This window comes from Novosphingobium sp. TK46 (genome assembly GCF_055361525.1).
In genome coordinates this window covers 3,679,386-3,736,514 of sequence record NZ_CM143963.1, presented here as the reverse complement: position 1 = coordinate 3,736,514, position 57,129 = coordinate 3,679,386, and the positions used below count along the sequence as shown (strand labels likewise).

At 61.6% G+C, this 57,129-nt stretch carries 51 protein-coding genes (2 of these 51 running past the window's edge); 30 read left to right on the top strand and 21 right to left on the bottom strand.

Going from position 1 to position 57,129, the window contains the following annotated elements; genetic code table 11:
- Window positions 1-193, top strand: the end of a protein-coding gene (locus tag ACXJ1Z_RS17815) for an aspartyl protease family protein (RefSeq protein WP_463778507.1). The gene continues 1,571 nt to the left of window position 1, outside the view; 193 of the gene's 1,764 nt are visible here — the last part of the coding sequence; the start codon falls outside the window, past its left edge; the stop codon is at window positions 191-193.
- Between the two features lie 445 nt (window positions 194-638).
- Complete coding sequence (locus ACXJ1Z_RS17810; RefSeq protein ID WP_463778505.1) at window positions 639-2,909, top strand: TonB-dependent receptor; 2,271 nt, start codon at window positions 639-641, stop codon at window positions 2,907-2,909.
- 109 nt (window positions 2,910-3,018) lie between these two features.
- On the opposite strand, the gene ACXJ1Z_RS17805 is transcribed toward ACXJ1Z_RS17810, so the two are convergent.
- From ACXJ1Z_RS17805 to ypfJ, 3 genes are all read right to left on the bottom strand, one after another.
- Window positions 3,019-3,228, bottom strand: a complete 210-nt coding sequence (locus tag ACXJ1Z_RS17805) for a hypervirulence associated TUDOR domain-containing protein (RefSeq protein WP_463778503.1) — start codon at window positions 3,226-3,228, stop codon at window positions 3,019-3,021.
- Window positions 3,229-3,346: 118 nt separating this feature from the next.
- The gene (locus tag ACXJ1Z_RS17800; protein WP_463778502.1) at window positions 3,347-4,039 is read right to left on the bottom strand and encodes a hypothetical protein; all 693 of its coding nucleotides are present in this window, start codon (window positions 4,037-4,039) and stop codon (window positions 3,347-3,349) included.
- A 4-nt stretch (window positions 4,040-4,043) separates the two neighbouring features.
- Window positions 4,044-4,916 (bottom strand): KPN_02809 family neutral zinc metallopeptidase, encoded by an 873-nt coding sequence (gene ypfJ / locus ACXJ1Z_RS17795; protein ID WP_463778500.1) that lies wholly within the window; start codon window positions 4,914-4,916, stop codon window positions 4,044-4,046.
- A 237-nt stretch (window positions 4,917-5,153) separates the two neighbouring features.
- Between ypfJ and ACXJ1Z_RS17790 the strand changes: the two genes are divergently transcribed.
- The 4 genes from ACXJ1Z_RS17790 to ACXJ1Z_RS17775 all read left to right on the top strand — a co-directional run bounded on the left by ACXJ1Z_RS17790 (window position 5,154) and on the right by ACXJ1Z_RS17775 (window position 10,050).
- Entirely contained in the window at window positions 5,154-6,716 is a 1,563-nt protein-coding gene (locus ACXJ1Z_RS17790) for a M28 family peptidase (protein ID WP_463778499.1), read from the top strand.
- Between the two features lie 68 nt (window positions 6,717-6,784).
- Window positions 6,785-8,245 carry an IMP dehydrogenase gene (guaB, locus tag ACXJ1Z_RS17785; RefSeq protein ID WP_463778497.1) on the top strand — a complete coding sequence of 487 codons (1,461 nt, stop codon included), beginning with the start codon at window positions 6,785-6,787 and terminating at the stop codon, window positions 8,243-8,245.
- Window positions 8,246-8,317: 72 nt separating this feature from the next.
- Window positions 8,318-9,493 carry an RsmB/NOP family class I SAM-dependent RNA methyltransferase gene (locus ACXJ1Z_RS17780; protein WP_463778496.1) on the top strand — a complete coding sequence of 392 codons (1,176 nt, stop codon included), beginning with the start codon at window positions 8,318-8,320 and terminating at the stop codon, window positions 9,491-9,493.
- Between the two features lie 50 nt (window positions 9,494-9,543).
- Complete coding sequence (locus ACXJ1Z_RS17775; RefSeq protein ID WP_463778494.1) at window positions 9,544-10,050, top strand: tetratricopeptide repeat protein; 507 nt, start codon at window positions 9,544-9,546, stop codon at window positions 10,048-10,050.
- 69 nt (window positions 10,051-10,119) lie between these two features.
- On the opposite strand, the gene ACXJ1Z_RS17770 is transcribed toward ACXJ1Z_RS17775, so the two are convergent.
- The gene (locus ACXJ1Z_RS17770) at window positions 10,120-10,602 is read right to left on the bottom strand and encodes an RNA pyrophosphohydrolase (protein WP_463778492.1); all 483 of its coding nucleotides are present in this window, start codon (window positions 10,600-10,602) and stop codon (window positions 10,120-10,122) included.
- A 289-nt stretch (window positions 10,603-10,891) separates the two neighbouring features.
- On the opposite strand from ACXJ1Z_RS17770, the gene ACXJ1Z_RS17765 reads away from it, so the two are divergent.
- From ACXJ1Z_RS17765 to ACXJ1Z_RS17755, 3 genes are read left to right on the top strand one after another with little or no spacing between them, the layout of a single operon-like run.
- Window positions 10,892-12,847 (top strand): 2-oxoacid:acceptor oxidoreductase subunit alpha, encoded by a 1,956-nt coding sequence (locus ACXJ1Z_RS17765; protein ID WP_463778490.1) that lies wholly within the window; start codon window positions 10,892-10,894, stop codon window positions 12,845-12,847.
- A gap of 37 nt (window positions 12,848-12,884) precedes the next feature.
- Complete coding sequence (locus ACXJ1Z_RS17760; protein WP_463778489.1) at window positions 12,885-13,925, top strand: 2-oxoacid:ferredoxin oxidoreductase subunit beta; 1,041 nt, start codon at window positions 12,885-12,887, stop codon at window positions 13,923-13,925.
- 36 nt (window positions 13,926-13,961) lie between these two features.
- Entirely contained in the window at window positions 13,962-14,918 is a 957-nt protein-coding gene (locus ACXJ1Z_RS17755) for a metal-dependent hydrolase (protein WP_463778488.1), read from the top strand.
- On the opposite strand, the gene ACXJ1Z_RS17750 is transcribed toward ACXJ1Z_RS17755, so the two are convergent.
- Window positions 14,869-15,624, bottom strand: a complete 756-nt coding sequence (locus tag ACXJ1Z_RS17750) for a phosphatase PAP2 family protein (RefSeq protein ID WP_463778486.1) — start codon at window positions 15,622-15,624, stop codon at window positions 14,869-14,871. The genes ACXJ1Z_RS17755 and ACXJ1Z_RS17750 overlap by 50 nt on opposite strands.
- 41 nt (window positions 15,625-15,665) lie before the next feature.
- Here ACXJ1Z_RS17750 and ACXJ1Z_RS17745 point away from each other — a divergent pair, with 41 nt between their 5' ends.
- Both ACXJ1Z_RS17745 and ACXJ1Z_RS17740 read left to right on the top strand, forming a co-directional pair.
- Window positions 15,666-17,060, top strand: coding sequence for a cryptochrome/photolyase family protein (locus ACXJ1Z_RS17745; protein WP_463778485.1), 1,395 nt, complete (start codon window positions 15,666-15,668; stop codon window positions 17,058-17,060).
- Between the two features lie 64 nt (window positions 17,061-17,124).
- Complete coding sequence (locus ACXJ1Z_RS17740) at window positions 17,125-18,414, top strand: class I SAM-dependent methyltransferase (protein WP_463778483.1); 1,290 nt, start codon at window positions 17,125-17,127, stop codon at window positions 18,412-18,414.
- Between the two features lie 5 nt (window positions 18,415-18,419).
- On the opposite strand, the gene ACXJ1Z_RS17735 is transcribed toward ACXJ1Z_RS17740, so the two are convergent.
- From ACXJ1Z_RS17735 to purF, 3 genes are all read right to left on the bottom strand, one after another.
- On the bottom strand, window positions 18,420-18,761 hold the full coding sequence (locus ACXJ1Z_RS17735; protein WP_463778482.1) for a PilZ domain-containing protein: 342 nt from the start codon (window positions 18,759-18,761) through the stop codon (window positions 18,420-18,422).
- An 80-nt stretch (window positions 18,762-18,841) separates the two neighbouring features.
- Complete coding sequence (locus ACXJ1Z_RS17730; protein ID WP_463778481.1) at window positions 18,842-19,561, bottom strand: SDR family NAD(P)-dependent oxidoreductase; 720 nt, start codon at window positions 19,559-19,561, stop codon at window positions 18,842-18,844.
- Entirely contained in the window at window positions 19,558-21,027 is a 1,470-nt protein-coding gene (gene purF / locus ACXJ1Z_RS17725; RefSeq protein ID WP_463778480.1) for an amidophosphoribosyltransferase, read from the bottom strand. Before purF ends, ACXJ1Z_RS17730 begins: the two co-directional genes overlap by 4 nt.
- Before the next feature lie 239 nt (window positions 21,028-21,266).
- Here purF and ACXJ1Z_RS17720 point away from each other — a divergent pair, with 239 nt between their 5' ends.
- From ACXJ1Z_RS17720 to dnaE, 5 genes are all read left to right on the top strand, one after another.
- A complete protein-coding gene (locus tag ACXJ1Z_RS17720) occupies window positions 21,267-22,508 on the top strand; it encodes a lipoprotein-releasing ABC transporter permease subunit (protein WP_463778479.1) in 1,242 nt (413 codons plus the stop codon).
- Window positions 22,501-23,187 (top strand): ABC transporter ATP-binding protein, encoded by a 687-nt coding sequence (locus tag ACXJ1Z_RS17715; RefSeq protein ID WP_463778478.1) that lies wholly within the window; start codon window positions 22,501-22,503, stop codon window positions 23,185-23,187. Before ACXJ1Z_RS17720 ends, ACXJ1Z_RS17715 begins: the two co-directional genes overlap by 8 nt.
- Window positions 23,188-23,247: 60 nt before the next feature.
- A complete protein-coding gene (locus ACXJ1Z_RS17710) occupies window positions 23,248-23,532 on the top strand; it encodes a hypothetical protein (RefSeq protein ID WP_463778476.1) in 285 nt (94 codons plus the stop codon).
- Between the two features lie 91 nt (window positions 23,533-23,623).
- Window positions 23,624-24,142: a glutathione peroxidase gene (locus ACXJ1Z_RS17705; protein WP_463778475.1), complete on the top strand. Its 519-nt coding sequence runs from the start codon at window positions 23,624-23,626 to the stop codon at window positions 24,140-24,142.
- Window positions 24,143-24,225: 83 nt separating this feature from the next.
- Window positions 24,226-27,771, top strand: coding sequence for a DNA polymerase III subunit alpha (dnaE, locus tag ACXJ1Z_RS17700; protein WP_463781289.1), 3,546 nt, complete (start codon window positions 24,226-24,228; stop codon window positions 27,769-27,771).
- A 57-nt stretch (window positions 27,772-27,828) separates the two neighbouring features.
- Here dnaE and ACXJ1Z_RS17695 read toward each other — a convergent pair whose 3' ends face one another.
- The 5 genes from ACXJ1Z_RS17695 to ACXJ1Z_RS17675 all read right to left on the bottom strand — a co-directional run bounded on the left by ACXJ1Z_RS17695 (window position 27,829) and on the right by ACXJ1Z_RS17675 (window position 32,290).
- A complete protein-coding gene (locus ACXJ1Z_RS17695; protein ID WP_463778474.1) occupies window positions 27,829-28,119 on the bottom strand; it encodes a hypothetical protein in 291 nt (96 codons plus the stop codon).
- Between the two features lie 68 nt (window positions 28,120-28,187).
- Window positions 28,188-29,267, bottom strand: coding sequence for a PA0069 family radical SAM protein (locus ACXJ1Z_RS17690; protein ID WP_463778472.1), 1,080 nt, complete (start codon window positions 29,265-29,267; stop codon window positions 28,188-28,190).
- An 84-nt stretch (window positions 29,268-29,351) separates the two neighbouring features.
- Window positions 29,352-29,879: a molybdenum cofactor biosynthesis protein B gene (gene moaB / locus ACXJ1Z_RS17685; protein ID WP_463778471.1), complete on the bottom strand. Its 528-nt coding sequence runs from the start codon at window positions 29,877-29,879 to the stop codon at window positions 29,352-29,354.
- The gene (locus ACXJ1Z_RS17680; RefSeq protein ID WP_463781288.1) at window positions 29,869-31,611 is read right to left on the bottom strand and encodes a lytic transglycosylase domain-containing protein; all 1,743 of its coding nucleotides are present in this window, start codon (window positions 31,609-31,611) and stop codon (window positions 29,869-29,871) included. Before ACXJ1Z_RS17680 ends, moaB begins: the two co-directional genes overlap by 11 nt.
- Window positions 31,612-31,702: 91 nt before the next feature.
- Complete coding sequence (locus ACXJ1Z_RS17675) at window positions 31,703-32,290, bottom strand: uracil-DNA glycosylase family protein (RefSeq protein ID WP_463778469.1); 588 nt, start codon at window positions 32,288-32,290, stop codon at window positions 31,703-31,705.
- 251 nt (window positions 32,291-32,541) lie between these two features.
- On the opposite strand from ACXJ1Z_RS17675, the gene ACXJ1Z_RS17670 reads away from it, so the two are divergent.
- From ACXJ1Z_RS17670 to ACXJ1Z_RS17640, 7 genes are all read left to right on the top strand, one after another.
- A complete protein-coding gene (locus tag ACXJ1Z_RS17670) occupies window positions 32,542-34,194 on the top strand; it encodes an electron transfer flavoprotein-ubiquinone oxidoreductase (protein WP_463778468.1) in 1,653 nt (550 codons plus the stop codon).
- 34 nt (window positions 34,195-34,228) lie between these two features.
- On the top strand, window positions 34,229-35,038 hold the full coding sequence (locus ACXJ1Z_RS17665) for a 4-(cytidine 5'-diphospho)-2-C-methyl-D-erythritol kinase (protein ID WP_463778466.1): 810 nt from the start codon (window positions 34,229-34,231) through the stop codon (window positions 35,036-35,038).
- Window positions 35,035-35,769 carry an N-formylglutamate amidohydrolase gene (locus tag ACXJ1Z_RS17660; protein ID WP_463778464.1) on the top strand — a complete coding sequence of 245 codons (735 nt, stop codon included), beginning with the start codon at window positions 35,035-35,037 and terminating at the stop codon, window positions 35,767-35,769. The genes ACXJ1Z_RS17665 and ACXJ1Z_RS17660 overlap by 4 nt, the downstream gene beginning before the upstream one ends.
- 101 nt (window positions 35,770-35,870) lie before the next feature.
- A complete protein-coding gene (ilvD, locus tag ACXJ1Z_RS17655; RefSeq protein ID WP_463778463.1) occupies window positions 35,871-37,727 on the top strand; it encodes a dihydroxy-acid dehydratase in 1,857 nt (618 codons plus the stop codon).
- A complete protein-coding gene (locus ACXJ1Z_RS17650; protein ID WP_463778462.1) occupies window positions 37,727-38,098 on the top strand; it encodes a hypothetical protein in 372 nt (123 codons plus the stop codon). The genes ilvD and ACXJ1Z_RS17650 overlap by 1 nt, the downstream gene beginning before the upstream one ends.
- Window positions 38,085-39,455: an NAD(P)H-hydrate dehydratase gene (locus tag ACXJ1Z_RS17645; RefSeq protein WP_463778460.1), complete on the top strand. Its 1,371-nt coding sequence runs from the start codon at window positions 38,085-38,087 to the stop codon at window positions 39,453-39,455. Before ACXJ1Z_RS17650 ends, ACXJ1Z_RS17645 begins: the two co-directional genes overlap by 14 nt.
- Window positions 39,446-40,654, top strand: coding sequence for a class I SAM-dependent RNA methyltransferase (locus ACXJ1Z_RS17640; RefSeq protein WP_463778459.1), 1,209 nt, complete (start codon window positions 39,446-39,448; stop codon window positions 40,652-40,654). The genes ACXJ1Z_RS17645 and ACXJ1Z_RS17640 overlap by 10 nt, the downstream gene beginning before the upstream one ends.
- Here the strand turns inward: ACXJ1Z_RS17640 and ACXJ1Z_RS17635 are convergent.
- Entirely contained in the window at window positions 40,643-40,915 is a 273-nt protein-coding gene (locus ACXJ1Z_RS17635; RefSeq protein ID WP_463778457.1) for a hypothetical protein, read from the bottom strand. The genes ACXJ1Z_RS17640 and ACXJ1Z_RS17635 overlap by 12 nt on opposite strands.
- Window positions 40,915-41,892, bottom strand: coding sequence for a threonine ammonia-lyase (locus ACXJ1Z_RS17630; protein WP_463778456.1), 978 nt, complete (start codon window positions 41,890-41,892; stop codon window positions 40,915-40,917). Before ACXJ1Z_RS17630 ends, ACXJ1Z_RS17635 begins: the two co-directional genes overlap by 1 nt.
- A 145-nt stretch (window positions 41,893-42,037) precedes the next feature.
- Here ACXJ1Z_RS17630 and ACXJ1Z_RS17625 point away from each other — a divergent pair, with 145 nt between their 5' ends.
- The 6 genes from ACXJ1Z_RS17625 (at window position 42,038) to ACXJ1Z_RS17600 (ending at window position 48,606) form a co-directional block, all read left to right on the top strand.
- On the top strand, window positions 42,038-43,249 hold the full coding sequence (locus tag ACXJ1Z_RS17625; RefSeq protein WP_463778455.1) for a saccharopine dehydrogenase family protein: 1,212 nt from the start codon (window positions 42,038-42,040) through the stop codon (window positions 43,247-43,249).
- Entirely contained in the window at window positions 43,249-43,647 is a 399-nt protein-coding gene (locus tag ACXJ1Z_RS17620; RefSeq protein ID WP_463778453.1) for a hypothetical protein, read from the top strand. The genes ACXJ1Z_RS17625 and ACXJ1Z_RS17620 overlap by 1 nt, the downstream gene beginning before the upstream one ends.
- Before the next feature lie 27 nt (window positions 43,648-43,674).
- Window positions 43,675-44,877, top strand: a complete 1,203-nt coding sequence (locus ACXJ1Z_RS17615; RefSeq protein ID WP_463778451.1) for a carboxynorspermidine decarboxylase — start codon at window positions 43,675-43,677, stop codon at window positions 44,875-44,877.
- A gap of 342 nt (window positions 44,878-45,219) precedes the next feature.
- Window positions 45,220-46,431: a type III PLP-dependent enzyme domain-containing protein gene (locus ACXJ1Z_RS17610; RefSeq protein WP_463778450.1), complete on the top strand. Its 1,212-nt coding sequence runs from the start codon at window positions 45,220-45,222 to the stop codon at window positions 46,429-46,431.
- A gap of 17 nt (window positions 46,432-46,448) precedes the next feature.
- Window positions 46,449-47,297 (top strand): hypothetical protein, encoded by an 849-nt coding sequence (locus ACXJ1Z_RS17605; RefSeq protein ID WP_463778448.1) that lies wholly within the window; start codon window positions 46,449-46,451, stop codon window positions 47,295-47,297.
- Between the two features lie 130 nt (window positions 47,298-47,427).
- On the top strand, window positions 47,428-48,606 hold the full coding sequence (locus ACXJ1Z_RS17600; protein ID WP_463778447.1) for a GAF domain-containing sensor histidine kinase: 1,179 nt from the start codon (window positions 47,428-47,430) through the stop codon (window positions 48,604-48,606).
- A gap of 107 nt (window positions 48,607-48,713) precedes the next feature.
- Here ACXJ1Z_RS17600 and ACXJ1Z_RS17595 read toward each other — a convergent pair whose 3' ends face one another.
- Window positions 48,714-49,997: a citrate synthase gene (locus ACXJ1Z_RS17595; protein WP_463778445.1), complete on the bottom strand. Its 1,284-nt coding sequence runs from the start codon at window positions 49,995-49,997 to the stop codon at window positions 48,714-48,716.
- A gap of 13 nt (window positions 49,998-50,010) precedes the next feature.
- Complete coding sequence (gltX, locus tag ACXJ1Z_RS17590) at window positions 50,011-51,495, bottom strand: glutamate--tRNA ligase (RefSeq protein ID WP_463778443.1); 1,485 nt, start codon at window positions 51,493-51,495, stop codon at window positions 50,011-50,013.
- Between the two features lie 131 nt (window positions 51,496-51,626).
- On the opposite strand from gltX, the gene ACXJ1Z_RS17585 reads away from it, so the two are divergent.
- A complete protein-coding gene (locus ACXJ1Z_RS17585) occupies window positions 51,627-53,783 on the top strand; it encodes a ComEC/Rec2 family competence protein (RefSeq protein ID WP_463778442.1) in 2,157 nt (718 codons plus the stop codon).
- Window positions 53,784-53,977: 194 nt separating this feature from the next.
- Here ACXJ1Z_RS17585 and lexA read toward each other — a convergent pair whose 3' ends face one another.
- The 4 genes from lexA to trpC form a co-directional block, all read right to left on the bottom strand.
- On the bottom strand, window positions 53,978-54,664 hold the full coding sequence (lexA, locus tag ACXJ1Z_RS17580) for a transcriptional repressor LexA (RefSeq protein ID WP_463778440.1): 687 nt from the start codon (window positions 54,662-54,664) through the stop codon (window positions 53,978-53,980).
- A 69-nt stretch (window positions 54,665-54,733) separates the two neighbouring features.
- On the bottom strand, window positions 54,734-55,954 hold the full coding sequence (locus ACXJ1Z_RS17575; protein ID WP_463778439.1) for a molybdopterin molybdotransferase MoeA: 1,221 nt from the start codon (window positions 55,952-55,954) through the stop codon (window positions 54,734-54,736).
- Window positions 55,951-56,430: a cyclic pyranopterin monophosphate synthase MoaC gene (moaC, locus tag ACXJ1Z_RS17570; RefSeq protein ID WP_463778437.1), complete on the bottom strand. Its 480-nt coding sequence runs from the start codon at window positions 56,428-56,430 to the stop codon at window positions 55,951-55,953. Before moaC ends, ACXJ1Z_RS17575 begins: the two co-directional genes overlap by 4 nt.
- A gap of 154 nt (window positions 56,431-56,584) precedes the next feature.
- Window positions 56,585-57,129, bottom strand: partial view of an indole-3-glycerol phosphate synthase TrpC gene (gene trpC, locus ACXJ1Z_RS17565; RefSeq protein WP_463778436.1) — the 3' portion only. Its footprint extends 244 nt past the window's final position; only the last 545 of its 789 coding nucleotides appear in the window; its start codon lies beyond the right edge, outside the window — the gene reads right to left on this strand; its stop codon occupies window positions 56,585-56,587.

The following is a 57,129-nucleotide window of genomic DNA, read 5'->3' as shown; positions in this document are numbered from 1 at the left end:
ATTGCAAGATGCGCTGGACGACTACGATCGGGCGATTCAAGTCATGCCGCGCAGCGCGTGGTCGTTGTACGCCCGTTCGCTCGTCCAAAAACGCTTGGGGATGACGGCCAAGGCGGACGAAGGTCGGAATGCGGCGATCTCCATCAACCCTGCCGTCGCGCAGAGAGCTACGAAGTACGACATAAAGGAATGAACTCCCACGAGGGGAGCCGCATGCCTGCGCAGCAATCGCGGCGATGTTTGGGGATCAGGTTCACGAACACTTGAAGTACGCATGGGCGGGCACGCGCTCGGCGTTGCGCCGCCCGGCATGATTGGCCGAACGGCTGGACGACAGCAACCGGTACGCCGCCCGAAGAGGCATTGCCCTTTCAGCTAAAAACCAAGCTTGACCGAGAACCAGCTTGATCGTTGCTCCTTACGTTGATGTGGCGTCAAAGCCACAAGAGGTGACATTTCGTTCCACCCGATATGCAGCGTCCAAATTGGTCAATAAACGGACGGCTTGTACGAGCAGGGGTCGGACCGTGAGCACCCCGCAGAGGTGCGCGTTTATGACGTCCGTGGAGGGTATTTCTATGAGGAAAAGTGTCTGGCGGGCGACATGCTCGGTTATCGGCCTTGGCGCCGTATGTTCAATGAACTCCACGAGCGCCTATGCCCAGGACGAAGCTCAAACCGACACCGGTGGTGGCGAAATCGTCGTCACGGCGCAGCGCCGTCAGGAACTTTCGCGCGACGTGCCGATAAGTGTGACGAGCCTGAGCAGCGAACAGCTTTCCACGGCGAACGTCAGCCAGTTGTCGGACACCGCACGACTGACGCCCGGCCTGCGCTTCGACAGCCAGGGTCCGGCCGTTCAGCCGACCATCCGCGGCGTGGGCACGGCGATCACCACCTCTGGCGGTGGTCCCAACGTCGGGATCTACGTCGACGGGTTCTTCCAGGCCAACACCTACCTTTCCGACTTCGATTTGCTCAACGTCCAAAGCATCCAGGTCCTCAAAGGGCCGCAGGGAACGTTGTTCGGGCGAAATACCACCGGCGGTGCCATCATCGTCTCGACCAGTGAGCCAAGCACCGAAACCAGCGCCCAAGCTGTGGTGCGATATGGCCGCTTCAACTCGGTCAAGGCGCAGGGATACGCGACTTTCGGAATCAGCGATCGGGTGGCGCTCGACATCCAAGGCTCCTATCGGCGCGGCGACGGCTATTTTACCGATGTCGCCACCGATGACGACGATGTCGGCCGATACGAGAATTGGGCCGTGCGCGTCGGCCTCAAGGCGGATCTGACCGACGACGTCTCGCTGTTGCTGCGCTGGAACCATGCCGAAACGGACGATCCAACGACGCAGCTGGTCAACGCCTACGTCGACAAGTCGGGCAAGGCCGGTTTCTTCGACAAACTCTCGCCCGTCGGGCAGGGCGTGTACGGTCGGTCAAGCTCGCAGGGTCTCCCGCTGGTCTATTACTATGCTCCGGCTGGAACATATGCGACCAAACCCGGCGACGTACTCCTCAATGCGCCGCAGAGTTTTCGTACCAATTCTGATAGTCTGCAGGCCACGATCAAGGCCGATCTCGGTTCGGTGGAACTGACCTCGTACTCGCAATATCGCAAGGATCTCTCCCCGTACTTCGGCGATCTCGACGCGACGACGTTGCCGCAGTTCAACATCTTCGTCGGCGTCAACGACGAGACGTGGAGCCAGGAGTTCATCGTCAACTCCAAGGCGGGCTCGCCGCTACAGTGGACTGCCGGACTGAACTATTTCCAGATCAAGGACACCTGGACCATCGGAGCGTCTTTCGGTGCCGCACCGTTCTCGCCCTTCGGCGGTTCCAGCACGAACACGAAGTCCTATGCCGGCTTCGTCGACGCAACCTACGAGGTAAGCCCCAAGTTCTTCGTGACCCTGGGCGGTCGCTATAGCCACGACGAGGTCGCGGACGGCTACTTCGTTGCCAACTTCACCACACCGCTGACGGGGTATACGGGTCCCGAAGGACAGAACGTCCCCTTCACCGGGCAGCCGGGGGATCGCGTTAGCGTTCCCACTTTGAAGAACGACAGCTTCACCCCACGCGCCGTGGTGCGATACAAGCCGAGCGAGGAATCGAGCGTGTATGCATCGTTCACGCGCGGCTACAAGGCGGGCATCCTCAATGTGGGCGGCTATTCGCAGCAGCCGGTCAAGCCTGAGAAGATCAACGCTTTCGAAGTCGGCTACAAGTACGAGACCCGCGCCTTTCAGGCCGATTTTGCCGGGTTCTACTACGATTACAAGAACCTGCAGGTTTCCAGCTACCAGGACGGCGCGGCGCAGATCCGCAACGCCGCCTCCTCCGAAATCTATGGCGCGGAAGCCCAGGTGCGATACAAAGCGAGCGAGGCGTTCACCGTATACGGCGGCGCCGCATGGACCCATGCCCGCTATAAGTCGTTCACCAACGCTCCCTATTACAGTTATTGCGATCCTGTGGCGGCATCGGCCATCGCCTGCACGCCACCCGCTTTGGGCGGTATAGGTGCGGGAGGACTTGTCCAAACGTCGACCGACGCTTCCGGTTTCAAGATGCAGCGAGCTCCCGAGTTCACCGGAAACATCGGCGCCAGCTATGGCCTGGATCTGGGTGGCGGGCGCCTGATGCTGTCGGGCAACCTTTATTACACGTCCAGTTTCTATTTCGATCCAGAACAACAGTTCAAGCAAAACGCTTATGAGCTGTTATCGCTCCGGGCGGAATGGACCGATCCCTCCGAGCGTTACAAAGTTGCGATCTTCGGCGATAACGTGACTAACAAGCGATACCAGACGCAGGTTCTTTTCAACACCTTGGGGACTGGAGCCGTCTGGAACTCGCCGGTGACCTATGGCATCGAGTTAGGCGCAAAGTTCCGCTGATATGATGTGAGCCTTTGGCATACGACCGTGCCGCAGATTGTCTCTTATAGCGATCTGCGGCACAATCATTGGTTCATGCCCAAACACGGGCGCGTGGTCGGTGCAAGCATCAGCCTTTCTTGAGTGCATTCGGCTTGTGAGCGGCTTCGCTGCCCGACTTGTCGCTCTTGACGATATATTGAGGATCGTCTTTGCTCGCGGCTACTTTATGCCCCTTGATCTGCGTTTCCGAAGTTTGCTTCCTGACGACTGTTCCGTGGGTCTCACCCTGGCTGGTCTCCCAAGTTACCTTATCACCTTTTTTCAGCGTCTTGGTCATAGCGGGTTCCTTATCCAAGCATCGATCATCCGACCGGTGCGTCCATCGCGGGCAGTCCGATCATTTCTTTGAAACCCGGGGGGCTTTTTTCGGTTCCGTACCTGCCCCAAGGATCAGGCTAGCGTGACGATGGCGGTGACGCTGCGGGCTGGACGACAGGCTGCGAGGTAAAAATTACAGGTGGCCTGGACGGCGGGGACGCCGATGGAGCGCTCTTCGGTTCATCCGCCCGGGGGTCGGGCAGGTTCGTATCCTCGTTCTGCCGGTGGCTTGCCGAGTAGCGGGTGACAATCGTCTCGGTGGCTGGCGAGGCCGGATAGGGGCAAGTTCTGGCCGCCCCGAGCCCCTTGAGGAACCCGCGACGAGCCATACCCGCCTGAACGGCGGATCGTATCTCACGTTCCTGACTGTTAGCGCCGGAGACCTCCCGTATCAGCGACCGGAAAGGTATCAGCCGCCCGACCGCCCATTGGGCGACGCGGCCGGTGCTCAGACGCGATCGTTCCGCCTGGGGTAGGTCGACATCCGGTCCCAGCACGGTGTCGTACTCTTCTACGGCCGCAACGATCGCTGCGCAGGTTTCCAGACCCTGCGTCGAGTAAGGACGGGTTTGCGCTTCGACCAACAGCGCGGGTATCTCCGTCCGGGTTAGATTGAGGTCGGTCATCGGGGTCTTGGCGACATCGACGACCCCCGGCTCGCGCCGGGTTATCGGCCGATCATCACCTCGCGCCAAGGCTGGTTGCGCGACGATGAGCGAGACGATCAACGACGCTATCGTACCCGTTACCGCCAGCGTGCGGACCATCATACCGTTATCGCTTCAAGTCGGCGAAGGTATCACAGGCATTGTCATCCCCGGTATCGAGACCACGCTTGAGCCATTGCATGCGCTGAGCGCTGGAGCCGTGGGTAAAGCTTTCCGGCGACACCTGCTGACCGGAATTGCGCTGCAAGGTATCGTCCCCGATCGCGCTGGCGGCATTGAGGCCTTCTTCCATATCGCCAGGCTCGATCAGGTCGCGATGTTTGGCAGCCCATACGCCGGCATAACAATCTGCCTGAAGCTCCATACGTACCTGAAGTGCGTTGGCCTGTTCGCGGCTGCCCTGTTGCTGGGCACTGTGGATCTGATCGGCAATACCCGTCAGTTTTTGGACATGATGCCCATATTCATGCGCGATGACGTAGTACCGGGCGAAGTCACCGCCGGCGCCAAGATCCTTCGCCATCTGGTCATAGAAGCTGGTGTCGATGTATATGCCCTGGTCGATAGGGCAGTAGAACGGTCCCATGGCGCTCTGCGCGGCACCGCAGCCCGATTGCGTACCTCCCTGGTAGAAGGTCAGCGTCGGCTGCTCGAACGGGATATTGGCTTTCTGGAACAGCGGCTGCCAGGTGCGATTGAGCGAATCGAGAGCGTTGCAGGCTTCGTTCGCATAGGCATTGCGCTTGCAGATCGTGTTCGCATCGGTTGCTTGCGGGCTGGTTTCAGCAGGTCCTACCTGTTGCTGTCCACCTTCGATCGCGCCGATCATCTGACCCGGATCCACACCGAAAACCACCGCGCCGATCAGCGCGATGACTAGGGTGCCACATCCGATCTTGCCGCCGCCGCCGCCCGGGAATCCCCCGCCGCCGCCTTCGCTTACACGTATGTTGCCAGGATCGAAGGGATTGAGTCTCACGCGTTCTAGCCCCCTGTTGCGGTCCGCCCGAACCCACAATGCCATGCGCCGGAGCGTCGCCCGGCCGTCAAGTCGCTCTAAGCGATCTCAGCCCGGTTTGTTCCGGATCGCCTTGCCTCGACGCGACGCTGGAAAACTGCGGCTTTTGCGCCTCAGTCGCGAAATTTTCATCATCGCCCTTGATTCATCCCTCACTTCGCCACCTAGTCGAAAGATATACGTTCGTACGTTGGATACATGACCAGGGGCATCGCGAAACTCATCGGACGGGCGGGGATGGCCGCTGCGATAGCCCTTGGCGGCTGGCTGGCGCTCGCCTCGGTTCCGAGCGTAGCGGCCACCACACGCGCCAATCGCGAGATCGAGGAGCGCCTGCGCGCGCAGATCCAGGTTCTGGCGAGCGACGATTTCGAGGGTAGGCAGCCGGGTACGGATGGCGAAGCGAAGACCTTGCGATATCTCGGCAAGGAATGGTTCGGGATTGGTCTGGTATCCGGAACGAATGATCCCAGCCACGAGTGGTTCTCACCCGTTACGCTGATTGCGCGCACACCGGCCGGGTTCGCCGCCCGGTTCTCTCGCAAGGGCAAGCGCTTGATCGCATCTGAGAGCCAGATGTTAGTGCTCACATCGGGCAAGCGTAGTCTGGTCCGCGAAGCGCCTTTGCTGTTCGTCGGCTACGCCCGGACGCAGGAGTTCACCCGCAACGAGCTTGCCGGTCGGGTGGCGGTAATGCTCGATGGACCGACTTCGCAGCAAGGTATCGAGACAAGCGCGCGGCAGAACCAGCTTCTGGCTCAGGGAGCGGCCGCGGTACTGACGGTGCTGGACGCCGATCGCACGCTTGAGCAAGTGGTCGCACATCGGCAACGCACCGGCTACGCACTGGGCGATGATACGATCGGCGGCGATCTGGAAGGCTTCATCAGCCGCAGCGCCATGGCGGATCTGCTGAAGGGCGGGGGTGAGAGCCTGGATCAGCTGTCTCAGAAGGCGGTTCGGCCAGGTTTTGTGGCGGTGCCGCTTGACCTTGCGGTCACGCTCGAGGCGACGACCCACGAGACAACCATCCGCACGCACAACCTGATCGGTAAACTTCCCGGGCGCCACCCGGAAAGCGGCGCGGTCCTGCTGGTCGCTCATTGGGATCACTTCGGCATTTGTGCCAAGCCGCCCGCGAAGAACCTGATCTGCAATGGTGCGATCGACAATGCCAGCGGGGTGGCGGCACTGACGGAAGTAGCGGGTCGCCTTTCGCGGGGACCGCAACTGGATCGTGACGTGTATTTCCTGGCCTCGACAGCGGAGGAACTGGGTCTGCTGGGAGCGCACGCGTTCGGCGAAAATCCCCCGCTGCCGCCAGCGCAGATAGTTGCGGCGTTCAACATCGACAGTGTCGCGATCGCACCACACGGAACTCCATTCGCGATCGTTGGCCGCGGGATGACCGCTCTGGATGCGCAGATAGAAAAAGTTGCCCGGGCCGAACGGATGGAGCTCGTGCCGGGTGATGCCGCCAATGAATTCGTCAAGCGGCAGGACGGCTGGGCCTTGCAGCAACACGATATTCCTGCCGTAATGGTAACCACCGCCTACGGTCGGCTCGATCTGATCCGCGCCTTCTTCGATGGCCCTTACCACAAGCCGAGCGACGATCTCTCGCGACCGCTGGAACTGGGCGGAGCGGCGGACGACGTGCGGATGTTGACCGCCCTGACGCGCTGGTTCGGCGACGCGCGAAAGGTGGCGCTGCCCGTTCCAGCACCTGCGGGGGGGCTAACCGCGACGCCAGCGAAATGATGCCCTAGCCGGGCGGCTTCGCCTTGTTTACATGGGCCGCCACGAATCCGCATCGGAGATTGGCGCTTATGGATATTTCGCTCGGGCTTACTTTCGACGATGTCCTCCTGCGCCCGGCGAAGTCCGACATCGTACCCAACCAGGCCGACACCCGAACACAGTTGACCAAGACCATTGGTCTGAACATCCCGGTGATCTCCTCGGCGATGGACACGGTGACCGAGCACGAGATGGCGATCGTCATGGCCCAGATGGGTGGTATCGGCGTACTTCATCGCAACCTGACGATCGATGAGCAGTGTGCCGCCGTTCGCAGCGTCAAGCGTTTCGAGAGTGGCATGGTGGTCAATCCCATCACGATCTCGCCCAACGCTACTCTGGGTGATGCGCAGGCCTTGATGAGCCAGCATCGCATCAGCGGCATTCCCGTCGTCGAGCAGCCCGGCGGCAAGCTGGTCGGCATCCTGACAAACCGCGACGTGCGTTTCGCCGCCAACCCCTTACAGCCGGTGTCCGAGCTGATGACGCACGACAATCTTGCGACTGTCGGCTTGGGTGTCACACAGGAGGAGGCGCGGCGGCAGTTGCATCAGCGCCGGATCGAGAAGTTGCTGGTTGTCGACAACGATTTTCGCTGCATCGGTCTGATCACGGTGAAGGATATCGAGAAGGCCGTCATGTATCCCAGCGCCACCAAGGACGCGGCCGGCCGTCTGCGGGTAGCCGCAGCGACCACAGTGGGCGACAAGGGTTTCGAACGTACCGAGGCACTGCTGGCAGCCGAGTGCGACGTCATCGTCATCGACACCGCGCACGGTCACAACGCCGATGTCGCGCGCGCGGTGGAGCGGGTGAAGAAACTTTCCAATTCTGCGCAGGTCATCGCGGGCAACATCGCAACCGGCGAGGCGGCGCGCGCGCTGATCGATGCCGGTGCCGATGCGCTCAAGGTCGGTATCGGACCGGGGTCGATCTGCACCACGCGCGTGGTAGCCGGTGTCGGTGTGCCGCAGCTGACCGCGGTGATGGAAGCCGCCGAGGAAGCCGACAAGTCGGGCGTGCCGGTGATCGCGGATGGCGGCTTACGCACTTCGGGCGACGCCGCCAAGGCGCTCGCCGCCGGGGCCTCGACGATAATGGTTGGCTCGATGCTGGCAGGAACCGAGGAGGCCCCCGGTGAGACGTTCCTATACCAGGGGCGCTCCTACAAGTCGTACCGGGGGATGGGCTCTGTCGGTGCCATGGGACGGGGCTCGGCCGACCGCTATTTCCAGGGTGACATCAAGGACCAGATGAAACTGGTACCTGAAGGCATCGAGGGTCAGGTTCCCTACAAGGGGCCCGCGCGCGAGGTGATCCACCAGCTCGTCGGCGGCATCAAGGCCGCCATGGGCTACACCGGCTCACCCACGATCGACGCGATGCGGCGCAATTCCAAGTTCATCCGCATCACCGGCGCGGGCCTGCGCGAAAGTCACGTCCACGATGTAACCATCACGCGCGAGGCGCCAAATTATCCGACGCGCTAAACCCATCGTGATCGATTGTGAAACGCAGCGGTCGTCGGAGAATTGTCCGGCGGCAGGCGATGCCGCAAGGTCATGACACCATCCGCGCGGGTCCAGGCCGCGATCGACATCCTGGACCTGATCATTTCTTCCGCACGGGCAAACGGTGCCCCTGCCGATCGCATCGTCGCCGACTGGTTCAAGGCCCGTCGATTTGCCGGCAGCGGCGATCGGCGAGCCGTGCGCGCGTTGGTTTATCGCGCGATACGCTGCTGCGGCGAGGTGCCCGCCAACGGTCGTGCCGCGATGCTGCGGTCGGTACGTGATGATCCGGCGTTGGCAGCGCTCTTCGACGGGTCAGCGCATGCGCCCCCTGCGATCCTCGCAGGAGAGGCGGTCGCCAGCGGCGGCATCGCACCTGCATGGTTGATCGACGCGCTGGCGCAAAGCGGCATCGTCGACGCCGAAGCCGCCGCCTTGCTGGATCGAGCCCCTCTGGACGTCCGAGTGAATACGCTTCGCGCGGATCGGGCCAGGTTGCCCGAAGGGGCGGAGCGAACGGCCGCAGCGAACGGATGGCGGTATCCCTTCGGTACGCGTGTCGAAGATTCTGCCGCGTGGCGCGAAGGCGTTATCGAGGTGCAGGACACAGGTTCGCAACTGGCCTGCGAGATGGTTGCGGCACAGCCCGGCGAAACCATCGTCGACCTTTGCGCCGGCGGTGGGGGCAAGACCCTCGCGCTGGCCGCAGCGATGGATGACACCGGTAGCCTGATAGCCACCGATACCGATCGCAACCGGCTGTCGCGTCTGGCGCCGCGAGCCGACCGCGCCGGCGTCACCATGATCGCGACCCGCCTGCTCGATCCCGGTCGCGAGCGTGACGCGCTGGCCGACCTGCTTGGCGGGGCGGATGCGGTCCTGGTCGATGCGCCTTGCTCCGGCACGGGCACTTGGCGCCGTAATCCGGAAGGGCGTTGGCGCCTGACGAGCGAGCAGCTTGGCCGCTACGTCGCTGTGCAGGAACGCTTGCTGGATCTGGCGGCGGCCCTGGTAAAGCCGGGCGGCAGGTTGGTCTATGTCACTTGTTCGCTGCTGGACGCCGAGGGCGCCAGCCAGGCAGCGCGCTTCGTCGATCGGCATCGAAACGCCTGGGAAGCCACCCCCTTGGCGATGCCTTTGGGGGCACCCCGCGGCATCGGCACGCGGCTATCGCCTTACCGTGATGGTACCGACGGCTTTTTCATCGCGCGGTTTCGCGCGCTGTGATAGCGATTTAGCCAATGACCAGAGCATCGCTTTCGGCCAAGGATATTCTGATGCGTTACACTCCCATCGCGTTCGCTCTCGCGCTTGTCGCAGCCGTAAGTTCGAGCATGCTGCAATCGGCACCGGCCGAGGCGCTCGATACCCGTGCGGCGGCTCTGCTTTCGCAAGGACGCGCGGATCTTGCCGCCGGACGGACCGAGGCAGCCGTGGATGCGTTCGAGGCGGCGCTTACCGTACAGCCCGGCAATGGCCAGATCCTGATCGAACTCGCGGGGGCGACGCGCCGTTTGGGCATGCAGGGCAAGGCGATCCACTATTATCGCGAAGCGCTGGAAGGTGATCCGCGCAACCTTGCAGCCATCGCCGGCGAGGGCGCCGCCATGGCCGAGAAGGGCGCTACGGAAAAAGCGAACCGCAACCTGGCGCGGCTCAAAACCATGTGCGGCTCCGACTGCGCAGAGGTTCGGCAACTCACGGCCGTGATCGCCAAGGGACCTGCGCCAAAGGTCGTCAGCGCAGCCGCGGTTACGCCCAACCCGACCATATCCGAGAATTAAGCGCCACTATCTTCATGCCAGCCGATCGGGGGCAATCGATAGGCTGGCATCGCCGTACTTCTGACAGGCTCAGATCAACGAACGGAACTCGTTCAAGACCGCGGTATAGACCGGCTTTTTGAAAGGCACGATGAGTTCGGGCAGTAGCTCGGGATCGACCCAGCGCCAGCTTTCGAATTCGGGTGGCTTATGGGCGTTCAAATCGATGTCGGCATCGGTTCCGGCGAAACGACCGAGAAACCAGATCTGGCTCTGGCCGCGATACTTTCCACCCCAAAGCTTGCCCATCAGCGCGTCGGGAAGATCATAGAGAAGCGCTTCCTCGGTTTGCGCCAGGAAGGTCACCTGCGCCTTCTGCGCTCCGGTTTCCTCCCAAAGTTCGCGATAAGCGGCCCCGCGCAGGTCCTCACCCTTGTCGACACCGCCTTGCGGCATCTGCCACCAATCACCCTCTCGATTGTCGATACGCTTGCCGACAAAAACCTTGCCATCCGCGTTGACGAGCATGATGCCCACACATGGGCGGTAGGGTAGCCGGGAAGCGTCGGTCATGGGTGCCAAGCAACTCAGTTGGTGGATGATCGCTGATGAAAGCAAAGCGCCACGGAAGGTTCCGACGGCGGTAGCGCGGTTGACATTGCGGTAAGCGCCCGCTCTTGACCAGTCGCATTTAACAGCCTCTATCGATTGCCAAGGTTTGGCCGACGATGGATTTTCTAAATTGCCAGGTGGGTTGATCCGGGTCAGTGGCAGTCTCACCTAAGCGGACGCACACCTAGCAAGAAAAGGCCGGGCACGGGTCGACAGACCAGCGCGCACATCCCGGCGACAGAGGATGATAATGGCGACACTTCCTGCCGAAGATCACAGCTCAATGGTGGCTGAAACGACTGCGCCCGAGGCGGTCGTGGTGCGTTTTGCCGGGGATTCGGGTGATGGCATGCAGCTCACCGGGGGGCAGTTCACGCTTTCCACGGCGCTGGCGGGCAACGATCTGGCGACTTTCCCGGACTTCCCGGCTGAGATCCGTGCACCGCAAGGCACGCTCTTCGGTGTCTCCGCTTTCCAAATCAATTTTGGCTCGAGCGAAATCACGACTGCTGGCGACGCCCCCGACGTGCTGGTGGCGATGAACCCCGCGGCTTTGAAGACCAACGTCCAGGCGCTGAAGCCCGGCGGTCTGATCATCGCGGACACCGGCGAATTCAACAAGCGCAACATGGAAAAAGCGAAGTACGAGACGTCCCCATTTGAGGATGGCAGCCTCGCCAAGTGGGAAGTCATGGCCTTCGACATCAGCGCGCTGACGCTTGAGGCGGTCAAGCCGTTCGGCCTCGGCAACAAGGAGGCGCTGCGTTGCAAGAACATGTGGACGCTGGGGCTGTCCTTGTGGATGTTCGACCGTGACCGGCAGCCGCTGATCGACTGGCTCAACGGCAAGTTCGTGAAGAACCCGGTGCTCGCGCAGGCCAACATCGCCGCGCTCAATGCTGGGCATGCCTATGGCGAGACCGCCGAACTGGCCGGTCCGCTCAAGAAGCTGCACATCGAACCAACGGCTGCGGAGCCGGGGCTCTATCGCACGATCACGGGTGGTGATGCGGTATCGCTGGGTCTGGTGGCCGGGGCGCAACTGGCCGGTCTGCAGATGTTCTTCGGCGGTTACCCGATCACGCCGGCCTCCGCGATCCTGCACAATCTGGTGAAGATGAAGGAGTTCGGGGTCACCACCTTCCAGGCGGAGGACGAAATCGCGGCGATCTGCGCGGCGATTGGCGCGTCCTATGCAGGTCAGCTTGGCGTTACGTCCTCGTCCGGTCCGGGCATCGCGCTCAAGGGCGAGGCGATGGGGCTCGCCATCATGACGGAATTGCCGCTGGTGATCGTCAACTCGCAGCGCGGCGGCCCCTCGACCGGCTTGCCGACGAAGACCGAACAGTCCGATCTGTACCAGGCGGTGTACGGTCGCAACGGCGATGCTCCGCTGCCGGTCATCGCCGCACGCTCGCCAGCCGATGCCTTCGATTGTGCGATCGAGGCGTGCCGCATCGCCACTCAGTTCATGACGCCCGTCATGCTGCTGACCGATGGGTATATCGGAAATGCGTCCGAGCCATGGAAGGTGCCCGATCCGGCTTCGTTCGCGCCGTTTCCCAAGGTGTTCCTGGAGCAGACCAACAACTCCGAAGGCAAGGTACTGCCGTTCAAGCGCGACGAGCAGGGTGTGCGCCCGTGGATCAAGCCGGGCACGCCAGACCTGATGCATCGCATCGGCGGCATCGAAAAGGCGATCGACACCGGCAACATCGACTACGCACCGCACGTCCATCAGTCGCAGACCGACGCCCGCAAAGCCAAGATCGATGGTGTCGCAAAGGCGATCCCCGCGCAGGACGTGGCGCTTGGCGAAACCTCTGGCAAGCTGGTGGTCGTGGGTTGGGGATCGACTTATGGGCCGATCCATCAGGCGGTGCGCCGCGCGCGGCGCAAAGGTCTGGACGTCAGCCACGTCCATATCCGACATATCTGGCCGCTTCCCGCCAATCTGGGCGAGTTGCTGGGTAGCTATGCGAACGTGTTGGTGCCCGAGATGAACACGGGGCAGCTAAAGACCGTGCTGCGCGATCAGTTCCTTGTCGATGCGGTCGCTCTGAACAAGGTTTCCGGCCAGCCCTTCGCGATCGGTGAGATCGAGGAGGCCATCGCCAGGTTCTTCGATAGCGTACCGGGCAACGAAGGCGGCGAAGTCTTCGTCAACGAAGGCCAGCTGCCAAGCCCCGAAGCGCACAACGATTGATTTCGACCCCCGACTGCGGGATCACGAGGCAAGACTCATGAACGACATGACCCCCATCACGACGACGCTCAAGGATTGGGAAACCGATCAGGAAGTGCGCTGGTGCCCAGGCTGCGGCGACTACGCCATCCTCAAGGCCGTGCAGCGCACGTTGCCGATGGTCGGCGCCGATCCAAAGAATACCGTGTTCGTCTCCGGCATCGGCTGCTCCAGCCGCTTCCCGTACTATATCGAAAGCTACGGTTTCCACACGATCCACGGGCGCGCGCCGGCGTTCGCGACGGGGATCAAGCTGGCGAACCCCGATCTCGACGTCTGGATCGTGACCGGTGATGGCGATGGCATGTCGATCGGCGGCAACCACACGATGCATGTCCTGCGCAGGAACCTGAACTGCCAGATCATGCTGTTCAACAACGAGATCTACGGTCTGACCAAGGGCCAGTTCTCGCCGACCAGCCGCCAGGGTACCAATTCGCCCACCACGCCGCTTGGTTCCTACGATCGTCCCGCCTCGCCATGCGCGTTCGCGCTGGGATCGGGCGCGCGCTTCGTCGCCCGTGGGTTCGACGTGTCGAAGAACCTGCCCGAAGTGCTGATCGCCGCCTACGAACACAAGGGCGCGGCGTTCATCGAAATCTTCCAGAACTGCATCGTCTACAACAAGGACCGCTTCGACGATTTCGTCACCAAGGCCGTGGCGGACGAGATGCAGCTTTGGTGCAAGGATGGTGAGCCGCTGCTGTTCGCCAAGGGTACCAAGGGCCTGGCCCTCGATATGGATACCCTGTCACTCAAGGTCGTGCCGGTGGTCGACGGTGACTGGCAGACAGCCGGCGTGGTGGTCCACAACGTCAGGAACCGTGGCCTCGCGCACATGCTGGTCGAGATGACCTTCGGACCGTTCCCGATGGCCCTGGGCGTGATCTACAACGATCCGGCGCCGACCTTCGAAGCGTCGGTAGCATCGGAAAAGGCGCAGTCGGTCGCAGGCAAGACCGCCGATCTGGCCAAGCTCCTCAGCAAGGGCCAGACATGGACGGTCGAGCCCGAGGCTACTCATGGACTCATGACATAACGCCAGCGACGACCCGCGGCGGGCAGGCCAGGGCAGGTGGATAACCTCACGCATAGCCTGGTTGGCTGGGCGCTGGCCGAAACGGGCCTCAAGCGTCGTAGCCGCAAGGGGCTGGCCACTTGCGTGCTGGCGGCTAACATGCCCGACATAGACGTGTTCTTCGGATGGGCGCCTTGGGATCCGCTGGCGACGCATCGCGGCTTCACGCATGGATTGGTCGGCGGGGTGCTTCTGATGCCGCCGATGCTCGCGGGATTGCTGTGGCTGCTGGATCGGTGGCAGGTGCGGCGAGGTGCGGAATTTCGCAGCGGCTTGCAGATGCAATTCGGATGGCTGGTCACGCTCAGCTACCTTGGCGCGCTGACTCATCCGCTGCTCGACCTGCAAAACGTATATGCGATCCAGCTTTTGTCGCTGGCGAGCACGCATTGGTTTCATACCGACGCATTGTTTATCGTTTCGCCATGGCTTCTTGGGATACTGGGTATCGGGATCTGGCTGTCTCGTCGGCAGGATAGCGGAAGGCCTGCGCGGCTTGCGTTGGCTAGCGCGCTTGCGTTTGTCTTGCTCAACCTGGCGATCTCGAACTTCGCGTGGCGAGCGCCCGCGGCCGGATCACCCCATGCCCGCCCTGACCGCATCTTCGCCTCTCCGGAGCCGATCAAGTTCTGGCGGCGCGACGTCATATGGCGGCGAGATGGATTCGTGACATTCGGCCGGTACGATCCGCTGAAAAGTCTGACGATGCTCATCGGCCTGGATGCGCGTTTGCCTGACCACATGGGCGATCCTATTGTCACCAAGGCCTCAACCGCGACGCCGGAGGTACGAAAATTCCTCGCTTGGTCGCAGCTTCCCGTCGCCAGTATCGAGCGACACGGTTGCGAAGCAAGAGTAACGTTCGGCGACGCGCGATTCAGCGGCCCGGCACTCAGCCGAAACTTCAACGTCTCTGCTTCGGTTCGCCGTCCAGGTTGTCAGGATCCTCGCTGATGCCGTCTTCTGTGGCGGCCACGGCCATCTGTGCGGGCCGAAACAGAAGCGCGCTGCTCAGGAACGCCCATCCGGCACCGCCGAGCCAACCGGCGATGACGTCGCTGGGCCAATGAACACCCAGCCATACGCGGCTCCAGGCGATGATCATGCTCACGACCACCGCAGCGCCGATGACAGTGGCCCGCACGCTGCCGCGGTGGCTGATTGCTGCGAATGCCAAGGCGATGCTGATGTAGACTACGGCCGAATTGAAGCTGTGCCCGCTGGGAAAGCTGTTGCCGCCCGCCTCCATAAGATGCGGTACGATCTCGGGCCGGGGGCGACCGACGATTTGCTTCAGGACGCTATTGACCAGCCAGGCGAGCGCGACGGTGATCGTGAGCAAGGTTGCTTCCCGGCGCAAGCGAAGGAACAGCAATCCGACGATGGCAGCAAGCGCGAACAGGTTGCGCAACAGCGTTCCGCCCAACGCGGTGATATCACGAACGCTTTCGAGCAACTTGGTCGACCCGCGTGGCTGGAGGTCCGAACCACGCCAGAATAGCATGCCCGCCTCGTCGATCGTCGTGGTGCGAGCGGTCGCCACCGCCCAGGCCATGATCCCAAAACCGATCCAGCACAAACTGGCGAGGATCAGGGCCTTGCGCGGATCTATCCTGTGCCCGAATTTGGGAACGGTGAAAATTTGGCTGTCGGCGTCCATAAGGGCAGGGAACGCACTGCGGGGAGGGTCGTTGCGCGACGATGACCAAGTCGAAGACCGTGCCGCGCATCGTGTGGCTCCGCCGCGATCTGCGGCTTGCCGATCAACCTGCCTTCTGTGCTGCTGCCGAACAAGGGCCGGTCATTCCCGTATATGTGCTGGACGACGACCGGGCAGGAGACCGCAAGCTGGGCGGCGCATCGCGATGGTGGCTTCACGGCAGTCTCGTTTCTCTCGAGAAAGGTCTCAAGCGGCATGGATTGCGTCTGATCTTGCGCAAGGGAGACAGTGTGGAGCAACTGTCGGCGCTGGTGAAGGAGACCGGTGCCAGCGGGATCGATGCCATCCACCATTACGAACCATGGTGGTGCGAAGCGGAGTCGCTTCTGGGCGCACGGGTCGACCTGCAGCTTCATGATGGAAACTACCTGGCCCCACCCGGTATGGTTAGGACAGGGGCGGGTCAGCCCTTCAAGATTTACACCCCATTTGCGCGCGCGCTCATAGCGCAACTTCCGCTCAGGGATCCGCTCCCGGTCCCCAAACTTGCAGCGCCAACCCATTGGCCCCAGTCAGACAAACTTGCCGCCTGGAAGCTGTTGCCCACGAAGCCCGACTGGTCGGAGGGGTTCGGAAGTGCGTGGACCCCCGGTGAGGGCGCTGCCGAGGCGCAAATCGACGACTTCCTTGATCGTGTCGATGACTACACGGATGATCGCAATCGCCCCTCGATAGACGGATCTTCACGAATGTCGCCGCATCTGCATTGGGGTGAGATTTCACCAACGCAGATCTGGCATGCAGTGGAAGGAAAGCGCAGCAAGGGCGCCGACACGTATCGCGGCGAGATCGTATGGCGCGACTATGCGCAAAACGTGATCGCGCAGTATCCCGGCTACCCCGAGAAAAGCTATCGAGAGGCTTTCGCGAAATTTCCCTGGCGGGATCCCGCGAAAAGCAAAGAGGCTGCGGATGATCTGAAGGCATGGCAGCAGGGTAGCACCGGTTATCCCATCGTCGATGCGGGAATGCGCCAGTTGTGGTCGATGGGATGGATGCACAATCGTGTGCGCATGATCGCCGCCAGTTTCCTCATCAAGCACCTGCTGATCGACTGGCGCCTAGGCGAGCGCTGGTTTTGGGACACGCTCGTCGATGCAGACTATGGCAACAATGGTGTGAATTGGCAGTGGGTATCGGGCTCAGGCGTGGATTCCAGCATGTTCCCGCGGATCATGGCGCCGCTTAGCCAGTCAGAAAAATTCGGTGCCGCCGACTACATCCGTGAATGGGTGCCCGAACTGGGTGAACTGTCCGATAGCGACATCCACGACCCCGATGATGGCAAGCGGCCAGGCGCCTATCCTCCGCGACTGCTCGGTCACAAGGAAGCGCGCGAGCGGGCACTGGCAGCCTATCGCAAGGTAAAAGGCTGATCTGCCTATTCGAGGGCCGGCTTAACATTGCCACTGCTGCGCAAGCACGCCATATCGCCCGCCCATGAACGCACACGTCCCGGATAGAGGTGGTGAACTGGTTGCAGCGGGGCGGTCCATCGGAACCGGCCCGCAGTGGCTTGCAAGACTGTGGTCCGGGGGTCTTACGCGCATCGTCGACCGCATTGATGCGGGGCTTGCGCGTGGATCGATTCAGGCAACTTTTCCCGATGGCTCGACCCGTCTCGTCGGTGGGCACAAGCCAGGCTTTATCGCCGTCGTCGAACTTCACAGTTATCGCGCTCTGCTGAGGCTGGCGACCACTGGCTCGGTTGGATGGTACCAGGCATGGGAAGCGGGAGAATGGAGCAGCCCCGATCCTGTCCCACTGTTCGCGTTGTTCATGGACAATGCCGCGACGCTGGGTGGCGTAGCGCGGGCGCGGGGTCCGTGGCGACTTGTGGCTCGCATCTTGCACAAGCTTCGCCGCAATTCGCGTAAGGGTGCACGGCGCAATATCCATCTGCACTACGATCTGGGCAACGATTTCTACGCCGCTTGGCTGGGGTCAAGCATGCTGTATTCAAGCGCGATATTCGCGCGCGAAGGTGTTACGCCCACTTCGGCAATGCAGTTCTTTAGCGAGCTCGATGCGGCCCAATCGACGAAGGTTGCCCAGATCGATCGACGCCTGACATTATCCGCAGGCGACAAGGTTCTCGAGATCGGCTGCGGTTGGGGCACGCTCGCAGGGTTCCTGGCAGAACAAAAAGGCGCGCACGTCGATGCCATCAGCCTTTCGGACGAGCAACTGCAGTACGCGTCCGACCGCTGGCAGCCGCAGCGTGGCAGCGTCACGTTTCGCAAACAGGATTATCGCGAAGTCGCCGGAGCCTATGATGCCATCGTCAGCGTGGAAATGGTCGAGGCGGTGGGACGCGAATATTGGGGGACATTTCTCGACTGTGTGGCGCGTAACCTGCGCCCCGGCGGAAAAGCCGTGCTTCAGTATATCTCCCTGCGAGAAGATGTCTTCGAAAGCTACGCGCAGAGCGCGGACTTCATCCAGGCCTACATCTTTCCCGGTGGCATGCTTCTTAATGAGCCGGAGTTCAGACGACTCGCCGAAGCACGCGGATTGGTGTGGCAGGACCATTTCGCATTCGGTCAGGATTATGCCCGGACACTAAAGGAGTGGCGTGCGAATTTCGACGGCGCGGTTGCCGAAGGAAGACTGCCTTCCGGCTTCGACGAACGCTTCGTACGGCTATGGCGTTATTACCTGATGTATTGCGAAGGTGGGTTCCTGGGATGCGGGATCGATGTCTCGCAAGTCACGCTGATGAGGTCGTAGCTTCCTCAAGGATACTGGCTTTCCGCATGCCACCGCTCAAGAATGGCATCATACGTTACCTGGCACAGCAAATTATCGAACGAACAGCCGACGAGGCCACGGTCCCACCAAACCACTCGCGCCTGCATCGCTTCTCTCGCAGGAAGAGTGAGCCAGCACGCCGTTCCATCGGGTATTCGACTTATGGCTGCGGCCGAGAAACCCGATAGCGACATATCGCGGATCACGGTCTGGAAGCGTTTGCCGCCGGCGGGTCTTAACACCGCGGGAATCGACAACTTCCTACGCGGAGCGCTGCGATCTTCCTGCGCGGCGTGAGCGTACCGTTCGCTTTGCGCACTGTTCATGATCGTCTATTTCCGATCTTTCGGGATACGCCACCCACAGGCGCTCTAACAAAAGATCGCAGGAATGCGTTACCGCGGAGTTAACGCGGCGCGACGTTATCATCCCTATGACCCGTCACGAAGGGCTCCGTTAAAAGCGACACAATACGGCTCGCCACGACCTCTGGCGGCTTGACTGACGCAGGGTCTTCACCCGGATACGCCCGCGCGCGCATGTCCGTGCGAGTGGCCCCTGGATTGACGATGGCAACGCGTACCTTCGAGATGTTCGCCAGCTCTTGGGCATGACAACCGAGGAGAACCTCGAATGCCGCCTTGCTGGACGCATAAGCAGCCCAGAAAGCGCGCGGCTTACGCGCCACGCTGCTGGTCAAACCGATGATCCGCCCATCGGCACTGGCGCGAAGAAGGCGATCGAAGTTGGCGATCAGCGCCTGCGTTGCGAGGACATTGACGGTCATCGCCTTGTTCCAGGCCTTCTGATCTATGTCCGAAACCGACGACAATTCCGGAAGCAGCGCGGCATTGATGATCAGAATGTCCAGCTTGTTCCAACGCTGAGACACAGCCGTGGCAAGGCGAGCGATACCATCCGGCTCGGCCAGATCAACCGGGGCGATCGTAGCCGATCCGCCGGCTTCGTAGATGGCTTGCTCTACGGCCTCCAGCCCTTTGGTATCTCGCGCCGTCAACACGACATGAGCACCCTGGGCCGCCAGCGCTATCGCGGTGGCAGCACCGATGCCCTTGCTCGCGCCGGTAACCAGCGCGACCTGACCTTCGAACAGCAAGGAACTCACGCGACCTTGTTGACCGGCAAGGTCAGCAGGTCAGGCGATTCACGCTCGGCAAGGTCCGTAAGCGAGGTAGGATACTCACCGGTAAAGCAAGCATCGCAGAACTGCGGACACGAATTGTTGCGACCTGCGGCGCCGACCGCCCGATAAAGACCATCGATCGTTACGAACGCCAGACTGTCGGCCTTGATGAAGGCAGCCATAGCAGCGGTGTCCATGTTGGCCGCAAGCAGCTTCGAGCGCTCAGGCGTGTCGACACCGTAGAAGCAGGAGTGGCCGGTCGGTGGGCTGGCGATCCGCATGTGCACTTCGGCCGCACCGGCATCACGCATCATCTCGACGATCTTCATCGAAGTGGTTCCGCGAACGATCGAGTCGTCGATCAGGATGACCCGCTTGCCTTCGATGATGGCACGATTGGCATTGTGCTTGCGCTTCACGTCCGCGTGTCGCGCACCTTCCGATGGCTGGATGAAGGTACGTCCGACATAATGCGAGCGGATGATGCCCAACTCGAAGGGAATGCCTGACTCATGCGCATACCCGATTGCGGCAGGAACACCGCTATCGGGCACCGGGATGACGATGTCGGCATCCGCGGGCGATTCTTTTGCGAGCTCGACGCCGATCTGTTTGCGCACGGCGTAAACAGATCGTCCGTCCATTACCGAATCGGGGCGGCTGAAATAGACGTGTTCGAAGATGCACGGGCGCGGATCGGGATTGCCGAAGGGGCGGTGGCTTGAAATCGTGCCCTTGTGATCGACCTGGACAAGCTCGCCCGGTTCGATTGAGCGCACGAACTCGGCCCCGATCACATCGAGCGCGACCGTTTCGCTGGCAAACACCGTCGCTTCGCCCAATCGCCCCATGACGAGCGGTCGAATACCAAGCGGATCCCGGCACGCTATCATGCCCTGATCGGTCATGCAGATGAGCGAAAAGGCTCCTTCGACCATTCTCAGCGCATCGACGAAGCGGTCGATAAGCGTGGGATACCGGCTCGTCGCCACCAGATGGATGATGACTTCGGTATCCGAAGTTGATTGGAAGATGGCGCCCCGCCGTACCAATTCCCGCTTGAGGTGACTGGCGTTCGAGATATTGCCATTGTGGGCAATCGAAAAACCGCCCGATGATAGATCGGCGAAAAGAGGCTGCACATTGCGCAGTCCGGATCCACCCGTCGTGGAATAGCGCACATGGCCGGATGCCATCTCACCCGGAAGCGTCTCTGAAATTGTTTTGTCCGCAAATACCTGAGCGACATGGCCGAGGCCCTTATGCGAGTAGAATTCGCGACCATCATAGGTGGTAATGCCAACGGCCTCTTGTCCGCGATGCTGAAGCGCATGGAGGCCAAGAGCGGCGATGTTCACGGCATCGCGCGCGCCGATGACGCCGAACACGCCGCACTCTTCGCGCAGCTTGTCCCCGTCTGGGTCACGGAAGGGGTGAGTAAAGTTCATGAGGTATCCGGCCTGCGTGGCGCGTCTGAATGGCGGCCATGTGATGGAATTGGCCGGCAATTGCAAGGGGCGCGGCAGGGTTTCACCGCAGCACGGGTTTGAACGGCGGTAGAAAGCAGGAACATAACCGGAGATTTGCGGTTAGGCACCCACTCCCCGGCTAAGGGCGGTCACTTGCCAGCGGGGCGCCGACCTCCTATTCGCCCCCTGCATTTTGCCTTGCATGTTGGATCCGACGCTTGCTGCTTTCCCCGTTCGAATGGATGATCGCCAAGCGGTATATGCTTCCTGGCAGGGGCGAGGCGTTCATCGCGCTCGTTGCCGGAATCAGCCTGGTCGCCGTCATGCTGGGCGTCGCGGCACTCGTCATCGTGATGAGCGTCATGAACGGATTTCGTGCCGAGTTGTTCGACAAGATCGTGGGGCTGAACGGCCATGCCATCGTTCAGGCCTATGGTGGTAGGCTGGATAATTGGCAGTCGGTCCTCCAGGATGTTCGTAAGACGCCGGGCGTAACCCGTGCATCCCCCTTGATCGAGCAACCGCTGCTAGCGACCTTCAATGGCCGGGTGGAGGCGATCCTTGTGCGCGGCAATACCGCCGAAGATATTGCGAGGATCAAACCTCAGCTCAAGGCCGGCAGTCTCGCGCCGCTCAAGGCAGGGGCCGATCAGGTTGCCATCGGCTCGCGTCTGGCAGAAAGCCTGGGCGCACAAGTCGGCGACACGATCACGATCATCAACCCGCAGGGGCGGTCGACGCCTTTTGGCACGGTTCCACGGCAGATAGGCTACCAGGTCGCCGCCATCTTCGAGATCGGAGTTTACGATTACGACCAGGCGTTCGTGGTGATGCCGGTCGCCGATGCCCAGACCCTGCTGCTGACCGGTGACACGATCGGCATGATCGAGGTGACCACCAACGATCCCGACCGAGTCGGCGAGATCATGGGACCGTTGACCCGACAGCTGGCCGGCGTGGCGGTGGTGAAGGACTGGAAGACGATCAATGCCTCGTTGTTCGAAGCGCTGGCGGTCGAACGCGTGGCGATGTTCGTCGTCCTCTCGATCATCGTTCTGGTGGCGGTGTTCAACATCCTGTCATCGCTGATAATGCTGGTGCGCGCGAAAACCCGGGACATTGCGATACTGCGCACCATGGGCGCCACGCGTCGATCGCTGATGAAGATCTTCGTGACGGCCGGCTTCCTGATCGGGGCAATGGGCACGCTTGCCGGGGTGTTGCTGGGTTTCGTTTTCCTGTTCTTCCGCCAGCCAATCGTTCACGGCGTCGAGATCCTGACGGGCCAGAATCTTTGGGATCCCTCGATCCGCTTCTTGACCGAGCTGCCCAGCCGTACCGATCCAGTCGAGGTGACCGTGATCTGCGTGCTGTCACTGGTGCTGAGCTTCCTTGCTACGCTCTATCCCGCATCCCGCGCAGCCGGAACCGATCCCGTGCAGGTGCTGCGATATGAATGAGCCGGTCGTCGTTCTCGACAAACTGACCCGCAGCTTCGAACAAGGGGGCGTGCGCATCGACGTGTTGCGCGGAGCTGACTTGCGCATCCATGCCGGTGAAATCGTCGCTCTGCTCGGGCCATCAGGATCGGGCAAGTCGACGATGCTCCAGGCTATCGGCCTCCTGGAAGGTGGTTTCGGCGGCAAGATCGGGATCGCCGGCATCGACGCTTCCAGCCTGGGACGCGACCAGCGTGCGGCGGTGCGTCGCGATCACATCGGATTCGTGTACCAGTTCCATCACCTGCTTCCTGATTTTTCCGCGATCGAGAACGTGGTACTGCCTCAGCTGGTCGCGAACAGGACCGCCGTGGCGGCACAGGCACGCGCAAGCGAGCTGTTGACCGCTCTGGGTCTTGGCAACCGCCTTACGCATAGGCCCAGCCAGCTTTCGGGCGGTGAACAGCAGCGAGTTGCCGTCGCGCGAGCGCTTGCCAACAAGCCCCAGCTGGTGCTCGCCGACGAACCGACCGGCAACCTCGACGAGTCCACCGCCAATCGCGTGCTCGGGCAATTCCTTGAGCTTGTGCGCGGAGAAGGCTCAGCAGCGCTCGTGGCCACGCATAACGAGCGCCTCGCCGCAGCGATGGATCGTGTGGTGCGGCTCCAGGAAGGCTTCTTAGTTGAGGTGCCGCGTTGATATGCGGTGCTACAAGGTCCAAATCGGCCGTCCGGCCATAGAGAGTTCGAGGAGACGGCGATGAGCGATACCCCCACCACGATTGATGGTGAGTCTTCTCATCCCGGCAGTTCTGGCTGGAACGATGCGGCGGAACTCCACAAATGCGAGGATGGCGGCGGGCTGTTCCACCGTTTCAAGACGATCCGCCGGGGAACCCTTGCAGAGCTCATATCGTTCGTACTCTCCATGCCTGATGAACAGCAAGGTGACTACGCGATCCAGAAGGAAGGCGATCACCAACTGCGCATCGGTGAGATCCGTCGCTTGTCGCGTCGCGCGGATTTCCCCGCACGCGCACAATGAACTTGGTGCGGCGGCATCGATAGGATGCCGTCGAAGACTGGAGAGCAACTTGGTGCACCATCGAAGCGAAGGTACCGGTTCTCCTGGAAGCTTGAAGGCGTCGCGACTTACCATCGGCCAGGTTTATGATGTGACGAGTGTTGCTGATTTCGAAGTGACTGCCGGCGATGGCGCACCTCTGTCTCTCGCCACCAAACAGGGAAAGGTGCTGTTGGTCGTTAACACAGCCAGCAAATGCGGGCTGACACCGCAGTACGCTGGGCTTGAGGCGCTGTGGCAGCGATTTCGCGCGCGCGGCTTTGAGATACTGGCGTTTCCCTGCAACCAGTTCGGCAATCAGGAACCTGCCGGCGATCGCGAAATCGCCACGTTTTGCGATATTCACTTCGGACTGAGTTTCCCGTTGATGGCGAAAGTCGACGTCAACGGGCCGACCGCGTCGCCTCTTTTCAGCTGGCTCAAGTCAGAAGCTCCCGGCCTGCTAGGTTCGACGGGAATTAAATGGAATTTCACCAAATTCCTGCTTGGTCGGAACGGTCAGGTCGTACGTAGGTATGCACCGGCCATGACGCCCGCACGTCTCGCACGTGGTATCGAGGCACAGCTTTAGCGATCTGCCGGTGGCACCTGCATGTCCCCCGCTTTGTCCCGGCTACCCTTGATCGCGGGTCGTGCAAGCGCCAGAACAAGATGATGTCCTTCGCCAAGTTCGTACCTCTCCGGATCTTCTCAAGCTACACCATGCTGGATGGGGCGATTGACCCAAAGGCGATGGCCAAGCTGGCGAAGGAGCGAAATTTTCCGGCTGCGGCGATATGCGATCGCAATGGTCTTTACGGTTCTTCGGCATATGCCGGGGCCTGCCGTGGGGCGGGAGTGCAGCCGATCATCGGCACGTTCCTGGCAGTCTCGCGAGACGATGCAACCGATGCGCCCATCGATTGGCTCGGCCTTTATGTGCAGAACAATGCCGGATGGAACAACCTGTGTCATCTGGTTAGCCGTGCGCATCTGGACCGGCCGCTTGAGCGCGATCCTCATGTGCAAATCGCCGATCTGGAGGGCCATTGTGATGGATTGATATGCCTCACTGGCGCAGGTGAGGGAGCCTTGGCCCGGCTAGCAGCGGATGGCCGGCATGGCTTGGCGGAGGCGTATTGCGATCGGCTGCAATCGCTGTTCGAGGATCGCCTTTACATCGAACTCGCGCGCAGCGGTGATGCTGTCGAGGATGCGAGCGAAGATGCTCTGATCGAGTTGGCCTACGCGCGCGATCTGCCGTTGGTGGCGACCAACCCCGCACAGTTCGCGGAAAAGCATTTTCATCCTGCGCACGACGCCCTGCTTTGCATCGCCAATTCGAGCCACATCGATGCGGCGGATCGACCGCGGTCCTCCAAGGAGCGCTGGGTCAAGCCGGCGGAAATGATGATCGAGGCGTTCGCCGATCTTCCCGAGGCAATCGCCAATACGCTGGTCGTGGCGCAACGGTGCGCCTTTTCCCCGCCCAAGCGCAAGCCGATCCTCCCCAGCCTCGCCGGTGACAAGGAAGGCGAAGAGCGTATGCTCGCGCGAGATGCGCGGATGGGGCTGGCGCGTCGGTTGGCGCCATACTGGCCTGAAACCACCATAGAGGATCTCGATGCGGTGCTTGCGCTCGGTGAAGGCGAGCGCAAGGCGGCGTGGGAGGCTAGATTGTCACCCAGTGGCGTGGCCGAAGAGTTCCTCGTCTATGCCGATCGCCTCGATTTCGAGACGTCGATCATTATCCGCATGGGCTTTCCAGGCTACTTCCTGATCGTCGCCGATTTTATCAAGTGGGCGAAGGACAACGGGATTCCGGTCGGGCCAGGTCGTGGCTCGGGCGCCGGATCGGTCGTCGCCTGGGCGCTCACCATCACTGACCTCGACCCGTTGCGCCTTGGCCTGTTGTTCGAGCGGTTCCTCAATCCCGAGCGCGTATCGATGCCTGACTTCGACATCGACTTCTGCGAAACGCGCCGTGGCGAGGTGATCCGCTACGTACAATCGAAATACGGGCATGATCACGTTGCCCAGATCATCACCTTCGGCAAGATGAAGGCGCGCGCTGTGCTGCGCGATTGCGGCCGAATTCTGCAAATGAGCTACGGCCGGGTAGATTCCCTTTGCAAGATGGTGCCCAACCATCCGACCGACCCCTGGACGCTAGACCGGGCGATCAACGGGGCAGTCGACTTTCGCCGGGAGTACGACAACGACAACGAGGTCAAGCGGCTGATCGATCTGGCCCGCCAACTCGAAGGTTTGCCGCGTAACTCATCGACCCATGCCGCTGGCGTCGTGATCGGCGACCGACCGCTGGCACAGCTCGTGCCGCTCTATCGCGATCCGCGGTCGGACATGCCCGTGACGCAGTTCGACATGAAGTTTGTCGAGGATTCCGGACTGGTCAAGTTCGACTTCCTCGGCCTCAAGACCCTGTCGGTCCTGCGCAAGGCGACGGATCTGCTGGAACGCCGTGGTATCAGGATCGATCTGTCGACGCTGCCGTGGGACGACAGCCTTGTCTATGATCTGCTGAAACGCGGCGACACAGTGGGCGTGTTTCAGCTTGAATCGGAAGGCATGCGCCGCACGCTGGCGGCCGTGAAGCCGACGAATTTCGGTGATATCATCGCGCTCGTCTCGCTCTATCGACCCGGGCCGATGGACAACATCCCACTGTTCGGACGCCGCAAGAACGGCTTGGAAACGATCGAATATCCGCACGACAAGCTGTCGGTGATCCTGGGCGAGACGTACGGCATCTTCGTCTATCAGGAGCAGGTGATGCAGGCCGCGCAGATTCTGGCGGGCTACTCGCTGGGTGATGCAGACTTGCTGCGCCGCGCTATGGGCAAGAAGGTCCAGGCGGAAATGGACGCGCAACGCCAGCGTTTTGTCGATGGCTGCAAGATCCATTCCGACATCCCCGCGCCCAAGGCCAACGAGTTGTTCGACCTGATCGACAAGTTTGCCGGCTATGGTTTCAACAAGTCGCATGCCGCAGCCTATGCCTTGCTCGCCTATCATACGGCCTGGCTCAAGGCGCATTATCCCCATGAGTTCTATGCGGCGTCGATGTGCTTCGACATGCACCAGTCCGAGAAATTGGCGATCTTCGTCGATGATATGCGGCGCAGCGGGGTGCAACTTGCGGCACCGGACATCAACCGTTCCGAGGCAGAGTTCACGGTCGAGGAAACCCATGACAGTCACGCGGTGCGCTACGCACTGGCCGGGATCCGCAACGTAGGCGAAAAGGCGATGGACGCGATCGTCGCCGAGCGGGAGGCCAACGGTCCATTCGTTTCACTGGACGATGTTTTCCGGCGCGCGCCGACAGGATCGATGAACCGCCGCCAGCTTGAAAGCCTTGCAGCATCGGGAGCTTTCGACGCTTTGGAGCCGAACCGCGCCAAGGTGCTCGCCAGTGCGGATACCTTGCTGGCAGAGGCTGATCGCGCCTCGCGCGAGCGAACCAGCAGTCAACAGGCACTGTTTGGCGGCGACGATCACGAAGAGCAGGGCTTGCGCCTGATCGACTGTGCGCCATGGACCCGCATGGACCAGATGGCCAAAGAGCGGGAGAACTTCGGCTTCTACTTCGCGGCGCACCCGGTAGAGCAGTGGCGCTTGGCAGCGATCGGCAATGGTGCGCGGACCCATGCCAGCCTGCTTGCTGGCGGGGCAAGTGGCCGTGCTGGCGCTGTCATGGCTGTCCTTGTGGAGAGTGTGACCAAACGAAAGACGCGCAAGGGCAACGACTTCGTGCTGGCGGACTTCTCCGATCAATCGGGGCAGTTCAGCGCATCGTGCTTCGAAGAGAGCCTGGTTGACAGTTTCGTGCGCTGGGCGAAAGAAGGCACCTGCGTCTTGCTCAACGTCGAACTCGATAGCCCCAGCGCGGACGAACCGCCGCGCGTAACAGTCCGCGGCGCCAAACCGCTCGCGGAAGTAACCACCGATGCTCGCATGGTGATGACAATCGACATCGAGCGGATCGAGGCGATCCAAGAACTTGCATTATTGATGCGACCAGGCGCGAAGGGGACTGGAGAGGTGGTGGCTCGCCTGCATCTTGAAGATGGCCGCATCCAGAGCGTCCGCCTAGGCCGAGATTTCGCGCTTGATGGCGATTTTGCCGAGCAACTTACCCAGATCGATGGCGTAACGGTCGAGTCTTTGGCGCCACGGAAGCTCCGCATGGCAGCATAGCGGTGCGTTGAGGGAGCGGCGGATCACCCTTGATGAACCGCCGCTCATCCGTCCGACCTACTTTTCGCCTACCTTGTCGGCAGCGGTTTCCGCCGCGTTTCCAACCTTCTTGGCTGCATCGCCGACGCTACTTGCTGCACCGGCAATGGCATTGTCCTTAGCGGACTCGCTGGCCGCGCCTTGGCTGTAGATATAAATTCCGGCGATCGCTGCGATTACTAGGACGACGCCAAACAGCATGCCGATGCCGCTCCCACTACGTCGCTCCGGCTGCGTTTCGTGGATGATGGTCGTGTGCGTCGTCGGTGCGGCGGTACCCTCGACGGTGGTGATGCGTTCCTCGACCATACGATCCTCCTCTTGATGTATATTGAGCGCCCTAACGCCTCATTTGCTAACAAGTTGTCTTGGAAGCGTCAAAGCAAGGAGAGCTGGCCATCGGCAGCCGGACGCCGAAAACGTGAGCTCTCTAGCCGCACTTTCGGGCGGGTCATGCCATGACGGCGCATGGCGATTGCAAATCGGCTTTTGAACAGGTCGGCCCACACCCCGACCGGCTTCATTCTCCTGCCGAACTGTGTCTCGTTGTCGCGGCCACCCCGGATGGATTGAATTGTCGCCATGACTTTGCCCGCCCGGTCGGGGAAGTGCATCTGCAGCCACTCCCGAAAGAGGGGCGCGACTTCGTGAGGGAGTCGTACGATGATCCAGCTGGCCTCGCGAACCCCACGCAGCGCCGCCTGCGTTAGGATCTCCTCGATGTAGCTGTCCGTGATCGAGGGTATGACGGGTGATATCGAGATATGACATGGGACTTGATTGGCGACGAGGGTGCCAAGCGCGTCAAGGCGCTTTGCGGGTGAGGCCGCGCGAGGTTCGAGCAGGCCCGACAAGCGTGCATCCATGCTGGTGACCGACACCCCCACCGAGACAAGATCGTGCAAGGCAAGTTCAGCAATCAAATCCAGGTCGCGCAGGACACGATCGGACTTCGTGGTGATTGTGACGGGGTGCCGCGTCTCCAGGCAAAGTTCCAGGATCGCCCGGGTGATCCGGTAGCGCGCTTCGATGGGCTGGTAAGGATCGGTATTGGTGCCCATGGCAATTGGAGCAACCCGGTATCCGGGCTTGGCCAAAGTCTCCCGAAGCAGGCGGGCCGCGCCGGGTTTTGCGAATAGCTTGGTCTCGAAATCCAAGCCCGGTGAGAGATCGTGGAACGCGTGGGTCGGCCTTGCGAAACAGTAGATGCACCCATGCTCGCAGCCACGATACGCGTTTATCGAACGATCGAAGGGGATGTCGGGCGATGTGTTGAAGGTGAGGATCGTCTTTGGATGTTCCTCGGTGACAGTTGTCCTCAGCTTATCGACAGGTCCATCAACGAGGTCATGCGCGTCCAGCCAGTCGCCATCGTCATTTCGCTCCGCCAGATTGAAGCGATGAGAGGGTTTCCTGGATTGGGCACCACGACCTTTGATGGAGAATTCGCCCGACATGCCCAAAGTAGAACATAAAGGGAACCATACCGCAAGGTGTTCAGATTGTGTCCTGATCTAAACGCAGTAGGGCCGCGCTTCACGTCAGACTTCCCGCAGGCGCGGCATCAACTCGACGAAGTTGCAGGGGCGGTTGCGGCTGTCGAGTTGTTCCGCAAGAATCCCATCCCAACCATCCTTCACCGCGCCATTCGAGCCGGGCAGGGCGAAGATGTACGTCCCGCGCGATAGCACCGCGCAGGCGCGGGATTGAACTGTCGAGGTGCCAATCGTCTTGTAGCTAATCCAGCGGAACAGTTCGCCGAATCCCGGTATGTCCTTCTCCTTCACCCGATCGAGCGCCTCGGGAGTGACGTCGCGGCCGGTCAAGCCGGTGCCTCCGGTGATGATGATTGCATCAACGGAACTGTCATCGATCCAGGTCTCGAGCAGCGATACCAGAGTCGGTACGTCATCCTTGACGATTGTCCGGACAGTCAACGCGTGGCCGGCATCTGCGATGCGCAGAGCCAGTATATCGCCCGAGGTGTCGTCTTCCGGGCCGCGCGTATCCGATACGGTGAGCAGTCCAATCTGGATCGGCTTGAACGTACGTGTCGTATCAACGGGCACGCAGCACGGCCCCGTTCGTCGCCAGCCGCACACCCTTGGCGCTGCCCAGTCCCGGGAACGTGGGCCACATCCCTTGCGCCAGTGCTTCCCGGCTTTCCGAAGCGCCACCCGCTTGCCGTTCATACATCCAGTAGTTGCGCATGACGATGTTCACATAGCCGCGTGTTTCCCAATACGGCAGCGATTCCATCCACAACAGCGGATCGCCCTGATCGCGCACTTCGCTGTTCCAACGGCCGAGCGGAACCAGACCGCAATTGTACGAGGCCATGACCTTTGGCAGCAACCCCTGCGTGGCGCCGGCGCTTTTCAGCATCTGCAAATGCCGCTGCCCGAATGCCAGATTCACCTCGGGCTTGTTGAGGTCGCTGGCCGAGCCCGAAAATCCCAGGCTTCCTTTATGATCCTGCGCAGCAGACGGCATGATCTGCATCAGGCCGCGCGCGCCGGCGGGGCTGACCGCTCCAGCCTGAAAAACCGATTCCTGAAGGACATGGGCATAGACCAGGGCAGGATCGACTTGCCAGCCACCGACCGGCAACCACTTCGGCGTGGGGAAGCGGGTCGCGGGGGCGGGCTTTCCACCATACGGCGCATTGTACGCCATCCACAGCTGCGTCTTGGGAAGCCCCAGGTCACGTGCCAGGCGGGTGAGGGGTTCGAATTCGCCTGGACTGCCGATACGAGCCTGATGCCGCAGGACTTCGTCCGCCAGGCTATCCTCGCCGATTTCGGTTAAGGCCACTGCTACGCGCACATTGTCCTCGCTGCGCAGTTTTTGCCAATCGTTCTGCGTGAAATCAGCGGCGGCATGTTGCTCGGGCAGGCGCAGACCAAGCTGTTCGGCGGCCAACATGCCATAGAGCGTCTCGTCGCGAGCTGCTGCCTTGCGCAGGGCGATTGCCGCCTGCTCGGGCTTACGACACCGAACAAGCGCGCGACTTTGCCAGTAATAGCCGGCGGAAGTAAGCTCGGCATTCTCCGACCGTCCGGTGGTATTCTTGAAGGCCTCGGCGGCGCCATCGCAGTCACCCAGGCGAAATGCGGCGAGGCCCGCGGTCCACCAGGATTCGCCGACCCAAGGACCCTGACCCTGCGCGCCAAGCTGCGCCATTTCGTACGCCTGGGTATCCTGGTTCTCGATATAGAAACTCCACGCAATGCGTTGGCGCCACTCCGCCCGCATCGAGGGGCTTAGCGAAGCGTCGATCCCATCGAGCAGGACGCGGGCGCCCATCGGATCGTCTGCTTTGATCCGCTCGAGAATGCCGGAGGAGATGGCACCGGGCATCGTTCCATCCGAGATGGACGTCGGCTTGATCCGCTTCGACATCGACGGCAAGCGCGCGAATTGCTGCTCCCCCGGTACGCCTGGCAGCCCGGTTGCGCCGCGCTTTGCTGCCAGACGGCTGATCTGGTCCGCGTCCGGCAGGTTCGTTCCTTGGGCCAGCCAGGCCTGCAAGTCCGAAACCTGGATCTTGGGAGAGCCTGAAGCCAGGAAGTATTCAGCGCGGGCCTGCTGGTGCAGGGGACCATCCGGCTTGACGGCGAAAAGCTGCTGTACCTTGTTCCAGTCCTTGCCGTCGATCGCGCCGAACAGCTGCCGATAGTAGTCGCGTTCGTCGCTGCTGAGCAGTGATGGTACGGCGGTGCGATCGGCCCGCGTGCGGAAGTAGTCCACCGCCGCACTGTTGGCCATGGCCGCGTTAGAGGCGAGCGAGAGCGCGCCCATTGCGGTGAGCAATCCAAGCTTGGCGGCAGTCTTCAAGGCCTTACCCCGATCCCAAATTCGTTTCGTGTCCAGCGGCGCGATCACCCGCGGATCACTCCAACCAGTCGAGCCACGCCTGCCACAGAATGCATTTCCAGCGAGGTTGCGAAGCCATTGCCGGAACTCTGCGCACAGCGAGCATGGAAACCGTCGCACCCTCATGGTTAAATCTGGATGAAACTGCAGGGCCTTGAGCCAGGCCGTGTTCCAGAAGCGGCAAGATGTTGAAACCTACGACCAAAAGGCGTTTTGGTTCCACTAAAGTTACATGGCGACGCAGTGCTTGACCGAGCAGACCATTGGCTTCTGGCGTCAAATCCGCTGCGGGGGAGTGACAGGGCAAAGCGCTGGCAATGTAGATCTGGTCCCGACTGAGCCCAGCCAGCGGTAGGAAGGCGTCGATCAGCTTGCCTTCCGCGCCGGACATCAACTGATCACGATCCGCACTTTCCGGCATGGTAACGACTATCATCAGTTCCGGATTAGCAACACCCCAAGGGGGCACGCGGCTCGCGGTGCGCCCTTCGTGCAAGGCAGGTTCGCTCAGCCACCACGACTGAAAGGCTTCGAGGTTGTCTGGCAGCGGCGGCGGTTCCGCCACCGGTTCGACCGGTACCTCCCGCCCGCCCGAGACCGCCATGCCTGGCAGGGGCGGAGCGCCGGGAGCCGTTTGCGCTATGATCGGCGGAAGCCAGGATCGCGGCTCGTCTTCGAACGCGCTATCGACTCCAGCGTCCTTCCACCAGCTGAGGACGGCCGCAAGGGCATCATGATAATCCGGATTTGTTCCGATCTGCATGCCTCAGGTCTTGACCTGCCGCACTCCACCAATCAAGGCGTTTGACAAGTTAATCGCGCGATTGAATTGCAGCTGCGGGGACCGATAAGGCCATGAGTGAACGCGAATCGATGCCGTATGACGTCGTCATAGTCGGCGGTGGCCCCGCCGGGCTGTCCACTGCGATCCGGCTGAAACAGGTCAATCCCGATCTCAGCGTCGTCGTGCTCGAAAAGGGCTCCGAAATTGGCGCGCATATCCTGTCGGGCGCGGTTGTCGATCCGCGTGCGCTGGACGAGTTGTTGCCGACGTGGCGCGAAGACGGCTGCTCGCTCGCGGATGTGCCGGTGACCGATAACTGGCATTGGTATCTGACTAAGACAGGCAAGCTGCCGATCCCGCACGTCTTCATGCCTCCGTTCATGTCGAATCATGGCTGCTACACTGGCTCGCTGGGCAATCTATGCCGGTGGCTGGCCGAGCAGGCCGAAGCGCTTGAGGTCGAGATTTTCCCCGGCTTCTCGGCGTCGGAAGTCCTCTTCGATGAGAATGGCGCGGTTCGTGGCGTCGTAGCAGGCGTCATGGGCATCGCCCGTGACGGCAGCGAGAAATCGGACTTCGAGCCCGGCATGGAACTGCTCGGCAAATACACCGTCTTTTGCGAAGGTGCTCGCGGTCACCTGACCAAGCGGCTGAAAGCGCAGTATAATCTCGAAGCCGATTGCCAGCCGCAGATCTATGGTCTGGGCATCAAGGAATTGTGGGATATCGACCCGGCCAAGCATGTGCCGGGTCGCGTCCTCCACACGCAGGGCTGGCCCTTATCAGAAAGCGACACCTGGGGTGGTGCGTTTCTGTACCATCAGGCCAACAACCAGGTCGCGCTCGGCCTGGTGACGGCGCTCGATTACGCGAACCCCTACGTCTATCCCTTCGAGGAGTTCCAGCGCTGGAAGCAGCATCCGGCGATCGCCGAACTGCTGGAAGGCGGCAAGCGCGTTGCATACGGAGCCAGGGTCATCAACGAGGGTGGCTGGCAATCGGTGCCCAAGCTGGCTTTTCCGGGCGGCGTGCTAGCGGGATGTTCGGCCGGCTTCGTGAACGTGCCACGCATCAAGGGCAGCCATACCGCAATGAAGAGCGGCATGCTGGCCGCAGAGGCGATTGCCGCCGCTGTCGCGGCAGGCCGCGAACAGGACAGTCTGGACGAGTACGATTCCTCGGTTCGCGACAGCTGGATCGCCAAGGAGCTCAAGCTGGTCCAGAACGCAGAGCCACTTACGGCCAAGTTCTCGGGCGACCTTTTCGGGTCGGCGCTTGCCGATGTCGACATGTGGCTGCGGTATCTCAAGCTCCCGGCGTTCCCGGTGATGAAGCATCACAGCGACGCATCGGCAACCAAGCGTGCGGATTTGTTCAAGCCCATCGCGTACCCCAAGCCGGATGGTGTGCTGACTTTCGATCGCCTCACCAGCGTTTCGTACTCGTTCACCAACCACGAGGAGGATCAGCCGGTCCACCTCGTGCTCAAGGACCCGGATTACCCGCTGACGACGGAACTGCCGGTATATGGCGGACCTTCGACGCGGTACTGCCCGGCAGGTGTTTACGAATACGTACCCAACGAGGCGACGGGTGGCGTCAAGTTCCAGATCAACTCGCAAAATTGCGTCCACTGCAAGACCTGCGACGTCAAAGATCCGGGGCAGCAGATCGTTTGGACCGCGCCGGAAGGTGGCGGTGGCCCAAATTATCCGAATATGTGATGCAAAGAGGGCTGCATTCCGGCAGCATGCGTAGATGCTGACCGAGACGGCCTATGCCAAGATCAACCTCGCGCTGCATGTTCGACGACGGCGCGAGGATGGCTATCACGAGCTTGAGACGATGTTCGCCTTCGTCGACGATGGCGATCGCCTGACGGCGAGCCCGGCCACCGAGGACTCCCTGACGACTTCGGGTGAGTTCGGCAGGGATCTGCTCGATCCATTTGGCAACATCGTCGCGAGAGCGCTCAGCACTCTGCCCCATGGCGGAGGCTGGGCCGTCCAGCTCGAAAAGCGCTTGCCCGTCGCCGCCGGGCTGGGCGGGGGGTCCGCCGACGCAGGTGCGATCTTCCGCATGGTCGAGCGCTCGCAAGGGTTGCCGGACGATTGGGAAAGGCGCGCAGCAAAGCTGGGTGCGGACGTGCCGGCTTGCGTCCTTTCACGCACATGCATCGGCACCGGCACCGGCACCGCGTTGCAGGCGGTAACCAATGACCTCGCGGGTGCGCCGATCCTGTTGATCAATCCGCGCGTACCGGTGGCCACCGGACCTGTTTTCCAGGCTTGGGATGGCGTCGATCGAGGACCGATGCCCGGCGGTTCAGTGCGCACGATCGCTATCCAGGGACGCAACGATCTGGAAAAACCGGCGATCACGCTTTGCCCTGTTATCGCCGATGTGCTCGCAGATCTGCGAAGGCATGATCCGGTAGTTGCACGCATGTCGGGATCGGGGGCGACCTGCTTTGCCCTGTTCGAAGCCGACGAAGAACGCGACCGCGCCGCACGTGCGCTTGCCCAGACACGGCCCGACTGGTGGCAGATGACAGGAGCGCTGCGTTGAACGACAAGGTCGCCGCACCGTATCGTCTGTTGGGCGCTCACGCGGCGGGTGGGATCCTCATCGTTGCCGATCATGCTTCCAACCGCGTGCCCGACGACATCGAGCTTGGTATCGCAACGGACTTGCTGACACAGCACATCGCCATCGATATCGGCGTGGCGGGCGTTGCCGAGCGGATGATCCAACCGGGGACAGCCGCCTTCCTCGCGGACATCAGCCGCTTGGTGTGCGATTTCAATCGCGATCCTGATGCCGCCGGGATCGTGCCCGCTATCAGCGACGGCCATCCAATCCCAGCCAATGCGATTTCGGCATCGGATCGGGCCGCGCGGATAGAGCGGTACTTCACACCGTATCATGCGGCGCTGGCCGATCTGCTCGTTGCGGTACCACCCGCGTTGATCCTGTCCCTGCATAGCTTCACACCATGCCTGACGAGCGATCCAAAACAGAAGCGACCCTGGCAAGTCGGAGTGCTGTACAACGATGATGACCGCGCCGCTCGCCTCGCCCTACCACTACTGGAGGCGGAAGGCCTGACCGTGGGTGATCAGCAGCCGTATTCGGGCAAGATCCTCAATGCGACGATGAACCGCCACGCCGAGGCACAAGGCAGAGCGTATCTCGGCATCGAAATCCGGCAGGACGAAATCGGCGACGCGGAGGGCCAGGCGCTATGGGCAACCCGCCTTGCCGGAGTGATCGATGCGGTGCTGCAGCGCCTGGCCTGAGTCCACAGACGCCGGTCGTCGGCCATTTTATGCTTCGGCTGTGCCTGCGGGTGGAGTAGGGCCGAGCGAACGACACTTGACCCGCTGCCTGGAGCCGCCCCATGCCTGCCTATCGTTCGCGTACCACCACCCACGGCCGCAATATGGCGGGCGCCCGGGGCCTCTGGCGGGCGACCGGCATGAAGGACAGCGACTTCGGCAAGCCGATCATCGCGGTCGTCAATTCCTTCACGCAGTTCGTTCCCGGTCACGTGCATCTCAAGGATCTGGGGCAACTCGTCGCGCGCGAGATCGAAGCCTCGGGTGGTGTCGCCAAGGAGTTCAACACGATCGCGGTCGACGATGGCATCGCGATGGGCCACGACGGCATGCTCTATTCGCTGCCCAGCCGCGATCTGATTGCAGACAGCGTCGAATACATGGTCAACGCGCACTGCGCCGACGCGATCGTCTGCATCTCCAACTGCGACAAGATCACGCCCGGCATGCTCATGGCCGCGTTGCGGTTGAACATCCCGGCGGTGTTCGTCTCCGGTGGTCCGATGGAGGCCGGCAAGGTGGTCCTGAATGGCAAGACGCGCGCGCTCGACCTGGTCGATGCGATGGTCGCCGCTGCCGACGAGTCCTATTCCGACGAGGACGTAAAGGCGATCGAGCGGTCGGCTTGCCCGACCTGCGGCTCGTGCTCGGGCATGTTTACCGCCAATTCGATGAACTGCCTGACCGAAGCCCTGGGTCTCTCGCTGCCGGGCAACGGTTCAATGCTGGCGACTCATGCCGACCGCGAAAAGCTGTTCCTCGAAGCCGGGCGCGTCGCGGTGGACCTGTGCCATCGTTATTACGAGCAGGATGACGAAAGCATACTGCCGCGCAATGTCGCGAGTTTCGGTGCATTCGAGAATGCCATGAGCCTCGATATCGCGATGGGCGGCTCGACCAATACCGTGCTTCATCTGCTGGCGGCCGCGCACGAAGCGGGGATCGCTTTTACCATGACGGACATCGATCGACTCAGCCGCAAGGTGCCATGCCTGTCGAAGGTCGCCCCGGCCAAGTCGGACGTCCACATGGAAGATGTCCACCGCGCTGGCGGGATTATGGCCCTGCTGGGCGAGCTCGATCGGGCCGGTTTGATCAATCGCGATTTGCCCACGGTGCATGCCAGGACCATCGGCGACGCGATCGCACGCTGGGATATCGCGCTTCAACCTTCCGCCGATGTCCGCGAGTTCTACGCAGCGGCGCCAGGCGGTGTGCCCACGCAAACCGCATTCAGCCAATCGCGCCGCTGGGAAGAGCTGGACGTCGATCGGGCGGGCGGCGTCATCCGCTCGGCCGAACATGCTTTCAGCCAGGACGGCGGTCTGGCCGTGCTTTCGGGCAACATCGCCCTCGACGGCTGCATCGTGAAGACGGCTGGGGTGGACGAGAAGATCCTGAAGTTCACCGGCCCGGCGCGGGTCTATGAAAGCCAGGACGCTGCGGTGGCCGGCATTCTTGGCGGTCAGGTACAGGCCGGCGACGTGGTCGTGATCCGTTATGAGGGACCGCGTGGCGGCCCTGGAATGCAGGAGATGCTTTACCCGACGAGCTACATTAAATCGAAGGGCCTTGGCGCTGCATGCGCGCTGGTCACAGATGGACGGTTTTCGGGTGGAACCTCGGGTCTTTCGATCGGGCACGTGTCCCCCGAAGCTGCCGAGGGCGGCACGATCGGTCTGGTCGAGAACGGCGACACGGTCGAGATCGACATTCCCAACCGCACCATTCATCTTGCGATATCCGACGAGGTGATGCGCGAGCGACGGGCCGAGATGGAGGCGCGTGGAACCCATGCCTGGCAGCCGGTCCACCCGCGTCCGCGCAAGGTGTCGGTGGCGTTGCAGGCATACGCCGCGATGACGACCAGCGCCGCCCGGGGCGCCGTGCGCGACGTCACGCAGTTGCGGCGCGGCTGATGCGGACGATCCTAGCCTGCGCAACCATCATCGTGTTGGGCGCATGCTCTTCCGGGAAAAGCGAAACGCCAACGGTGGCCGAGGGTGGCGAGCGGATCTCCTGCGCGGTTGCTGGCGCGAGCGCATTCTCGGACAGTTGTTCGGTCGATCGTTTGAAAGTGGATGGTAAATTGACGCTGGTCGTGCGCCATCCGGATGGAGCGTTCCGCCGCTTTGCCGTGGTGACGGATGGCCGCGGTCTGGTCGCGGCGGATGGTGCCGAGCCAGCCAAGACCGTGATCGAGGGCGACAAGCTGGCGGTAAGCGTCGGCGCAGATCGCTATGTTTTTCCAGCCAAGGTCAAGTCCGCAGTCGCCGATGCCAACCCCTGATCAAATCCTCACGGTGGCGCAGATGCGCGCTGCCGAGGACACGTTGATCGAGGCGGGCAGCAGCGTCTCGGCGCTGATGGCCGTGGCAGGGCAGGGCGCGGCAGAGTGGATATGGCGGATTGCCGGTCGTCAGCGGGTGACGGTGCTGTGCGGCCCCGGTAACAATGGCGGCGACGGATACGTGATCGCACAAACTCTGTTCGATCGGGGTAGCGATGTCCGGGTCGTGGCAGCCGGTGAGCCTCGCACGCAGGCAGCGATCGCGGCCCGGCAGTCGTTCACGGGCGAGGTGCTGGTTGATGCGGCCGGTGCCTCGGGAGAGGTTTTCGTCGACTGCCTCTTCGGCAGCGGCCTTTCGCGCGTTTTGTCCGACGATCATGCGGCATTGTTGAGCACGCTGGCGCGCGCTCATCGCGTTTGCGTCGCCATCGATGTTCCTAGCGGGGTCGATGCGGATAGCGGGGCGATCCTGTCTTCGCATCTGCCAAACTACGATCTGACGATCGCGCTGGGTGCGTGGAAGTTTGCGCACTTCCTGGCGCCAGCGGCGGCCGGGATGGGTGCGCTTCGCCTATTGGACATCGGCATCTGCGCGCAAGCTGGCGCCGCCCGGCTGCTCGTTAGACCATCGCTGACGGCGCCACCGGCAGATGCGCACAAGTACCTTCGCGGGTTGGTCATGGTCGTTGGCGGTGAGATGCCGGGTGCGGCGGCGATGGCGGCGGAAAGCTGCGCGCGGGCTGGTGCCGGCTATGTTCGCCTTAGCGCGGCGCAACCCGCAAGCGCCAGCCATGCCATCGTGCAGATGCGCGAGCCGGACTTTACCAAGGCGAAGGCCGTTCTGATAGGCCCGGGCCTCGGGCGCCAAGATCACTCCCGAGGCATTCTCGGCCAAGCGATGAACGCTGGGGTTCCGACGGTCGCTGATGCCGATGCATTGTGGTGGTTTGGCAAGCTCGGATTGGATGCGCTGCCCACGCCAGCGATCATGACTCCGCATGAGGGCGAGTTCGTCGGACTGTTCGGCAAGCTTGCGGGCAGCAAGATCGATCGGGCTCGGGCGGCAGCGAAGCGCTCTGGCGCCGTGATCGTCTACAAGGGGCCCGACACCGTCATTGCTGCGCCTGACGGGCGCGTGGTGGTTTGTCCGCCGGCGCCAACCTGGTTGTCGACTGCCGGAACCGGTGATGTCCTCGCCGGGATTTGCGCCTCGCGCCTCGCGACTGCCGGTGACGCGTTCGAAGCGGCGTGCGAAGCCGTATGGCTCCACGGTGAAGCGGCCCGGTTGGCGGGACCGTCGTTTGCCGCTGATGACCTTATCCGCCACATCCCCGAGGCGATCGCGACATGCTTGTGAATGCAATCGACGAGATCCTGCGCATTGGCGCCAAGGGCGACGGGGTGACCGCTGGCGGGAAGCACGTTCCCGGCAGCGCACCGGGCGATCACGTTCGCCCGGATGGATCGCTCGAACACGGTCCGCATCACGCGGTTCCGCCATGCCGGCATTTCGGGACATGCGGAGGATGCCAGTTGCAGCAACTCGACGAACAAAGCTTCGGCGAGTTCGTATTCGAGCGCGTCGCCAATGCCGCGAGCGGGCAGGGCCTCGAAGCCGCGACGATCGCTTCGGCGCATCTATCTCCGCCAAGAAGCCGGCGCCGGGCGGCGCTTCACGCGCAGCGGCTTGGCGGCAAGATCGTCATCGGCTTTCGCGAGGCCGGTTCGCACCGCATCGTCGACATGCACGAATGCCATGTCCTCGCTCCCGAATTGTTCGACCAGATCGCACCGCTTCGCAGGATGCTTGCGGCGCAACCAGGCAGGCTGGCGGTCGAGGTCGAAATGGCCCTGACCGAACAGGGCGTCGATCTTGGCCTCAAGGGGTTGAAAGTCGAAGGCCTGGCTGCAACCGAAGCGATGCTGGATTTCGCGTCGCGGCAGGGGCTGGCCCGTGTCACTGTGGATCAGGGATATGGCCCCGAGCCATCGTGGGAGCCCGAGCCGGTTACGGTGTTGCTGGGCGGGGTCAAAGTGCCGTTTCCCTCGGGCGGCTTCATGCAAGCAACGCAAGATGGTGAGGCAACCTTGATCGCCGCCGCACGCGAGTGGTTGGCAGGAGCGGTGACGATCGCCGACCTGTTTTCCGGATTGGGTACGTTCGCCTTCGCGCTCGCCGGTCCCGGCACCAAGGTGCTTGCGGCCGAATCGTCGCGCGACGCGCACTTCGCTTGCAAGGCGGCTGCGGGGCGCGCGCAGGTTCCAGTCCACGCGCTTCATCGCGATCTGTTCCGCAATCCGTTTCAAACGGTCGAACTCGATTGCTTCGCTGCCGTTTTGCTCGATCCTCCACGCGCTGGCGCGCACGAGCAGGTGGTTCAGCTCGCCAAAAGCGTGGTGCCTCGCGTGGTTTACATATCGTGCAATCCATCGAGCTGGGCACGCGACGCTGCAGTTCTGGTCGCCGGCGGCTATCGCCTGGCGGAGCTACGGCCGGTAGGTCAGTTCCGGTGGTCGACCCATGTGGAACTGGCGAGCCTGTTCCTACGAAGCTGAGGCATCGCCGCCCGCTCGATCCATCATGTCCATGAAATCACGCGCGGCATCGCGATCTTCGGCTGTCTTGAAAGCGACATCGAGGTCTGGCGCCGCCCCGAGCAGATACATGAGTGTCCACAGCGCGAAACGGCGGCCTCGATCCTTCTCAAGGCCGAAGTCGACCGCCATCCGCTCGATGCCGGCTTCCAGCGCCGCAGGTGTAATGGCGTTCATATCGCCGGTGCCGAAATAGCGCCGCAGTTGATCGTCGAAATCCATCAATCTGTTCCTAGCAGCACTTGCGCGAAAGCGGCGGGATCGGTGTTGCCGCCTGAAAGGATCACGGCGGTCCGCTCAGCTATCGCAACCTTGCCGGCAAGCACCGCGGCAAGCGCCGCTGCTCCGCCCGGTTCGACGACCAACTGCAGATGCGTAAACGCAAGACGCTGCGCCGCGCGGACTTCCTTCGGCGTGACGGTCGCGACGATCGTGACGCGGTTTGCCAGCACGCCAAGGTTCACGGCGTGAGTGGCGTTCGGCTGTAGCGAGTCACATGGGGTGGCCGGAGGATTAGCGCCGACTGCCACGACGCGACCGGCTGACAGACTGAGCCCCACGGTGTCCCATCCCTCAGGCTCGACCGGCACCACCATCGCGTCGGGGCAGGCGAGGGTGAGACCGGCGGTCAGGCCACCCCCGCCGCAAGGGCAGATCAGCGCTTGCGGCGGCCCACCCGCAAGATCCTCCATCTGTTCCATAAGTTCGATACCGGTGCTGCCTTGGCCCTCGATGACCCATGGATCGGCAAAGGCATGCACCAGGGTTGCGCCACTGGCCGCTACCAAAGCGGCGGCCACTTGATCTCGATCCTCTCCGCCAGGCCGATCATAGAGCACCACTTGCGCGCCCAGCGCCCTGGTCGCTTCGAGCTTTACGCGCGGCGCGTCCGTCGGCATCACGATGGTGGCTGCGATACCCAGCCGTCGCGACGCCCACGCGACGCCTTGCGCGTGGTTGCCGCTGGACACGCCCACCACGCCGCGCCGGCGTTGGTCTTCATCTAGCTCGGTCATGCGGTGCCAAGCCCCACGGATCTTGAAGGCGCCGACCGGTTGCAGGGATTCGGCCTTGCACCAGATCGTACGCCCCTGGACCTCCAAAGCCAGCAAAGGTGTGGGCGGCAGGATCGCTGCCATCTTGCGCGCGGCCTGCAACACCCCGGCACGATCAGGAAGACGTGGGCTGGTTATGGTCATGGCGCAGCGGTAGGGTGGATCGGCTCGCTTAGGCAAGTGCATCCGCCGTTCTGACGGTGGCCCGTGGTTGTGTTGTCATATGCGCAGCTTATATGCGGCCTCTTGCGGGCGCTCCTACGCCCCGGTGCATGAAGGAGACGGCCGAGTGAGCAAGGTTCTGGTGATCGGCGCGGGCGGTGTCGGCTCGGTCGCGGTTCACAAGATGGCGATGAACCCCGCCATCTTCAGCGACATCCACCTGGCAAGCCGCACCGTATCCAAATGCGAAGCGATTGCCCGGTCGGTCAAGGAGCGTACTGGCGTGGACATCGCGACTTATGCGATCGATGCCGACGACGTCGTCGCCACCAGCGCTTTGATCGAAAGCATCAAGCCCAAGCTGGTCGTCAACCTGGCGCTGCCTTACCAGGATCTGGCGATCATGGACGCGTGCCTCGCGACCGGAACGCACTACCTCGACACCGCCAATTACGAACCGCGTGATCAGGCCAAGTTCGAATATCACTGGCAGTGGGCTTATCAGGACCGCTTCCGCGATGCCGGCCTGATGGCGGTGCTGGGTTCAGGCTTCGATCCGGGTGTGACGAGCGTGTTCGCAATGTGGCTCAAGAAACATAAGCTCAAGACGATCCGACTGCTTGATATTCTCGATTGCAATGGTGGCGATCACGGCCAGGCTTTCGCCACCAACTTCAATCCCGAGATAAACATTCGTGAAGTGACTGCGCCGGCGCGTCATTGGGAGAACGGCGAATTCGTCGAAACCCCGGCTATGGGCGTGAAGCAGAGCTTCGACTTCGAGGGCGTCGGCTCCAAGAACATGTATATGATGTACCACGAGGAGCTGGAAAGCCTTGCCAGGTTCGTACCGGAACTTGAGCGTGCGCGCTTCTGGATGACCTTCGGCGATGCCTATATCCAGCATCTCACCGTTTTGCAGAACGTCGGCATGACGCGCATCGATCCGGTCACCTACAACGGAGTCGAGATCATCCCCCTGCAATTTCTGAAGGCGGTGCTTCCCGAACCTGCCAGCCTTGGCCCGACCACCAAGGGCAAGACCAACATCGGCGATATCGCCACTGGCGAGGCTCTGGACGGTCCCGGAGAGAAGACGTTCTACATCAAGAACATCTGCGACCATGAAGAAGCCTACGCCGAGACTGGCAACCAGGCGGTTAGCTACACCACAGGCGTGCCGGCGATGATCGGAGCGGCGTTGATGCTCACTGGCGATTGGGCGGGAGAGGGCGTGTTCAACATCGAACAACTCGATCCCGATCCCTTCATGGACATGCTGAACTCACAAGGTCTGCCATGGACTGTCGAGGAACTTCCGGCTCCGCTGGCATTCTGATGACCGGACTCTACCGCTCCGTCATCATGTCGATATCCGGCTCGCTCGCGCTTGCAGCGTGCGTTCCTGCCAAGGCTCCTCGGGATGCCCCTGCGCCGAAGCCGAGCCAGTCGTTCTCACGCGAGATGAGCCTCGCCGATCGCTCGGCCTGTACGTCAGCCGGCGGCCGGATCGAGCGACGCGGACGGATCGGCGCGGAGCTTTGCGTGCGGCCGTTCGCCGACGCCGGCAAGCAATGCACGGACAGTTCGCAGTGCGAAGGCAAGTGCATCGGTTCCAGCGAGCAGGCGTCTTCGACGATGCCGGTCTCGGGTCAATGTCAGGCGGACGATCGGCTGTTCGGATGCCACTCGGAAATCAGCCAGGGCAAGGCCGTCAACACCATCTGCATAGATTGATCGGCGACACCGCCACGAGGAATCACCATGGAAACCAGAGCCGGAGATCCGGGCGCGTTTGCCCGTTTTGACCTTTCGCGTGTGGACAGCCCTGCGTTCGTCGTCGATGCGGCGCGCCTGCGTGCCAACCTGCGTGTGCTGCAGGACATCGGCGAGCGTTCGGGCGCAAAGGTGCTGGCCGCACTCAAGGCGTTCTCAATGTGGTCAACGGCGCCGATCATCGGCGAGTACCTCGATGGCGTCTGCACCTCGGGGTTATGGGAGGCGCGCCTCGCCTCGGAGTTCTACGACGGTGAGATCACCACTTATTGCGCCGCATACAAGCCCGAGGATCTGCCGGAGATCCTGAGACTGTCCGACCACGTCATCTTCAACTCGCCAGGCCAGATCGAGCGGTTATGGCCTATCATCGAGCACGCGCGGGCCGGTGGCACCGCCTTCGACATCGGTTTGCGCATCAACCCGCTTCATGCCGAAGGTGAGGTTCCGCGCTACGATCCTTGCGCACCGCATTCCCGCCTCGGTTTCCCGATCGACCAATTGACCGAGTACCACATCGCGCTGATCGATGGCATGCACATGCACACGCTGTGCGAGCAGGATTTCGCGCCGCTGGCTCGGACGTGGGACAAGGCATTCGACATTCTCGAACCATGGTTCGGGGAATTCAAATGGTTGAACCTGGGCGGTGGGCACCATGTCACTCGCGCTGATTATCAGCGTGAGGAACTGATCGAGTTCCTGTCCGATGTCGCCGATGATACCGGTGCCCAGATCTACATCGAACCGGGAGAGGCGATCGCGCTCGATGCCGGCATTCTTGTGGGCACGATCCTCGACACCGGTTGGAACGGGATGCCGGTCGCAATTACCGACATCTCGGCGACGTGCCACATGCCCGACGTCATCGAGGCGCCGTATCGCCCGGCAATGCTGGGTGAGGTCGCTTCGCCGGCGAACGACATCATGGGCGAGGGCGGCGATGGCCGCATCCGGCTTGGCGGCCCTTCTTGTCTCGCGGGCGATGTCATCGGTGATTACGCGCTACCGGTGCCGGCTGAGCCCGGACGTCGCTTCGCATTCCTCGATCAGGCGCATTACTCGATGGTGAAGACGACGACGTTCAACGGTGTGCCGTTGCCGTCCATCTGGCTCTGGGACTCCGAAAGCGATGCATTGGAATGCGTCAGGCGCTTCGACTACGAAGACTTTCGCGACCGCCTGAGCTGACCACTGTGATCGTTCCGGCGCATGTCACGAGCGCCGTAGCGCCAGCAGAACATCGAAGTTGCAACGGCTCTACCTGAAGAGCGTTGTGTCATCAGGTCGTGGAGATTTCGGGATGTCAGCAGTGGTTAGAGAATGCTGCAAGGCATCGCATGGCGGGTCGTTCCTTGTTGGAGAAATTAGGATCAAAGCGCTCCCCCGACACCCTTTGTGACGGATTTATGAACCCCAAAGTTTTTCACTTGCCATTCATCCCTACGGCCGTATAGCCGCCCTCCGCTGCCCCATGGGACCTTCCATACCGCAAGGCAGCTTTTCGCTAACATCCGTTGGGGGTCCCTTGAGTTGCACCATCATCTTGAAGCATCGGCTGTAGTTCGCGCCCTTTCGCCCGACGAACCCGTAATCCTCAATCGTCCGCATGCCGCGGCGCGTGCTGCGCGTTTCTTCGCCACGAAGTTTCCGGGCAAGTCGCTTTATGCCGTGAAGGCGAATCCTTCCGCTGATCTTATTGAGATTCTGTGGGGGGAGGGCATCACTCATTACGACGTTGCGTCAATCGCCGAGGTTCGTCTCGTACGGACCACGCTGCCGCAGGCGACTTTGTGCTTCATGCACCCTGTGAAGACCGCCAGCGCGATCCGTGAGGCCTACTTCGACCATGGCGTGCGCACCTTCAGCCTCGATACGCGGGAAGAACTGGCGAAGATCGTCGCGGCTACAGTGAACACGCAAGGCGTTCCCGCCACCGATTTGCGCCTGTGCGTTCGCTTGCGGGTTTCGTCGGAATATTCGGAACTCAGCCTGGCGTCGAAGTTCGGCATCGACCTCGCGGATGCGGGTCCTTTGTTGCAGGAGACGCGTCAGGTCGCCGATTGGCTCGGGGTGTGCTTCCATGTCGGCAGCCAAGCGATGACACCCTTCGCTTATGTACAGGCGCTGGAACGTGTACGCGCAGCCATCGCCGATGCCGGCGTGGTCATTGACATGATCGACGTTGGCGGAGGGTTTCCTTCGGTCTATCCGGGCATGGAGCCACCGCCGCTGGAGGATTACTTCGCGATCATTCATCGCCACTTCGAAGCACTGCCGATCGCCTACAACGCAGAATTGTGGTGCGAACCGGGCAGGGCGCTGTCGGCGGAGTACAACTCGCTGATCGTGAAGGTCGAGAAGCGCCGAGGTAAGGAGCTGTTCATCAACGATGGTGCTTACGGTGCCCTCTACGATGCGGCGCACATCGCCTGGCGTTTTCCGGTCAAGTGCTTGTCCGCCGAGGGCGAGCGGTCTGATGTACTCGAGGATTTCGCGTTCTACGGCCCGACGTGTGACGACGCGGACTACATGGAGGGTCCGTTCCAGCTGCCCGGGGACATCAAGGCCGGCGACTACATCGAAATCGGTATGCTCGGCGCTTACGGGGCGGCGATGCGAACGGCCTTCAATGGCTTTGGCCAAGGTGCCAGCGTCATCGTCGATGACGAGCCGATGACCAGCCTGTACACTGGTGACCGGAAAGATCCGCGCGTATCCGATAACGTCGTTTCGCTGCGTTGATGTCGTAGTCAAATTGGATGGAACCGCGTGAGGCCTACGTGCCTTGCGCGGTTCTTTTTGCGACGATCCGTTTGATCTGGGCGCTTTTTCAAACACATCGTGGCCAATTGTCATTGCGCCTCGGGCGCGTTGCCTTAGCCTATCGATTGCGCTCAAGGGCGGCATGCAACTGGAGAGAGCTGATGAGGCACGCCGCTTTGATAATGGCAATCTGTGCTACGGCGCTCTGCAGCCCCGCGCACGCCGATCCAGCTCGGGACATGCTGGTGAGCGCCGCTTTCGGAACACGTGACAAAAAGGTGGCGCTGACGCGGGTCGGGCAAGCGATCGCAATGGCCGACGCAGGCATGAAGCGCGATCCTCGCGACGAGTCCTCGCGATTGCAGCACGCTCTTGGTCTTAGCTATCGCGGAAAGCTCACTCGGAGCCGCTCCGATGTCATCGCGGCCCGCCGTGAGCTTGAAGCCCTAGTCGCCGCCGATCCACGCAATCCTGAAGCGCAGATGGCGCTTGGCGCATGGCATCTTGCCGCCATTATCGAGTTCGGGCCGATGCTCGCGCGCACAGTCGTCGGGGCGCGATCCTCAATCGGCAACCAGGCGCTGGATCGCGCACTGGCGTTAGGTCGAGACCGCGCCTCGATACCGGCGCTTGTGTGTCTGCAACGTATCCAGATCGATCCGTCTGATATCTCGGGTGCCCGTCGTCTGGCAGAGGTAGCTGCCAAAGCGAATACGCCGACCTCGTTCGACCGCTTGATGCAGCGGCAGGCTCTCACGCTGTTGACGGTCCTGCGTGATGGCAATGGCAAGGCGGCAGCCGCGACCGCCAAATCCCTGATGCCTTTCGGCCGAATCACAGAGTGACCGTCATGCGTCGAAGGTAGGGCTGAAGCCTCGACCGACATCCAACGCAGCCCTTAAGTGCTTGATCCTGCGCGAAGTGACACTCGCAATCTGTCGGGCTTGCGCGTACGGAGCAGGCCGGGAGGCGAATATGGATTCACATGCGCGGGATATCGAGGCGATTCAACGCATAGACGCCATTCCAGTGATTCTCGATACGGTCTGCCGCCTTACCAATATGGGTTTCGCTGCTATAGCACGGGTTACCGAGTCACAATGGGTCGCCTGCAGCGTTCGCGATGAGATCGCCTTCGGCCTCGAGCCGGGTGGAAATCTTCCGCTCAGCTCAACAATCTGCAACGAAATTCGTCAGTCCAAACAAACGGTAATCATCTCCGATGTCTCGGAAGACGAGGAGTATCGTACGCATCCGGTACCTCGACAGTACGGCTTCAGAAGCTATCTCGCGGTACCGATCATGCTGGCAGATGGACGATTTTTCGGTACTCTTTGTGCCATCGATCCCGAGCCTCGTGATCTGCAACGTGTGGAGGTGCGGGACGCCGTCCGCCTGTTCGCGGACCTGATCGGCTACCATCTGGACATGGATGACCGCCTGAGGGTCTCGGAGGACAAGCTGGCCAGCGAGATCGAGACGGGCGAACTGCGCGAGCAGTTCATCGCTGTCCTTGGTCACGATTTGCGAAATCCGCTTGCGGCGGTTCAGGCCGGCGTGTCGATGCTGTCCAAGACGCCGGACGTGGATCGCTCACGCCTTATTCTCGGTCAAATGCAGGGCAGCATTTCGCGCATGTCCGGTATGATCGACAACATTCTCGATTTTGCGCGGGGACGTCTCGGCGGTGGTATTCCGCTGGATCGGCGGCCGGTGGATATTGCTGCGCTGATCAGGCAAGTTGTTCAGGAGCTGGCTTCCGCCCATCCGGATCGCAAGATCGTGCTTACCGGCTGCACTTTGCCATCGCCCGCCGAATGCGATCCACGACGCATTTCACAGATGCTGTCGAACCTTCTTGGCAACGCTCTGACTCACGGCGTATCTGATGAGCCGATCGTGGTCGATTGCGATCGCTGGAACGGCAATCTGGAGATTTCAGTCGCAAATCGCGGCGAGCGTATTTCCGCTGCGGCGCGTGAGAAGCTGTTCCATCCGTTCTTTCGAACGGCCACCGGCGGCGATCGTGAGGGTCTCGGCCTTGGCCTGTATATCGCATCGCAGATCGCAGAAGCCCATGGCGGCAAAATCTCTTTGTCGTCGAACGATGATGAGACTCGGTTCGAGGTCACGATCCCCGCCGTCGTACGCTAGCCTACGCGCGATGACGCGAGAGTCGCTGTTCGCTCGCAAGGTCTTCATGCAAAAGGGCTTCGGTGTGCACCGAAGCCCTCTGTAAGCTTGGTCTGCCGATCCAGCGTTTAGCGCTGGTCGAGAGGCAGATAGTCGCGCTGCGTCGGCCCCGTATAAAGCTGACGCGGGCGACCGATCTTCTGGCCTGGATCGCTGATCATCTCGTTCCATTGCGCCACCCAGCCCACCGTGCGGGCCAGTGCGAACAGCACTGTGAACATCGTGGTCGGGAAACCGATCGCCGACAGGATGATGCCCGAATAGAAATCGACGTTCGGGAACAGCTTCTTTTCGATAAAGTACGGATCGTTCAGCGCCAGCTCTTCGAGCCTGAGCGCCGTCTCGAACAGCGGATCGTCGACCTTCAACGCCGCAAAGACTTCACGCACCGTCGACTGCATCACTGTGGCACGCGGATCGTAATTCTTGTAGACTCGGTGACCGAAGCCCATCAGGCGGAACGGATCGTTCTTGTCCTTTGCCCGCTCGATATAATGAGGGATCTTATCCGGCGTGCCGATCTCCTTGAGCATGTTGAGCGCCGCCTCGTTGGCACCACCGTGCGCCGGGCCCCACAAGCACGCGATACCCGCGGCGATGCATGCGAAGGGATTCGCACCCGAAGAACCGGCAAGCCGTACGGTCGAGGTCGACGCGTTCTGCTCGTGATCGGCATGGAGGATGAAGATCCGATCCATCGCCTTTTCAACTTCTGGAACCACCTCGTACTCTTCAGCAGGCACGCCGAAGGTCATGCGCAGGAAATTGCCGGTGTAGCTCAGCTTGTTGTCGGGATAAAGAAACGGCTGCCCGACCGAGTACTTGTACGCCATGGCAGCAATCGTCGGCATCTTCGCGATCAGGCGATGCGAGCTGATCTTGCGATGCTCAGGGTCAGCGATGTCGGTGGAATCGTGGTAGAAGGCTGAAAGTGCACCGACGACGCCGCACATGATGGCCATCGGGTGGGCATCGCGACGAAAGCCGCGATAGAAGGTCGCTAGCTGTTCATGCAGCATCGTGTGCCGTGTGATCGTGCTGGAAAACTCCTCTAACTCATCGCCTTTGGGCAACTCGCCATTAAGCAGCAGGTAGCTTACTTCCATGAAGCTGGAGCGCTCAGCCAGCTGACCGATCGGATAACCACGATGGAGCAGCACGCCTTCATCGCCATCGATGTATGTCAATGCCGATTCACAAGCCGCGGTCGATGTGAAGCCGGGATCGAAGGTAAACTGTCCCGTCTGCGCATACAGTTTGCGGATGTCGATCACGTCCGGACCGACACTGCCTTGCAGGATCGGATAATCGAAGTCCTTGCCTGCGGTGTTGAGCTTTGCCTGGTTTGCCAAGTACCTGTACTCCCTAGACTTGCGACCCTGCCTGGACGGAAGCTTGCGCGGCAATCCGCGCGAGGCTTTCGTCCCGACCGAGCAGAACCAAAACGTCAAAAATTCCCGGCGAGGTCGTCTGCCCCGTCAGCGCGGCCCTTAAAGGCTGCGCAAGTTTGCCGAGGCCGAGACCAAGCGTCTCCGCCATGTTCTTTAGAGTGGACTCGAGGCTGTCCAGTGTCCAGTCCCCAGCCGCCGCCAGCCGATCGTGCATTTCTGCCAGTCGCTCACGCGCCTCGTCGGTTAGCAACGCCGCTGCCTTGTCGGTGAGCGCGAGCGGTCGCGCGGCGAACAGGAAGCCGGCGCTTTGGGCCAGCTCGTTCACGTCCTTCGCACGCACCTTCAACACCGGCATCGCGCGCGTGAGCAGGTCAAGATCTACACCCGGATGCAGCTGCTGGCCGACCAGACCCGCCAGCATGATATCGTCGGCCTCACGCATATAGTGACCGTTAAGATTCTGTAGCTTGGCCAGATCAAACCGCGACGGCGACTTGCCGACGTCCGCCATGTCGAACCAGTCGACGGCCTGATCGCGACTGATGATCTCGTCATCGCCATGACCCCAGCCCAACCGCAGCAAATAGTTGAACAAGGCTTCCGGCAGGATCCCCAGGTCGTCGCGATACGCATCAACGCCAAGCGCCCCATGGCGTTTGGAAAGCTTCGCGCCATCGGCTCCGTGGATGAGCGGGACATGGCCATAAACCGGGCGCTCCCAGTTCTCGATCGCTGCCATGGCGTCGATGATGGCAAGCTGGCGAAAGGCATTGTTGAGATGATCGTCGCCCCGCAACACGTGCGTGACAGCCATGTCATGATCGTCGACGACCACGGCGAGCATGTAGGTTGGCGTCCCATCAGACCGCAGGAGTACGAAATCATCGATCTCCTCGTTGCGGACCGTTACCTTGCCTTGCACCAGGTCTTCGATCACGGTTTCGCCCTCGCGCGGGGCCTTGATGCGCACCACGAACGGTGCATCGACCGGGCGCGTCTCGGGACCGGCGTCGCGCCATGGACTTTCAAGGCGAAACGGACGACGCTCCTCCTGCGCCTTGGCCCGATGAGCGGCGAGTTCCTCCTGCGTCATGTAGCATGGATAGGCCTGGCCAGCAGCGATCAGCGCATGAGCGACCGCCGCATGGCGCGCTGTCCGCGAAAACTGAAACACCGGTTCATCGTCGCCGCCGAGACCAAGCCAGTCGAGACCGTCGAAGATGGCCTCGATCGCCGGCTCGGTCGAGCGGGCACGATCGGTATCCTCGATCCGCAGCAGGTACGTTCCGCCGTGATGACGGGCATAGAGCCAGTTGAACAATGCGGTGCGAGCGCCGCCGATATGCAGGTAGCCGGTCGGCGATGGCGCGAACCGCGTGACCACCGGACGCGTGCCAGCAGGATGCACAGGGTCAATCCTTTCGCCCTGGGCTGCTGCTGCTACGCTGCCGCTTGCCATCTAGCCAACCTTCCTGTCCAATACGCGGGTGGCGTACGCGCCGCGCGCCGCCATATTCCGCCCCCATCACTTCGAAGAGCGCTGCATTGCAACATCGGCCATGGAACAGCCTGCGCCGCTTGTCGAGAGGCTTGGCCGCTCTCGAACGTTTTCTTGGCGAAGCAGGCTTCGAGCGGGCGCCGTGGCTGGCCGTGGCGTTCGGAAGCGGCATAGCTTTATGGTTCACGTTACCGGCGCAGGGCCATTGGCTCGCTCTGATGGCGATCTGCATCGGGATCAGCATGGCATCGGCAGCGATCTTGCGGGAGCACGGACACTACCCTTATCTTCGTCTAACCGGGATCGTCATCCCGTTCGTGGTGGCCGCAGGCTGCGGCTCGGTCTGGGTTCGTTCAAGCATGATAGGCGCCGAGCCGATCGCACATCCTGGCGTTGCGATGCTCGCGGGGAGGATCCTCTCCATCGAAAAGCAACCGGCACAAACACGAAGCCGGATCATCATGGCCACGCGAGAGCCTGGTACGGCTCGCGCAATCCGCGTTCGGCTCAACTTGCCTGACGACAAGGCTGCTTTGGGTACTTTGCAGCCGGGCGCGATCGTGCAGGTACGTGCGCGTCTGGTCCCGCCGGCGCCGCCAATGCTGCCTGGCTCTTATAACTTCGCACGTTCCGCGTGGTTTGCCGGGCTCGCCGCTACCGGAACGGCCCTGTCCCCGCTGGAGGTCGTCAAGCCGGGGGCAGGTGGAGCACGGTTGAATGAGGTGCAGCGCCGGTTGACCGATCATGTGCGCGCCCAGCTTTCGCCTGAGCAGGCTGGCATAGCAGCAGCCCTAACGACGGGTGATATGGGCGGCATCACTGCCATCGACGCGCAGGCAATGCGCGATTCCGGTCTCGCCCACCTGCTCTCTATCAGTGGCCTGCATGTGAGCGCCGTCATCGGAGCGCTCTACTTCGCGGCTTTGCGCCTGCTGGCCTTGTGGCCGTGGCTTGCGCTAAGAGTGCGATTGCCGGTCGTGGCCGCGGGGTGCGGCGCACTCGCAGGAATCGGCTACACCCTGCTGAGCGGGTCACAAGTCCCGACGGTTCGTTCGTGCATCGGAGCCTTGCTGGTCCTGGCGGCGCTGGCGCTTGGCCGGGAGGCGCTGTCGCTGAGAATGCTGGCGCTTGCCGCGTTCCTCGTCCTGCTCGTCTGGCCCGAGGCGATCATGGGGCCCAGTTTTCAGATGAGTTTTGCAGCGGTGCTGGCGATCGTCGCGCTGTCGGGCGCCGCGCCAATCCGTAGTTTCCTCAAGCCGCGTGAAGAAAGTCCGCTCGTACGGGGTGGGCGCCATCTCGCAATGATTTTGCTGACCGGGATACTGATCGAGGTAGCCTTGATGCCGATCGGGCTCTACCATTTTCATCGTGGCGGCATCTATGGAGCGCTTGCAAATGTCGTCGCTATCCCGCTGACAACAGTGATTATCATGCCATCAGTGTTGATCGGACTGGTACTCGACACGGTTGGCTTTGGGGCACCAGCGTGGTGGGTGGCAGACACGGCGGTCTGGCTATTGAAGGCCGTCGCGCAATGGGTCGCGCGACAGCCCGGCGCTGTGACGACCATGCCGGCATTTGGCGGCGGTTCGTTCATGCTCTTTGTCGTCGGCGGTTTATGGCTGGCACTCTGGAGCGCTCGAATCCGCTGGCTGGGGTTGGTGCCTGCCGCAATCGGTACAATTCTGGTGGTGGTGGTTCAGCCAGCTGACCTGTTGATATCGGGAGATGGACGACATGTTGGCTTGCTCGGCGACGACGCCAGTAAGTTGTTCATCCTGCGCGAGAGCCGAAGCAATTTCGCGCGGGATAATTTAATTGAGGTGGCAGGGATGAGCGGGACACCGTTGGTCATCACCGCATGGCCGGGCGCGCGCTGTAATCGTGATGCGTGTATTGTGACTTTACGCAGGGGCGAACGCGACTGGTCTGTACTTCTGACGCGCAGCCATGGTGCTTTGCCAGAGCGGGCGCTGGCGGCCTCCTGTGACAGGGTCGATATTGTGGTATCGGATCGATGGCTGCCGAATAGCTGCCAACCACGTTGGTTGAAAGCAGATCGACGGCTGCTCACCAGGGCAGGTGGACTGGCAATCGATCTTCGGTCCGCAAGGGTGACGAGCGTTGCACAAGGCGAGGGCCAGCATGGTTGGTGGCATCAGGAAGTCACGGCCTGGCAACGCAAACGATCAATTGGCCCCAGCACGACGACCGCACCGGGTAATGGAATGTTGGCCGGTAAAATTTAGACAAGCGCCGAGATATACTTTGCAAACGCCTGATCTCCCTATTAAATTGCCCAAGGACCAGCCTTTCGCGAGCAACGAATGACTGGCGCCTCGCCATTCCAAGTGTCTGTCCGACATCAAATCCCGCCATCTTCCGCCCGAGTTCGGATTGCGTTGAAACTGGTTCATACATTGAGCCCGACGCGAAGCCCCGCTCAATGATAGCGGCGTAACAGCCCCGCCAACTTACCCTGAACCTCGACTTCTCCGACTGCGTAGATTTGAGGCTCGTACGCTGCGTTAGCTGGATCCAGTCGTACGAACCCGTCCTCGCGCCGCAAGTACTTCAGCGTCGCTTCCTCGCCGCGTATCAAGGCTACCACGATCTCGCCATCACGAGCGGTGTTCGTACGCTTCACCAGCGCGAAATCTCCGTCGAGTATGCCTGCCTCAATCATCGAATCGCCAGAGACTTCAAGCGCGTAATGTTCGCCTGAACCCAGCAGCGCGGCAGGAACGGGCAACATGGCTTGCCCCTCCAGCGCCTCGATCGGCATACCAGCGGCGATACGGCCATGCAGGGGGATTTCGATGACATCGTTGGCGGGACGCGGTGTCGGCGCCCGCGGCTTCGCCAAATCGATACCGGTGCTAATCGACCGCGAGGGGACAACGCGTGCACCAAGATTATCAGGCTGCTTGAGCACTTCCAAAGCACGTGCTCTGTTAGGCAAGCGGCGGATAAAACCGCGCTCCTCAAGAGCCGAGATCAGGCGGTGAACGCCCGACTTCGACTTGAGATCAAGAGCCTCCTTCATCTCCTCGAAACTGGGAGAGATACCCGTCTCCTCCAGCTTTACCTGGATGAACCTGAGCAATTCGTGCTGCTTGCGCGTCAACATCTTCGCCGCCTCCTTGGGCGTTGTTCTCGTGAACAATTAGCGAACAAGTAAGCAACAAAAATTTGCCCGTCAAGCCATTCCGCCATTTTCGAGCCAGTACGCGATAACCTCGTCGCCCTCGCTTGCCGGTTGTGCGTTGGCTGGACGATCTACAAGCACGTTGCTGACCGCCAGCGCACTCAATGCGCTGCTGTCTTGCTGAGGATGAACGATCACGATCTGCCCGTTCCAGTACGCGCGGACGAAGGCGCGTCGTCCACCGTTTGCTCGCAAGTGGGCGCCGAGCCGCAAGGTCATAGACCGCGGCGTCGGAGCAGCCGCCCCGAGCAACGCTCGCAGCAGCGGCAACATGAAGAGGTATGCCGTCACGTGGCTCGACACAGGATTGCCCGGGAGTCCGAGTATGATCTGCTGCCTCGCGCCGACTGTCCTGGTGGCGACGAGGATCGGCTTTCCGGGTTTGATAGCAACGCGCCAAAAGCCCAGTTCGGCACCCCAGGCTTCGAGCGCCGGCTTGACCAAGTCGTGATCGCCTACCGACGCACCGCCGCTGGTCACGATGACATCGGCGTCGGAGCCCTTGGCGAAGGCAGTTGCCAGCGCGCCGAGCGTGTCGGGTATCGGGCCGATCCGGCGAACCTCGCAGGGCAAGGAGCGCGCCATAGCCGCCAGCATCACGCCATTGCTGGCGGGGATTTGGTGATCCGAACATGTCGCTGGATGGGCAGAGAGTTCGTCCCCACTATCCATGATCAGCACCTTCGGTTTGCGATGAACAGCGATATCATCGTGCCCGGCACTAAGCGACAAAGCCAGTTGGGCAGGGCCCATTGCCATACCGCGCGGCAGCACTTGCTGACCTTCCGAGAAGTCCATGCCACGCGGCCGGATATGCTTGTTGGCCGGTGATGGGCGATCGCCTGACAGCACGATGCGGTCGAGGTCGCGCGTGACATCCTCCTGCAGGATAACCGCCGCTCCATCGGCGGGAAGCATCGCTCCGGTCGATATGCGAATAGCTTGTCCGGCTGAGAAGCTTTCCATGAAGGGATGCCCGGCCGCACTTTCTCCGACGATCCGCCATGGGCCGCTCAGATCGCCTTGGGTAACGGCATAGCCATCCATTGCCGAAAGTGCGGCGAAAGGCTGGGTTCGGCGCGCCAATAGCGGCTCGGCCAGGTAATGCCCGAGCGCAGCTTCGACTGCGATACGCTCGATCGGCAAGGGCGAGACCAAGGCCAGCAGCCGCGCCTGCGCCTCTTCGAGCGGGATCGGCGGCTCTCGGGTCATGACGGCAGCGCGCGCCAGTGCCCGGATTTACCGCCGCGCTTCTCGATCAGCCGTACATCCTCGATCACCATCGCCTTATCCAGCGCCTTTGCCATGTCGTAGATCGTGACCAGGGCGATCGTAACCCCGGTGATCGCTTCCATTTCCACGCCGGTCTTGCCGGTCAGGGATGCAGTGGCGACGGCGCGGACGGCATCAGCTTCAAAGGCGAAATCGAGGTTGACCGCGTCGATCGCCAGAGGATGGCACATCGGGATCAGGTCAGCCGTCCGCTTGGCTGCCATGATGCCGGCGATGCGCGCTGTGCCAAGTACATCACCCTTGGGAGCATTTCCCTTTCGGATGGCGTCGAGGGCGTCGGCGCTCATGCGGATGCGGCCGGATGCGACCGCCAAACGGTGAGTCTCGTTCTTCGCACCGACATCGACCATCCGCGCGGTGCCGTCGTCATCGATGTGTGTGAGTGATTTGCTCATCGTTTGATTGCCGCAGTTGCCGGTGTCCTGAACAGTGGCAAGGTAGGCCGATCGGGCTCATCGCAGCGAGGACCGATCGATATCCAAGAGTGATCTATCATCGGGCGATCATGGCAGAGCCGCTCGCGGTAGGACAGGGACTTTACGCTGCCCCTCAGCCAAACAAAAGCGCGTGCGTTGCCGCTTCGACGTCGGATTGTCGCATGAGGCTTTCCCCCACCAGGAACGTGCGCGTTCCACACTTGGCGAGCCGTTCGATATCGGCGTGACTTTCGATCCCGCTTTCACTCACCAGCAGCGTTCCCGCAGGCGCCAGGGCCGTAAGCCGCTCGGTCGTCCCAAGATCGGTCACGAAGCGTTTCAGGTCACGATTGTTCACGCCGATAAGGCCTGATTTCAAGGTGCTCGCGCGCTGCATCTCATCCTCATTATGAACTTCGACGAGCACATCCATTCCGCGCTCGATCGCGGCGGCTTCGATGTCGATCATCAATTCATCTTCCAGCGCCGCTACGATGATCAGGATCGCGTCGGCCCCGATCGCACGCGCTTCGGCAACCTGCCACGGATCGATCATGAAGTCCTTTCTCAGGACCGGCAGTTCACACGCTGCACGAGCATCGACGAGATAATCTTCATGGCCTTGGAAATAGGATGCGTCGGTCAGCACGGAGAGGCAGGCGGCGCCTCCGCGCTGAT

What these genes read in the sequence shown, in the direction of transcription:
- ACXJ1Z_RS17810 (WP_463778505.1), top strand. Translation starts at nt 639, where the DNA reads ATGAACTCCACGAGCGCCTATGCCCAGGACGAAGCTCAAACCGACACC.
- ACXJ1Z_RS17805 (WP_463778503.1), bottom strand. Translation starts at nt 3,228, where the DNA reads ATGACCAAGACGCTGAAAAAAGGTGATAAGGTAACTTGGGAGACCAGC.
- ACXJ1Z_RS17800 (WP_463778502.1), bottom strand. Translation starts at nt 4,039, where the DNA reads ATGATGGTCCGCACGCTGGCGGTAACGGGTACGATAGCGTCGTTGATC.
- ACXJ1Z_RS17790 (WP_463778499.1), top strand. Translation starts at nt 5,154, where the DNA reads ATGACCAGGGGCATCGCGAAACTCATCGGACGGGCGGGGATGGCCGCT.
- guaB (WP_463778497.1), top strand. Translation starts at nt 6,785, where the DNA reads ATGGATATTTCGCTCGGGCTTACTTTCGACGATGTCCTCCTGCGCCCG.
- ACXJ1Z_RS17780 (WP_463778496.1), top strand. Translation starts at nt 8,318, where the DNA reads ATGACACCATCCGCGCGGGTCCAGGCCGCGATCGACATCCTGGACCTG.
- ACXJ1Z_RS17775 (WP_463778494.1), top strand. Translation starts at nt 9,544, where the DNA reads ATGCGTTACACTCCCATCGCGTTCGCTCTCGCGCTTGTCGCAGCCGTA.
- ACXJ1Z_RS17770 (WP_463778492.1), bottom strand. Translation starts at nt 10,602, where the DNA reads ATGACCGACGCTTCCCGGCTACCCTACCGCCCATGTGTGGGCATCATG.
- ACXJ1Z_RS17765 (WP_463778490.1), top strand. Translation starts at nt 10,892, where the DNA reads ATGGCGACACTTCCTGCCGAAGATCACAGCTCAATGGTGGCTGAAACG.
- ACXJ1Z_RS17760 (WP_463778489.1), top strand. Translation starts at nt 12,885, where the DNA reads ATGAACGACATGACCCCCATCACGACGACGCTCAAGGATTGGGAAACC.
- ACXJ1Z_RS17750 (WP_463778486.1), bottom strand. Translation starts at nt 15,624, where the DNA reads ATGGACGCCGACAGCCAAATTTTCACCGTTCCCAAATTCGGGCACAGG.
- ACXJ1Z_RS17745 (WP_463778485.1), top strand. Translation starts at nt 15,666, where the DNA reads ATGACCAAGTCGAAGACCGTGCCGCGCATCGTGTGGCTCCGCCGCGAT.
- ACXJ1Z_RS17740 (WP_463778483.1), top strand. Translation starts at nt 17,125, where the DNA reads ATGAACGCACACGTCCCGGATAGAGGTGGTGAACTGGTTGCAGCGGGG.
- ACXJ1Z_RS17735 (WP_463778482.1), bottom strand. Translation starts at nt 18,761, where the DNA reads ATGAACAGTGCGCAAAGCGAACGGTACGCTCACGCCGCGCAGGAAGAT.
- purF (WP_463778480.1), bottom strand. Translation starts at nt 21,027, where the DNA reads ATGAACTTTACTCACCCCTTCCGTGACCCAGACGGGGACAAGCTGCGC.
- ACXJ1Z_RS17715 (WP_463778478.1), top strand. Translation starts at nt 22,501, where the DNA reads ATGAATGAGCCGGTCGTCGTTCTCGACAAACTGACCCGCAGCTTCGAA.
- ACXJ1Z_RS17710 (WP_463778476.1), top strand. Translation starts at nt 23,248, where the DNA reads ATGAGCGATACCCCCACCACGATTGATGGTGAGTCTTCTCATCCCGGC.
- dnaE (WP_463781289.1), top strand. Translation starts at nt 24,226, where the DNA reads ATGTCCTTCGCCAAGTTCGTACCTCTCCGGATCTTCTCAAGCTACACC.
- ACXJ1Z_RS17695 (WP_463778474.1), bottom strand. Translation starts at nt 28,119, where the DNA reads ATGGTCGAGGAACGCATCACCACCGTCGAGGGTACCGCCGCACCGACG.
- ACXJ1Z_RS17690 (WP_463778472.1), bottom strand. Translation starts at nt 29,267, where the DNA reads ATGTCGGGCGAATTCTCCATCAAAGGTCGTGGTGCCCAATCCAGGAAA.
- ACXJ1Z_RS17680 (WP_463781288.1), bottom strand. Translation starts at nt 31,611, where the DNA reads ATGGGCGCGCTCTCGCTCGCCTCTAACGCGGCCATGGCCAACAGTGCG.
- ACXJ1Z_RS17675 (WP_463778469.1), bottom strand. Translation starts at nt 32,290, where the DNA reads ATGGCGGTCTCGGGCGGGCGGGAGGTACCGGTCGAACCGGTGGCGGAA.
- ACXJ1Z_RS17670 (WP_463778468.1), top strand. Translation starts at nt 32,542, where the DNA reads ATGAGTGAACGCGAATCGATGCCGTATGACGTCGTCATAGTCGGCGGT.
- ACXJ1Z_RS17665 (WP_463778466.1), top strand. Translation starts at nt 34,229, where the DNA reads ATGCTGACCGAGACGGCCTATGCCAAGATCAACCTCGCGCTGCATGTT.
- ilvD (WP_463778463.1), top strand. Translation starts at nt 35,871, where the DNA reads ATGCCTGCCTATCGTTCGCGTACCACCACCCACGGCCGCAATATGGCG.
- ACXJ1Z_RS17650 (WP_463778462.1), top strand. Translation starts at nt 37,727, where the DNA reads ATGCGGACGATCCTAGCCTGCGCAACCATCATCGTGTTGGGCGCATGC.
- ACXJ1Z_RS17645 (WP_463778460.1), top strand. Translation starts at nt 38,085, where the DNA reads ATGCCAACCCCTGATCAAATCCTCACGGTGGCGCAGATGCGCGCTGCC.
- ACXJ1Z_RS17640 (WP_463778459.1), top strand. Translation starts at nt 39,446, where the DNA reads ATGCTTGTGAATGCAATCGACGAGATCCTGCGCATTGGCGCCAAGGGC.
- ACXJ1Z_RS17635 (WP_463778457.1), bottom strand. Translation starts at nt 40,915, where the DNA reads ATGGATTTCGACGATCAACTGCGGCGCTATTTCGGCACCGGCGATATG.
- ACXJ1Z_RS17630 (WP_463778456.1), bottom strand. Translation starts at nt 41,892, where the DNA reads ATGACCATAACCAGCCCACGTCTTCCTGATCGTGCCGGGGTGTTGCAG.
- ACXJ1Z_RS17620 (WP_463778453.1), top strand. Translation starts at nt 43,249, where the DNA reads ATGACCGGACTCTACCGCTCCGTCATCATGTCGATATCCGGCTCGCTC.
- ACXJ1Z_RS17615 (WP_463778451.1), top strand. Translation starts at nt 43,675, where the DNA reads ATGGAAACCAGAGCCGGAGATCCGGGCGCGTTTGCCCGTTTTGACCTT.
- ACXJ1Z_RS17605 (WP_463778448.1), top strand. Translation starts at nt 46,449, where the DNA reads ATGGAACCGCGTGAGGCCTACGTGCCTTGCGCGGTTCTTTTTGCGACG.
- ACXJ1Z_RS17600 (WP_463778447.1), top strand. Translation starts at nt 47,428, where the DNA reads ATGGATTCACATGCGCGGGATATCGAGGCGATTCAACGCATAGACGCC.
- gltX (WP_463778443.1), bottom strand. Translation starts at nt 51,495, where the DNA reads ATGGCAAGCGGCAGCGTAGCAGCAGCAGCCCAGGGCGAAAGGATTGAC.
- lexA (WP_463778440.1), bottom strand. Translation starts at nt 54,664, where the DNA reads ATGTTGACGCGCAAGCAGCACGAATTGCTCAGGTTCATCCAGGTAAAG.
- ACXJ1Z_RS17575 (WP_463778439.1), bottom strand. Translation starts at nt 55,954, where the DNA reads ATGACCCGAGAGCCGCCGATCCCGCTCGAAGAGGCGCAGGCGCGGCTG.
- moaC (WP_463778437.1), bottom strand. Translation starts at nt 56,430, where the DNA reads ATGAGCAAATCACTCACACACATCGATGACGACGGCACCGCGCGGATG.